Origin of the sequence: Colidextribacter sp. OB.20, from assembly GCF_009911595.1 — a bacterium.
Classification (GTDB): Bacteria; Bacillota; Clostridia; order Oscillospirales; family Oscillospiraceae; genus Lawsonibacter.
The window spans coordinates 1-41,543 of the sequence record NZ_QWKG01000036.1 but is presented as its reverse complement, the minus strand read 5'-3'; the positions used below and the strand labels follow the sequence as shown (position 1 = coordinate 41,543).

The window sequence follows — 41,543 nt, the reverse complement described above, 5'->3', positions numbered from 1 at the left end:
TGTAGGGCGCGACGACCTCGGCGCGCCGCTGGAAATATTTTTGAAATTTACGGCGCGCCAGGTCGTCGCGCCCTACAGAACAGATTTTACCGGACCAAAGTATTTTCTACCGGAATCTCCTCCCGGGTCTCCTTGGAGGAGAAGTAGTAGCTCAGCACGTCCGCCGCCATATAGGCCAGCTCGCCGCCGGAGCCGCCGTGCTCCACCGCCATGGCAACGGCGATCTCCGGGTCGTCGAAGGGGGCGAAGCATACAAAGACGGCGTGGGAGTCGGACTGGAGGCCCGTCTGGGCGGAGCCCGTCTTGGCCCCCACCTGGAAGGGCAGGCCCAGGAAGGCGTTTCGGACAGAGCCCTGGGTGGTCAGGGCCAGCATCCCGGCCTTTACCGCCTTCAGGTTCTGGTCGTGGATCTCAATGGTCTCCAGCACCTGGGGCTCATAGCTGTGGATCACCTGGGAGAAGTCGCTGGACTTGACCTCCTTCAGCATGTGAACGGCGCGGCGGGTGCCCCCGTTGACCAGGGTGGCGATATAGTTGGCCAGCTGGAGGGGGGTGAACTGGCTGCTCTCCTGGCCGATAGCCACCGAGAGGGTGTTGCCGTCGTACCAGGTCTGGCCGTGGGACTCGGTGTACTCCGGGCTGGCCATAACGCCGGTGCGCTCCTCCAGCTCAATGCCCGTCTTTTCCCCCAGTCCGAAGCGGGCGGCGTAGTCGTCCAGCCGGCTGATGCCCAGCTGACGGCCCACCTCAAAGAAAAAGTAGTTGCAGGACACCTCAATGGCCTTGGAGACATTGACCGACCCGTGGGTGCCGCTGCCCTGGCGGTAGATCCAACACTTGGGGCCGTTGGGCCCGTAGTAGTTGTACTGACCCAGGTCCCGGATGACGGTAGTGGGGGTGATGATCCCCTCCTCCTCCAGCCCGGCGATAGCGGTGAGGGGCTTGAAGGTGGATCCAGGGGGATAGGCCCCCTGAAAGGCCCGGTTCAGGAAGGGCTTCAAGGGGTCCTCCCCCTTGTCCTTCAGTTCCTGGGCATAGTTGGTCAGGTCGAAGGTGGGATAGGAGGCGGCGGCCAGCACCTCGGAGCTCTTCACGTCCAGCACCACGCAGGCGGCCCCCTCCTTCTTCTCGCTGGGCAGCTTGGGCACCGACTCGGCCAGCACGTTCTCCACATAGCCCTGCAGGCCGATGTCCAGGGTGAGGACCACGTTGCCCCCCGGCTCGGGCTCGGTCCGCCAGGTCTCTGAGACCACCTGACCCTTGGTGTTCCGCTCCACCGCCTTTGTCCCGGGGCGGCCCCGGAGGTAGGACTCGAAGGCCTGCTCTACCCCCTCCTTGCCCACCACGTTGTTCATCTGGTAGTCGGGGACGCCGTCGCCGTCCTCGTCCACCGTCTTGTAGTATGCCCATTCGTCCTTGTCCATCAGAGCCACCCGGCCCAGAAGGTGGGCGGCGTACTGGGTGTGGTACTGGCGGACGGTGGTGGCCTCGATGATCACCCCGGTCAGCCCCCGCTCCTTCACCCGGGAAATAAAGTCGATATCCACATCCTGGGCAAAGACGTACTCGTTGGCGATGTAGACCCCGGTGGACCGGAGATACAGCTCATAGAGCACCCCGGCCACCGCCCTGGCGTCCTCCTTGGACATGTCGCCGATATTCAGGACGGGGACGGTCTCCCCTGTCTTTTTGGCCTCCTTCTCGTCCACCGCGCCCTCGCCCTTTATCTCAAAGCTGGCGCACATCTTCCCCAGCAGCTCCTCCGCACCCAGCAGAGGCTTGGGCTCCTTGGTCTTTGCGGTGGCTTGCTGGCCTGAGCCCCCCTTGAGAAAGCTCTTCAGCTTGTCCAGAAATCCGGGCTCCGGGGCGGGGGCGGGAGACTCCTCCTCCGTCTCGGGGGCCGCAGTGGGGTCGTCCACCCACTTCTGCTTCACCGCCAGCTTGCCCAGACGGGTAAGGGACCGCGCCACATTTCCGTCCTCGCCGGTTCCGATGGTGTAGTAGGGCATGTCGGTGGTAAAGCGGAGGGGGGCGGTCTGGCTGATGGGCAGGCTGTCCGCCCACTCCACCTCCTCGGACCGGGCGATCCGGATCAGCTCCAGGATGGTCTGGCAGCGCTCGTCCCCCATCTGCTTGGTGTCCAGAGTGACCTGATAGACCACCTTGTTAGACACCAGCACCTGGCCGTTCCGGTCCAAAATCTGGCCCCGGGCGGCGGGGACGGACTGCTCCTCCGCAATTTTCTTTTGGGTCTGCCGGCGGAGCTCGTCGCCGTTGTTGATCTGCAAATCATACAGGGCGGCGCCCATAGTGGTGACCATCAGGGCCAGCAGCAGCACCATGGCCCACACCCGGCGGTGAAATTGCTTGGAATCCATAAAATCTCCTTTGCAGTAAAACAAATGCGCTGTGTAGGGGCGGACATTGTCCGCCCGTCCTTCCCAACTCGGCCGGCCAACGGCGGGCGCACAATGTGCGCCCCTACAGGGCCGTTACGCCAATTTTGTCCCGCCCACCCGGTTGTAGACAGCCCGGAAGAGCAGCCACACCAGGGGGGTCCAGGCCAGGGACCAGAGGAACTCGGGGACCGCCACCTGGAGCAGCTCAGACAGGCCGGCGGCGTTGATGAAGAGCATCCGGGCCATCCGCAGCAGCTCCAGCAGGCCCAGGGCCCCCCCTGCGCAGATCAGGCAGCCCAGGAAGGACTGGCTCAGGGCGTATTGAGACACCGCCCCCATGGCCATGCCGGCCAGGGCCATATAGAGCACCAGGCCGCCGAAGCCCCCGGGATAGGCCAGCTCCCAAAGCAGGCCCACCGCCAGCCCGAAGCCGGTGCCCGCGCTGGCCCCCTCCAGCACCGCCACCGCCGCCGCCGCCAGAGGCAGCAGCATGGGGACCACACCCCACAGCGGATACCGTGGCAGAATGCAGGCGTCCAGCAGCCAGATGGGCACCAGCCCCAGGCCGTAGACCGCCCATTTTTGGATCAGATCCCGTCGGGTCAAAGAAAACGCTCCTTTTCACTGTGTAGGGCGCGACGACCTCAGCGCGCCGCTCTGGATAAACATGTTTCGACGGCGCGCCGGGTCGTCGCGCCCTACAGATTTTCATACCCGGTTCCGCAATTATTCCACAATCTCAAAATCCTTGATGACAAACACCTCAATGAGGCTGTCCAGGGCCACGGAGGGCTCCACCACGGCGTAGCGGGTCTGGCCGGAGGGGTCGGTAAAGACCCCCTCCACCCGGCCCACCACCAGCCCGGAGGGGAATACCTCCCCCCGGCCGGAGGTGAGCACCTCGTCTCCGGAGACCAGCTGGGCCTCCTCGGGCAGGTAGTTCAGCTTCAGACGGCCCTGGTTCATCAGGGCAAAATCCCCCTCCAGCACGCCGGCGGAGTAGGTCCGCATGATGATGCCGCCCATCTCGGTGTCGGTGTTGATGACGGTGGAGACAGTGGACCAGTTCAGTCCCGTCTCAGACACCACCCCCACCAGCACCCCCATCTCGGTAATCACGCAGTCCCCCGCCTCAATGCCGGCGGAGGTCCCCTTGCTCAGGGTGAGGGTGGATTCCCAGTTGGAGGTGGACCGGCCTGTAACCTTGGCCGGCTCTGTGGTCAGCTCCCGCCGCCGGGCCTGGAACTTCAGCAGCTCCCTCAGCTGCTCGTTCTCCCGGATGGCCTCCTCCCCCTTGCGCACCTCCTCCTGGAGCTTTCCCACCTGGGCGCGGAGCTCGGCCAGCTCGTCCTCAATCTCCCCATAGTGAAAAACATAGCCATACACGCTCTCCAGCCAGTCGGCGGCGGCGGAGACCCCCCCCTTCACCGGGGCGGTCACCGTATTCACCAGGTCGGACAGGGGGTCGGCCCGGCCGCCCAGCGCCACCGAGACAATCCCGATGAGGATGGACAGCAGCAGGGCGATGACCAGCAGCAGTATTCCGTTTTGCCGGAGGAAATCCTTCACTTCTTTTGCTCCTTCTCCGCCGCCAGGGCCAGGGGGTCCACCCCGAACCGGGCCAGAATCTTAGCCAGCCGGCACACCGGCAGGCCCATCACATTGTAGTAATCCCCGGAAATGCCCTCCACCAGCACGCTGCCGTAGCCCTGGATGCCATAGGCCCCGGCCTTGTCCATAGGCTCGCCGGTGGTGATGTATCGCATGATGTCCGCGTCGGCGAGGGAGCGGAAACGGACGGAGGTGCTCTCGCTCTCGGTTACCGTTTTGCCCTGACAGCAAACCGTTACGCCGGTATATACCACGTGCAGCCGCCCGGACAGGGCGCGCAGCATCCTGCCCGCCTCCTCCTCGCTGTGGGGCTTGCCCAGCACTTGGCTGTCGATGGATACCACCGTGTCGGCGGCAATCACCAGGGCATCCGGGTGGGCGGCAGACACCTCGGCGCACTTGCGCCGGGACAGCTCCTCCACCAGGCGGTCGGGGCCCAGGGTGCGGGTGGCAATCTCCTCCCCTTGGGCTGGGATGACCTCAAATTCCGTTATTCCCATCCGCCCCAGCAGCTCCCGCCGCCGGGGAGATTGAGAGGCAAGTATGATCCTCATTCACAGCACCTCGTTAGAATACTCTCTCGTCCCCCCGCAGGGAAAGCCTCCTTTTGAAAGGAGGTGGCATCCGCGAAGCGGATGACGGAGGATTGTGTTTTGGCAAAGCCAAAACGTGCGGAGCAAATGAGATTTTGCAGGACTTGTTTACTTCGTATGTTCGGCTCCGCCGAACGCAATCCTCAGTCAGCCTTCGGCTGACAGCTCCTTTCCAAAGGAGCCTTTTTGCCCTGTTCCCTGCGCGCCGTATTTCGGCTCCGGGTCGTCGGTGAGTCCCAGCAGATAGTCGGCGGACACCTTGTAATGCTCGCAGATCAGGGCGATCCGCTCAGCGGAGGTAGTGCGGTTTCCCCGCTCAATTTCACTGATGTGGCCTTTTCCCACGTCAAGCAGTAATCCCAACGCCTTTTGCGTCTCATTATGCTTTGTACGCAATTCAAAGATGCGCTGGCCGAAAAGTTCTTTTGAAAACATAGGCTACACCTCTTGACAGTACCTTAAAAAGGGACTATAATCGGGATGCAGTACCTTTTAAGGGTACTTCGTTTGGAGGTATTGAAGTGGAAAGCATTATTGAGACATTATACATTAATCTCAGCAGACCGCAAGCCCCGGATGATCCGGAGCTGGAGAAAACGAAGGAGGAATACTCCAAGATGTGTGATATTCTTCAGGCGCAGTACGGACCGGATTTTCTGGACCGCTTTGCCGCCCTGCGCCAGCGGATTGACGGCGCAGGCAGGGAGGCCGAATTTTCCCTGGGCTTCCGCGCCTGCGCCCGCCTGATGCTGGAGGCGCTGGGGCCGGGTTTGTAGGGCGCGCCGAGGTCGTCGCGCCCTACATGCGTTTACCTCGCAAAACACGATCCTCGGTTTTGGGCCTGTGGGTCTTCTGAGGGCGGATGATATCCGCCCCTACAGGGTCCAATCAATCTTATCCTCGTTGGCGCACACCCGGCGCAGCTCGTCCCGGACCTCCATCAGCGCGAAGCCCAGCCGATTCTCGCCCCGCCAGGCGGCGGGATTTTGGGCGTTTTCGTTGGCCTTACCCATGCCGATGCCCCAGATTCTGTCCCGGGGGCTGGCCTCCACCAGAATTTTATCCCCGGTGCGGAGTAAAAAGTCCTTTAATTCGGGATTTTGCAGGAATTTTTGAAAATTCCCCGTCAAAACGATGGTGTGCTTACACTTATCCCACTCGGTCTGGTCGAAGTTTTTGACCTCACGGCCCAGGGCCTTGATCTTCCCCTGGACGGTGGCCTCCAGAATTTTCTCCAGCGTCTCCTCGTCCCCGAACAGCCGGGCCTTCTCCGCCATCATAAACTGCTCCATGCAGCAGTAGGGCTGGGCCTCTACCCGAAACTCCGCCATCCACCACTGGCTCAGGCATGTCTCGGTGATGTGGCCGTCCGGCTCGGGGGCGTGGCCCCAGAAGTGGACCCACTTCACCTGCTTTCCGTCGGCCAGCTCCGCAATCAGACCGGCCCGGTCGTAGGCGGGCTGGCCGTTGGGCCGCCAGTGGCGGAGAAAGCAGTCCTCCCTGTCGTACAGCAGGGAGGGGTCCGGGTCCTCGTCGTCCTCCATCACGGAGACGTCGTCCCAGAATACAGGCCGGGGAAACAGGCGGTCATACTCCTCCCGCTCCTTGTCAGACAGGGTTTGCAGCCAGTCCCACAGCTTACAGCCGTAGTCCTCGCCATAGCCCATCCGCCAGCCGATGGAGTACTGAGGAATCTCCGGACAGGCCAGCCACTCGGGGGCCTTCCACTTGTCCCGCATCGCTCAGCCCTCCATCTGAGCCCAGCTGGGGCCATCGGTCAGATTTCCCTGTACATGAATGGAGTGGCCGTAGAACAGCTCGCCGTCGCCGAACCAGAACTCAAAGGAGCCGTCCGCCCGGACCTCGATGGACTCGGGCTCCATCCGCTCCATAAACTGCTCCCTGGTGATCTCCTGAGGCTCCTCGTCCTCCATCTGCCCGGCCCAGTCGTTGGCGGTGGACAGCAGCTCGTCCGCGGCATACTCCCGCACACGCCTGTCCCAGCCGGCGGCGTCGGACAGCAGGGTCTTGGCGCTCCTCACGCAGTCCCCCCGGTCCTCCTCCCGGTCAAACACCAGGGAGATTTCTGTCCCCAGCCAGTCTGCGGCGGTCTCAAACCAGTTTACCCGCCGGTCCAGGGTAAAGGTGCCCAGCCCCTCCTCCCAGAAGGTGACGGGCTTTTTCTGCTCCTCCAGGATGGCCTTCAAATCGGGATCGAAGGCGGGCTCGGGCAGGTCCAGCAGCAGCAGGCGCGCCCCGTCCTCCGACACCCGTCCCCGGAACTTGATGATAAAGTCGGGCCGGGTCCGCTGGCGCAGAATCTCCAGCAGCTGGTCGTCCCCCACGGTGGACAGGACAAATTCCCCCCGGTGGATGTCGGGGCTGTCCTCCTCCATCCAGGCGGTCAGGCCGATGGAGGCCGTCCACAGCTCCTCCCCCCGGGACCTGCCCCCGCCAAAGCCGTTGGCCCCGGTGACGGCCAGGATGGTCCGCTCCTCGGGCGCAAACTGAGCGGCGAACTCCTTGAATTGACTGTTTTCCGCGCCCTCAGAGAGCGGCTTGCGCTTCTTCTCCTCGGGTTTTTCTCCCTTGCTCTTAAACAGACCGAACATGGCGGTTTCCTCCTCTGTCCCTGTGCAGGGGCGGATATCATCCGCCCGTAACGAAACAATGACTGGCTGTGCGCAGGGCGCGCCGCAAATACGCGGGAATCCCCAATACGGCGCGCCGGGTCGTCGCGCCCTACAGCACGCGGGCGCACAATATGCGCCCCTACATTCCTGTGGACCCGAAGCCCCCCGCCCCCCGGGCGGTGTCGTCCAGCTCGTCCACCATTTGGATGCTGGCCTGGATGACGGGGGTAATCATCAGCTGGGCGACGCGGTCGCCGGGCTGAACGGTGAAATCCGATTCCCCGGAGTTTTGAAGGCCCACCAATATTTCACCTCTGTAATCGCTGTCGATGACCCCCACACAGTTGGCAGGGGCCACGCCGTGCTTGATGCCCAGACCGCTCCGGGCGTAGACCAGGGCCACATAATCCGGCGAGGGCAGGGCGATGGCGATGCCGGTGGGGATGGTCCTCCGGCCTCCGGCGGGGATGGTAACCGCCTCGTCCACACAGGCGTGGAGGTCCATGGCCGCCGAGCCGGGGGTGGCGTAGAAGGGCAGGGGAATTTCCTTCCCGATTTTATTGGAAACTGCTTTAATTTTCAAGTCCATATTGTAAACTCCTAAAAATTTTTTCTCATACAGGGCCGGCCTTTGCCGCCCCTATGGGTCCTCTATATCCACCACCTGCACATACCGGCGCAGGGGGTACTCCCCGTCGTGGGCCTCCAGCGGAAGGGAGTCCGACATATGCCCCGGGACGGTAATCCGGTTCACCCCCGCCCGGGCCAGCAGGGCGGCGAGGGTTTCCCGCTCCGCCTCAGGGCAGATCAGCCCCGCCGTCTGGAGCCGCCCCCGCTGCCGGCGCAGAACGGGAATGATCTCCCCCCGGGGCAGGCGCTTTACCAGCACGTTGCCGTGGAGGTGAGACAGCTCCAGCTCCATATCCCGGCGCAGTGTGAGAGAGCAGCTTTGTCCGGGATAATTCAGGTCATCGAACCCAGCCCGATCCACCACCTGCTCCAGCGCCGTCTCCCGGGCGTAGAGGGCGGCCTGGGCCGCCTGTCCGGGGGCTTTATAGCGGGATGCGGCGGCCTTTTCCAATACCGGGAGGAATTTTTTGCAGAATCGCTCCGCAACGGAGAGGAGATCGGTATCCAAATAAATCACCTGACAGGAGGAGCACAGCAGTCCACCGGTGCGGACGATGTGGTCCGCCAGGGGAAACAGGTCCATCCCCTCCCAGCCCGACAGGTAGGCAAAGCTGAGCCGGTGGCCCCACTCGATGAGCTTACACCCCGGTGGGGCCAGCTTGCGCATAGCTGCGATGGCCCCGTCTCCGCCCCAGGTGACAATCCCGTCGGACAGGGCCGTCAGGCGGCGGAGGGATGCAGCGTCTTTGGACGGAATGTCGAAGGCGTACAGCCAGGGGGACAGCCGGGGCTCCAGCTCCGTCAGCTTCTGGAAAATTGCCAGGGTGAGCCCCCGGTCCCCGCGGGGCAGCTTCACCAGGTTGATATTGCCGGTGAGCAGGCCCTCCACGGCGGTGAAGGCGGGCAGGCCCGCCATATTCCCCGGCGCGACATGGAGCAGCACCCCCAGAGGCCGGACCTGAGAGCGCCCGAAGGGCCGGGGGCCGGCGAGGCCGCCCAGCTCCAGGGCCAGCCGCTGTTCCAGGGCGGCCCGGCTGATCTGGGGCCGGATCCGGGCCAGCTCCTCCCTGGCTCCCGGCGGGGCATACTGGGCGATGAGGGGGTCCAGCGCCCCGCTGTCCAGCTCCTCCCCCAGGCCCTCCAGGGCGTCCAGAACGATACAGACCTCCAGCGGCGGGCCGCCGAGGGTTTGGGCGATTTCCTCCCCCAGGCAGCCCAGGACGGGGTTCAGCTCCGAGTCGGGGAGAATGCTCCCGTTGGCAAAAATCAAAAAGCTTCCCCCTTTCCCTCGTCGGAGCAAAGTCCATTCCGCTTCCATGATTTTTTCAAAATCATGATTCGCTCCATTCCCTTGCTCCTCCTCTCCAAACCGGACCCGTTTCACTGGGCTCCGGTTTGGTTTAGTAACTCGGCCGCGCCGGCGGCGCAGGTGGTGATGTCGTTCAGCCCCGCCCGGCCCAGGATGGTGAGAACGGGGGAGCTGAGCCCGCAGCCGCAGTCCTCCCCCGGGGTGAGGGTCCCCAGGTCGTCGGTCATCACGCTGGTCACCGGGGTGGCGTTGATAAGAGGAGTGATGAGATTCACCAGCCCCACCTCCCCCATTGGTAGGGGTTTTAAGGTGCGCACATCCCGGATGATGACCCGGGCGTAGGCCGGGACGTGGAAGCGGTGGTTTTGGCAGGAGTTGAAGAAAACCGGGTGCTCCACCGCCCCGAAAAATTCGTGGATGTGCTCCTCTCCAATCCCCAGCACCCTCTCCGCCAGGGCATAGAGGGTGCCCTTGTCCACCTCCTGGGCGTAGTGCTGCTTCCAGCCCCCGGCCAGGAGGACCCGGGAGCCCCTGGGGAGCCTGACCGAAAGCCCCAGCTCCTCCAGCCGCCTCATCCCGAACCAGAGGTAGGAGGGGAAGGCCACAATCCGGGTGGGGAAGAGGGATTTCTCCAGCCCCCTCAGCCGCCTCACCGCCCCCTCCAGGTCGGGGACATAGCTTCCGTCCCTCCACTCCAGGGCGTAGCTCCGGGTCAGGGGCGGGGCAAAGTGGGTCAGGCCGAACATGGTCCGGGCCACCCCCATCTTGTCCTGCCTGCCCGGCTTATAGCCCAGGACAACATAATGGGCGGGCCTGGGGGAAACCAGCCTGTGATAAAAGCCCAGCCGCAGCACCATGGGGACCTCGGCGAAAATACAGCCCCAGTCAAAGCCCACCCGGCTGAAGCTGCCGCTGGTCCCCGAGGAGGTCACCTGGAACGCCTGCCGCCAGGCGGGCATGGAGGAGACGTGATGCCGCTTGAAAAACAGAGTGGGCAGGACGGGGATTTTCTCCAGGTCGTCTATCCTGTTCAGGCAGCCGGGGGAAAAGCCCTCCGCCTCACAAATGCGCCGGTATGCGGGGCAGTGTTTGATGTGGTAGGCGCAGCTGTCCCGCACCGCCCGGAGGAAGCGCCCATCCGAGCCAGGCAGGTCGTAGGGCCGGCTGAGCCAGAACAGTTTTTGACGGCTGAGCACAGACACACCTCCTTCCGGTCATGGAGCAAAGCCTCCCTTCGCAAAGAGAGGTGGCATTTGCGAAGCAAATGACGGAGGGTTCCCCATCGAAACACACATATCTTTTAGAAAATCCCCCGGTCAGCTTCGCTGACAGCCCCCTTCGTGAAGGGGGTCCTTTATCCCCTACTCCGCGCCCCGATAGTACAGCCCGCGGGTAAAGTCGTTGGGCTGGTATTTGCCCTGATTTAAGTACCGCTCCAGCACCTGGGCGCACTCAATGGCGTTCTCGGTGGTGAACATCAGCCGGGCGCCCCACAGGCCCAGCTCCTTCCAGTCCCTCTGCTTGTCCGCCAGAAAGACCTTCCGGCTGTTGAAGATCTCGTTCCGGCAGCCCCAGGCCTTCACCACCGGGAACCGCTCCCCCTTCCGGTCGGTGAGCAGGTTCACGTTGCCGCAGGTGTGCCGGCCGCAGTGATTATAGATGATGCAGTTCTCGGTAATCATCAGGGGCAGGCGGCCGTAAGCAATAAATTCAGTGGGAATGGCCTTGGAGATGTCCCGAATCTGGGGGAATTTCAGCTCAAAGGACACAGTGGCGGACAGCAGGCCCAGCCGCCGCAGCTCCTTCATGGTCTGGCTGTTATACACCCCCAGGCCGTAGTCCCCCCGGACCTGGAAGCCCAGCCGCATGGCCCGCTGGACGCCCCCCCAGGTCCCGGCCAGGGCCTCGGTCACCCCCAGCTCCTTCGCGGCCACCAGGTCCCGCTCCAGCTGGGGCAGCTCCCGGTCGGTGCAGATCCGGGGCAGAGAGACGGCCAGGGATACCCCCGCCTGCCGGCAGCGCTCCCCCGCGTCGGGGCGGGCGGCCAGCTCCCCGGCGGGGAGATAGAGCAGGGCGGGCTTCAGGCGCAGCAGCTCCGCGCTCAGCTGTCCCGCTGTCCGCAGGGAGACAGTAAATACAGGCGGCTCCGAGGGGTTTTCATAGCGCACCCCGGGCTGATAGGGGGTCTGCCGCCGCTGGGGGACCTCGTCCCGCTGCCTCATCAGCTCCTCCAGGCAGCGGCGGCGCATGTCGTTGAGGGCGGACAGGGGCAGGGACAGGCCCTCCGCTACCTTGGCGGTGGCCTTCTCGCAGCCGAAGGGGGTGCCCCCGGTGCGGGCGAGCTGGCTCTCCACCTTCTCCCTGGTGAGCGGGACGTTCCGGGCCTCCTCCGGCACGGGCCCCTCCACGCTGGCCACCCGGCCCTGCCGGTCCTGAACCGCCGCCCGGGCCGGCTCGCCGGGCTGGATCAGGGCAAAGATGCGCACCGGCTCCTTCCGGTTCTCCCCGCTCTCATAGCTGGCCCGGGCCTGGGCGTAGAGCTCCTTCGGCTCCTTCTCCTCCTGTCGGGTGCCGAACATATCTGGACCCTTCTGGTCCATGTAGTAGCCGTCGGTAAAGCCCTGGCGGGAGAAGGCCTGGCGCAGCATATCCAGCTCCCCGGGGTTGGGCTCCCGCCCCTCCCGGAGGGCCCGGGCGTAGACCCCGGTGACAATGGCCACATACTCGGGCCGCTTCATCCTGCCCTCCAGCTTGAGGCACGCCACCCCCATATCCTGGAGCTCCCTCAAATGTCCCGCCAGGGACAGGTCCCGCAAGGACAGGGGGTACTCGTCCGCCTTTCCGTTCCAGCCGTAGTTCAGCCGGCAGGGCTGGGCGCACAGTCCCCGGTTGCCGCTGCGCCCGCCAATGACGCTGGAGAAGAAACACTGCCCCGACCAGCACATGCACAGGGCCCCGTGTCCAAAGACCTCGATCTCAATGGGGCTGTGCTGGCAGATGTAGGCGATCTGGTCCCGGCTCAGCTCCCGGCTGAGAACTACCCGGGTCATCCCCAAGCCGGCGCACAGCTTCACCCCGTCCAGGGAGTGGACGGTCATCTGGGTGGAGCCGTGGATGGGCAGGTCGGGGAGGAACTGGCGGAGTATCCTCACCACCCCCAGGTCCTGGACAATCACCCCGTCGATGCCGATGCCGCTGGCGTGGGCGGCCAGCTCCGCCGCCCCGGGCAGCTCCCGGTCGGTGAGCAGGGTGTTCAGGGTGAGATAGACCTTGCATCCCCGGCGGTGGCAGTAAGAAACCGCCGCCGCGGCCTCCTCCCGGGTAAAGTTCCTGGCGTTGCGGCGGGCGTTGAAATCTCCATATCCAAAATAGACGGCGTCCGCCCCGCTCTGGACTGCGGCAGTCACCGCTTCCGCGGACCCGGCGGGGGCAAGTAATTCAAGCATTGGAGCGTGACCTCCCCTGAAAAATGGATGCAAGGTCGGATATCATCCGCCCGTGTCGGCCGGACGCGTCTAAGCGGGCGGATGATATCCGCCCCTGCAAACGCCCCGCGATGTATTGATAGAACTCCTATTTCTTCGTCCCCAGCTTAAAAATCTCCCGCTTGGCCTCAGACAGCTCCAGCTTCAGGCTGTTGGCCTCCTCCAGGTTTTCCTTCACCTGGCGGCGGAGATTTTCCGAGGCCTCCTGCTCCTTCAAAAGCATGTCGGCCACGTTCATGGCCGCCAGCACCGCCCCGTCCGCCTGGGACAGCCGGCCGTCCCGCAGGACCTCCTGGAGCTGCTGGTTCACCAGCTCGGCGCACCGGCGGACATAGTCCTCATTTTCCGCCGCCACCATGGTATAGTCCCTTCCGCCGATGGTCACCACGATTCTGTTTATCATCTGTGCTTCCTCCCCCGTGCGTTTTTGGGTATACTCCCCCAGTTTTTTATATAGATAGAGAAATTATATCACATTACGCCCCATTTGGAAAATAAATATTCCATGAATTTTTGAAGAACTTCCGTCTTGATAATTTCCCTGTTTACGCTGGGCCGATTTTGTTGTAGAATAGGGGAACAACGACTGTCGAAGGGGAGGGGCGCGGATGGCCCAGCCATTTTTACCCGGCCAGGTGCTGGCCATGACCGCCCAGGCGGCGGACCGGCTTCTCAGGCTGGACAGCGGCGACGCCGCTCTGCTCTATCTCCAGCTGCTGCGGCGGGGCTCTCTGGAGGGTCTGCGCTGGCCGGAGGGGCGGATTCAGGCCGCACTGGACCAGCTGCGGGCCCAGGGGCTGGCCCCCGACGCTCCCCTTCCCGCTCCTGAGCCCCCCGTCCAGGAGGCCCCCGCCCCCGAATACACCACCGAGGACATCACCCAGGCCCTGGCAGACAAGAGCTCCACCTTCCCCGCTCTGGTGGACGAGGTGGAGCGGCGGCTGGGCAAGCGGCTGTCCGCCGCCGACCTGCGGCGGCTGTATACCCTCTATGACCACCGGGCCCTCCCCGCCGAGGTCATCCTTATGCTGGTGGGCTGGTGCACCGAGGAGGTCACCCGGAAATACGGCCCCGGCCGGAGGCCCTTTCTGTCCCAGATTGAGAAGCAGGGGGCGGCCTGGGCCCGCATAGGCATCGACACCATAGAGCGGGCGGAGGAGCACATCGCCCGCCTCACCCGCCTGCGCTCCCGGGAGGGGACGGTGCTCCGCCTGCTGGACATTCCCCCCCGCCCCCTGGTTCAGCGGGAGAAGGACTACATCGCCGCCTGGGATGACCTGGGCTTTGACGATGAGGCCATCCGCCTGGCCTATGAGCGCACCGTTTTGAAGAAGCAGTCTATGGACTGGGGCTATATGAACGGCATTCTCCGCCGCTGGCACGAAAAGGGGCTGCACACCGCCGCCGCCGTCCGGGCGGGGGACCGGGACCCCCGGCCCATCCGGGCGGGACAGAAGCCCTCCGCGCCCCCCTCCGCCGACCAGGAGCGGCGGGCCCGGGAGAACGTGGAGCGCACCCGCCGCCTGATGGAACAGATGAAACAGGAGGGGAATTGACATGCCCTATGACGCCAATGTGCTGCGCCGGGCCTCCCAGCGGCTGGAGGACCAGTCCCGCCAACGCCGGGAACGGACCGACCGCCTGCGCCTGGAGGCCTATGAAAGGGAGCCCCGGCTGGAGCAGCTGGACCGCCGGCTTCGGGGCACCATGGCCGGACTGGTGGCCGCCGCCCTCCGCCAGGGCGGGGACCCGGTGGCCGCCGTTCAGTCGGTGCGGAGGGAAAATCAGGAGCTCCAACAGGAGCGGGCCGTCCTGCTGGGAGGGCTGGGCCTGCCCGAGGACGCGCTGGATGACAGGCCCGCCTGTCCCCTGTGCCGGGACACAGGCTGGCAGGGGGCCAAAATGTGCCGCTGCCTGAAGCAGCTGTGCGCTCAGGAGCAGATCAGGGAGCTCTCCAAGCTGCTGAACCTGGGAGAGCAGTCCTTCGACACATTCCGCATTGATTACTACAGTCAGGCCATCTATCCGGGCCAGGGAATCTCCCCCCGGGAGAATATGGAGCAGAACTTTAATATCTGCTGGAATTACGCCACCAAATTTGGCCGCGTCGCCATCAAAAACCTGCTTCTCTCCGGCGCGCCGGGGCTGGGCAAGACCTTCCTGTCCGCCTGCATCGCCCGGGCCGTATCGGAAAGCGGCTTTTCAGTGGTCTATGATACGGCTGTGAATATTTTCAGTCAGTTCGAGGCCCGAAAATTCCTCCGGGACAGCCGGGACGGCCTGGATGCCCGGGACGAGACCCGGCGCTATCTCAACTGCGACCTGCTGATCCTGGATGACCTGGGCAGCGAGCTGACCACCCAGTTTACCCAGTCCGCCCTCTATGAGGTCATCAACACCCGGCTGGTGGGGGAGAGGCACACCGTGATCTCCTCCAACCTGTCCATCGGGGAGGCGGCCCAGCGCTACGCCCCTCAGATCGCCTCCCGCCTGGACGGGGAGTACCACACGCTGGAGTTCTTTGGCGACGATATCCGCCTGCTGAAAAAGAACCGGCTGTGAAAAGGAGAATGCATCCATGATCTATGCAGCTATTGCCGCGGCCCTGGTTGTCGCGGACCAAATCGTGAAATATCTGGTGATGACCAACATCCCCCTGGGGGGACACGTCCCCTTTATCCCCTGCATTCTGGAGCTGACCTATGTGACCAACACCGGGGCGGCCTTCTCCATCTTCTCGGAGCACACCTGGATCCTGGCTCTGGTGTCCCTGGTCATGTCGGCGCTGCTGGCCCTGGCCCTGTGGAAGAGCTTCTTCCACCACCCCTTCGGCAAGCTGGCCCTCACCCTGCTGCTGGCGGGGGCGGTGGGCAACCTTATCGACCGGGCCCTCCGGGGGTTTGTGGTGGACATGTTCAACGTGCTGTTCATGCACTTCGCCGTGTTCAACGTGGCGGACATCTGCGTGGTGACCGGGGGCATCGCCGCGGGAATTTACTATCTGTTCCTGTGGGACAAGTATGAGAGGAAGCCCGATGACAACACTGACCCTGACCACTGACCGCCCTGGCGAGCGGCTGGACGCCTTCCTGGCCCGGTCTGTCCCCGGCCTGACCCGCTCCGGGGCCCAGAAGCTGCTGGAGCGGGGGGCGGTCCTTCTGAACGGCAGGACGGCGCGGAAGAACGACAGGCCCAGCCTCGGCCAGGCGCTGACGGTCTCCCTCCCAGACCCGGAGCCCATTGATGTGCTTCCCCAGCCCATCCCCCTGGACGTGGTCTATGAGGATGGAGACGTGATCGTGGTGAACAAGCCGGCGGGGCTGGTGGTCCACCCCGCGCCGGGCCACCCGGACGGCACTCTGGTCAACGCCCTGTTATATCACTGCGGAGCTTCACTGTCCGGAATCAATGGCCAGCTGCGGCCGGGCATCGTCCACCGCATCGACCGGGACACCTCCGGCCTTATCATCGCCGCCAAGAATGACCAGGCCCACCTGGCCCTGGCCGCCCAGCTCCAGGATCACAGCCTGGCCCGGACCTATGAGGCGGTGGCGGTGGGAAATTTCCGGGAGGACAGGGGCACGGTGGACGCCCCCATCGGCCGTCACCCGGTGGACCGGAAGAGAATGTCTATCGACCGCCGGAACGGCCGGGAGGCCGTTACCCACTGGTCCGTCCTGGCCCGGTATCCGGGGCACACCCATGTGGAGTGCCGGCTGGAGACAGGCCGCACCCACCAGATCCGGGTCCATCTGGCCTCCACCGGCCACCCGCTCCTGGGGGACACGGTGTACGGGGCCAAAAAGCCCGTCCCCGGCCTGGCAGGCCAGTGCCTCCACGCCCGGCGGCTGCGGTTTGTCCACCCCTCCACCGGCCAGCCTGTGGAGCTGGAGTGTCCCCTGCCCGGCTGGTTCCAGGCCGTTTTGGACCGGCTGGGAGGGTGAGACTCCGCATTTTCCCGGGAAAATTGGAGAAAAGCCCTTGCATTCCCGGACAAACTGTGGTATGCTTTTGGGTACTTCCGGAATTTCACCGGCTGAAAACGTAAATCTGCGGCCCCCGAGGCCTTGAAAGGAACGAATCACATGAATGCACTAAATTTAGTCCTCACCATCATCCAGGTCCTGTGCGGTCTGGCCGTCATCGCCGTGGTTATGCTCCAGTCCGGCAAGAGCGCCGGCCTGTCCGGGGCCATCGCCGGCGGCGCCGACACCTTCCTGTCCAAGAACAAGGCCAAAAGCCTGGACGCCAAACTGGCTAAGATGACCAAGTGGGTGGCCATCCTCTGGATTGTCATCACCCTGGTTCTCAGCATGATCTGATTATACCGAAAAGCTGAACTCCTCACCTTTCTTGGTGAGGAGTTTTCTTTCTGCTTGCGAAATCTGTCGATCCTTGATACAATGAAAACGCCGTCCAACTCCGCCCTGTTAAAGGGGAAGGAGGTGAATCCCTATGGGCTGCGTGCAAGAACTCTTGTTGGCCATCGCCGCAAATGTAATCGCATATTACATCTGCAAATGGTTTGATGCCCACACAAAAGGACGGTAACCACAGCGAAACCCCGGAGAGTCGCACCTCTCCGGGGTTCTTTTTTGTGAAACCCATGTGCTGCGTGCAATCTTACCTGGGTCTGACTTGATTATACCACAGTCATACAGAGATATGCAAGAGAAAAATATCATTTCATCTCGTGGCTGTTGAGCAGGGCGTGCTTGATGTCCCACAGCTTCTGGGACAGGTCCACATAGTAGTTGTGGGGGTTCTCAAACCGCTTCACCTCGTCCCACAGGGCGTCCACCTGCCGCTGGCAGTAGGCCCGGCTCACTTGGAGGTCGGGCACCTGATACACCAGCTCGCCCCTCTGGAAGATGGGCACCATCAGCTCCTTTGCCTCGATGCCGGTGTATACCTTCCGCTTCCAGGTGGCGTCCGGGTCGAAGAGCTCCAGGGGCTGGGAGAAGTCGAACTGCTCGTCGTGGAGGCAGATCAGGTCGGCCTCCGCCTTGCCGGTGTCCTGGGAGAAGATGCGGTAAATCTTCTTGAAGTGGGGGGTGGTGATCTTGGCGGCGTTCTCGCTGATCTTGATCTTTGGGATAATGGCGCCGTCGTCGTCCTCGATGGCGGCCAGCTTATACACCCCGCCGAACACCGGCTCGGACCGGGAGGTAATGAGCCGCTCGCCCACCCCGAAGGAGTCGATCCTCGCCCCCTGGCGGACCAGATCCCGGATGATGTACTCGTCCAAGGCGTTGGAGGCCACAATCTTGCACTCGGCAAAGCCCTCTGCGTCCAGCATCTCCCGGGCCTTCTGGGACAGGTAGGTCAGGTCGCCGGAGTCCAGCCGGATGCCGCACTTGGTGATGCCCCGGGGGAGAAGCACCTCTTTAAAAGCCCTGATGGCGTTGGGCACGCCGGATTTGAGCACATTGTAGGTGTCCACCAGCAGGGTGGCGTTGTTGGGGTAGAGCTCACAGTAGGTCTTGAAGGCGGTGAGCTCGTCGGGGAACATCTGCACCCAGGAGTGGGCCATGGTCCCGGTGGCGGGGGAGCCGTACCGCTGGTCGGCCATGGTACAGGCGGTGGCGGCACAGCCGGCGATGTAGCTGGCCCGGGCCCCCAGCAGAGCGCCGTCCGCCCCCTGGGCCCGGCGGGAGCCAAACTCCGCCACAGGCCGGCCCTCGGCGGCCCGGACAATGCGGTTGGACTTGGTGGCGATGAGGCTCTGGTGGTTCAGGGTGAGAAGGATGAAGGTCTCCACAAACTGGGCCTGGATTGCCGGGGCCCGGACGGTGAGAATGGGCTCGTTGGGGAACACAGGGGTGCCCTCAGGGACGGCCCAGATGTCGCCGGTGAACTTAAATTCCCTCAAAAAAGCCAGAAATTCCTCGCTGAAGCAGCCCTTGGTCCGGAGATAGGCCACGTCCTCCTCGTCGAAGCACAGCTCCTGGATATACTCCACCACCTGGGCCAGCCCGGCCGCGATGGCGAACCCCCCCTTATCCGGGACGGAGCGGTAGAACACGTCGAAGTAACACACCCGGTCCTGCAGGCCGGTCTGGAAATAGCCGTTTGCCATGGTCAGCTCGTAGAAGTCGCACAGCATAGTCAGGTTTGTCTTTGCTTTCATAGGGAAAGCCTCCTTTGTCGGGAGTGACAAGACACCCCCTCGTTTGAACTCATTATACACGCTGCGGAAAAAAATGCAAGGGTTTGGTGAAACCAAAAAGCGCCCGGCTGTGATATGATAAGTGAAAGCGGCTTTCAAAACAGTTCGGGAGTTTTTCTTATGCGGGAAGAGATCATCTTGCAAAAAATATACGCCGGCGATCCCGCCGGCCTGGAGGCGCTGATGGAGCGCTACATCCCCTATGTTTCCGCGGTGGTGTGGAACATTCTGCGAAATTCCATGCCTCTGGAGGACGGGGAGGAGGTAGTGTCCGACGTATTTCTGGCCGCATGGCGGCAGCCGTCGGCCCTGCGTCCGGGCTCGGTGAAGAGCTGGCTGGGGGCGGTAGCCCGGAATAAGGCCAAGAACAGGCTCAGGCGGATGGATCGGACCCTGCCTCTGGAGGAGGACGCCCTGGACATCCCCGGCCCCGACGACCCGCCCGGCGACCTGGAGCGGGCGGAGGAGCGGCGGCTGGTCCGCCAGGCGGTGGATTCCCTGCCCGGTCAGGACCGGGAGATTTTTCTCCGCCATTACTACTACACCCAGACCGTACAGGAGATATCGCTCTGTATGCGCCTCAATGAATCCACAGTGAAAACCAAGCTCCGGCGGGGCCGGATGAAGCTGAAAGAAATTTTGACGAGGGAGGGGTTTCTCCGTGAAGCGTAACATTTCTGACCTGCTGGACTGCTATCCGGCGGAGAACATGGAATTGGGCGGAACTACCCCCTATTCCTCCGCAAGAATTAAGGAGATTACTATGAATAAAATCAATCGTGCAGATATGCCCAGCGCCAAAGCCAAGACCCGCGTCAGACCCGTCCGGCTGCTCATCGCCGCAGCCATCGCCGCCGCCCTGTCCGTCTCCGCCCTGGCGGCCACCCGCCTGCTGGGCGGGGAGCTGTTCGGCGACGTATTCTCCCAGGGCAGCTCCCTCTCCCAGGGACAGATCGACGCCATCGACCGGCTGGTCCAGACCTTCGAGGGGCAGGACGGCTCTATCCCCGCCGCCGTCACCGACAACGGGGCCACCATCACCCCCATCGCCGCCCTGGCGGACGAGAATGTCTACTACCTGCGCCTGCGGGTGGAGGCCCCGGAGGGGACTGCCCTGCCCGACCTGGATATGGACCGGGACGAGGCCGTCTATCAGCTCTTCGGCCCGGAGGGAGAGGACAGACTCGAACTGACCCCCACCCAGGGGGCCTATCCGAAGGATGCCTTCGGATATCAGCTGGATTTCCACACCCTGCCTGACAGCGAGCCCAACGACAACATCAAGGAGTTTGTGGTGCAGTTCACCAACATCAGCGACAACGGAATCACCCTCAACGACGGGGTTTCCAAGCTGCTCACCATCCGCGGCCTGTGGATTCAGGACGCCAATAAGGGCTACACCCCTGTCTTTACCGGGGAGTTCGTCTTTGACATCGGCCTGAACTTCCAGTCTCAGAAAATCGACCTGCCTGCCCAGGGCCTCACCTGGCGCCACGAAATGCTGGACTACACCAACACCCTCCAGGCCATAACCCTGTCCCCCCTGAGCCTGTCCTATCAGGTGGACTGCTCCATGCCCAAGAATGACCACATCGGCGCCCAGCTGGGCGACCTGGAGATCGTGCTGAAGGACGGCACCGTGTTCTTCTCTGAGGTGGAGGACGAGCGGGACCGCGAAGTACTGGCCAACTACATCCGGGAGATGGACATCACCCTGCCCCTCACCGGCGAGCCCACCGGCGTGTTCGAGAACTATATCATCTTCGATCAGCCCCTGGACCTGAGCCAGGTGGACTACATCCGCTACGGCGAGACCAAAATCCCCGTCAGCGCGGAATAATTTCCAGCTTTTGAGACATACTGAACCCACAGCGATTCTCACAATTCCCGCCCCTCTCTGGGGCGGGAATCAAAAATATCGCAGGGAGGGTTTACTATGTCCGACAAAACCGAGGCCTTTCTCCACAGCCAGACCCGTGAAAACCTGATGCGGGCCTTCGCCGGGGAGAGTCAGGCCCGAAACCGCTACACCATCGCCGCCGGGGTGGCCAACAAGGCGGGGCTGGCCGTAATTCAGGGGGTGTTCCTCTTCACCGCCGAGCAGGAGCGGGTCCACGCCAAGCAGTTCTACTCCTGTTTGGAGGACTGCGCCGGCCAGACCGTCAAGGTGGACGGCACCTACCCGGTGGACATCTACTCCGGGGTGCTGGACTACCTGCGCGCCGCCCAGCACAACGAGTATCAGGAGTGGGAGCACGACTACGACCACTTCGCCAAAACCGCCATGAGCGAGGGCTTCCCCCTGGTGGGCAAGCTCTTTGAGAACATCGCCCGGGTGGAGAAAACCCACGGGGACCGCTTCGGAAAATTCGCCGACCTGATGGAAAAGGACCAGCTGTTCTTCTCCGAGGCGGAGGTAACGTGGATGTGCCTCCACTGCGGCTGGACGGTGAAGGCCACCGCCGCCCCCGCTCACTGCCCCGTCTGCCGCCACCCCCAGGGGTATTTCGTGCGGTTCGAGCTGGCGCCCTGGAGCTGAATCAAGGCTTGTTTAAAAATGTCCCGTATTTTACAAGCTGTAAAATACGGGGCGTTTTATTTACTCAAAGGCCCCGGAGATACTTCCCCTCTGGAGAATATGTCCCTCCGCCGCCCGCAAGAAGGTCTTTTTCCGTGACGCGGGGGAGAGGTCCAGGGCACAGTTCAGAGCATAGACGGTGAAGCGGTAGGTGTGGGTCCTCCCTTTGGGCGGCTTGGGGCCGGCGTAGCGGTGGAGGCCGTAGGCCACCCCCTGGGCTGCGCCGCCCGGAGCGGACTTCCCCGCCGGGATTGCCCCGGGGACCCGGTCCGCCGCCGGGAGGTTCCAGATTACCCAGTGGGTGAAGCCCTTGATGGGGTGGCTCATGTCCTCCAGCACCACGGCCAGCGTGACCGCCTCCGGGGACAGATTTTCCAGAATCAGCTCCGGGGAGAGGTCCCGCCCCCGGCCGGTGTGGTCCGGGAGAAATTTGCCGTTTTCAATGCCGGAGCAGTGTATTTTCAGCATTTTTTCTTCCATATGTATCCCTTCTCAGATTGGTCTTGCCAAAAGCCTCTTCGTCAAACCGCGCGTCAAAATATCCAAAAGGAGCAATCCCTTGTTGATGGATGGCTGACCGATCATCCGGGATTTATTGAATTATAATTCTCAAAAGGCAAAAATCAAATCCTTGCCGTATGCTTTGCACAATTTCGACATAGACAGGTTTTTCAAAAACGATTTCAAATAATTTTTTGTTATATCCAGCAGTGCAGTGACACCATGTTAATGAATTTGAATTTTTTGCTTTTTCTAACATGGGACATTCACAAGAAAACATTTTTGTATATAATTGATTATCTTTAATAAACCAACCGGCACCATTTTCATTCAAAGCATTGACAAATCTATGCAAATCCTGATTCAAAGAGAGATAGAGTTGTTTCAAGTTATTTGCTGTATCTTCTAATCTGCCATTTTCATTACAATAGCACGCTTGGCGAATGTTTTGTACTGTTTTTTTATCAAATCTATTTTCAAGAATAGCAGATAGCTTTTCTACCCACTCGGCTCGAATGTCTGGTGTTGAATTTATTGATAATGGAATTTCCTTTATGATGCTTTCCGCAGCTTCCCTTGATACATTCTTTTCCAAACTATGTTTCAACCTCATTAATTCATCTATTTCTAATGTCGGAGAAACTTGCTCTGGCATAGAAAAATTTTTCATATTCTTTCTCCTTAAATGTCGATTTGTCGATTCGATTATAGCACATAGTTTCTGCTATATCAATGTGCCTTTGCAGAGGCTGGCGAAGTGATATCCCAACAATACTTTTCTTAGAAAGAACCCATATGCCCTCCTAATAGACACAGCCCTCCGAAAAATCGGAGGGCCGTAAAATCAACCTTTTTTCTTGGAGGCCTCCCGCATCCGGTCGCCGTGGTCCAGCAGGCGCTTGCGCAGGCGCAGGTTTTTGGGAGTGCACTCCAGCAGCTCGTCATCGGCCAAAAACTCCAGGCACTGCTCCAGGGAGAGGGTGCGGGGGGTGACCAGGCGCAGCGCCTCGTCAGAGCCGGAGGCCCGCATATTGGTCAGCTGCTTCTTCTTGCACACGTTGACAGAGATATCCTCCGCCTTAGGGCACTCGCCCACGATCATGCCGCCGTACACCGGAGTACCCGCCCCGATGAACAGGGCACCCCGCTCCTGGGCGTTGAACAGGCCGTAGGTGACCGCCTCGCCTGTCTCGAAGGCCACCAGGGAGCCGGTGGACCGGCGGCTGATCTCCCCCTTGACGGGGGCATAGCTGTCAAAGACGGAGGCCATGATGCCCTCGCCCTTGGTATCGGTGAGGAACTCGCTGCGGTAGCCGAACAGGCCCCGGGCGGGGACCAGGAACTCCAGCTTGGTGCGGCTGCCCACCGGGTTCATGGTGACAAATTCCCCCTTGCGGGAGCCCAGCTTCTCCATAACGGCCCCCACATAGTCGGTGGGCACGTCCACAACCAGCCGCTCAATGGGCTCGCATTTCACGCCGTCCACCTCCTGGTAGAGGACGCGGGGGGGCGACACCTGGAGCTCGTAACCCTCCCGGCGCATGGTCTCGATGAGGATGGACAGGGACATCTCCCCCCGGCCGGCCACGTTGAAGGAGTCGGTGGAGTTCTCCACCTCGGATACCTTCAGGGACACGTCCTTCAGGGTCTCCCGGAACAGCCGGTCCCGGAGCTGGCGGCTGGTGACAAACTTGCCCTCCCGGCCGGCGAAGGGGGAGTCGTTCACCGAGAAGGTCATCTCGATGGTGGGGGCGGAAATCTGGACAAACTCGATGGGCTCCACCTGCTCTGTGGAGCAGATGGTGTCGCCGATGGTCACATCGCCGATGCCGCTCATGGCGATAATGCTGCCCGCCTCCGCCTCCTGGACGGGGACCTTGCCCAGGCCGTCAAACTCGTACAGGGAGGTTGCCTTGGCCTTCTTGGCGGGGACGTCGGAGTCGTGGTAGTTGCACACCGCAATCTCCTGGTTCTGCCTCACCACGCCCCGCTCAATGCGGCCGATGGCGATGCGGCCCACAAACTCGTTGTAGTCGATGGAGCTGACCAGCATCTGGAAGGGGGCGTCCACCTCCACGTCGGGGGCGGGGATATACTCGAGGATAGCGTCGAACAGGGGCTTTAAATCGCTGCCCGCCACGTCGGGCTGGACAGAGGCGATGCCCTGCCGGCCGGAGCAGAAGAGCATGGGGGACTCCAGCTGCTCGTCAGTGGCGTCCAGATCCAGCAGCAGCTCCAGGCACTCGTCCACCACCTCATAGACCCGTTGGTCGGGGCGGTCGATCTTGTTCACCACCACGATCACCCGGTGGCCCAGCTCCAGGGCCTTGGACAGCACAAACCGGGTCTGGGGCATGGGGCCCTCAGCGGCGTCAACCAGAAGGATAACGCCGTTGACCATCTTCAGGATGCGCTCCACCTCGCCGCCGAAGTCGGCGTGGCCCGGGGTGTCCACAATGTTGATCTTCACGTCGCCGTACTGCACGGCGGTGTTCTTGGCGGTGATGGTAATGCCCCGCTCCCGCTCCAGGTCGCCCGAGTCCATCACCCGGTCGGTGACTGCCTGGTTCTCCCGGTAGACGCCCGACTGCTTGAGCATCTCGTCCACCAGGGTGGTCTTGCCGTGGTCTACGTGGGCGATGATGGCGATATTCCTTAATTTCTCATTTTTCATGGGAATTGCACCTCAAATCTGTGGATTTCTCAATAAGCCAAAGCATTATACCCCCATTTTCAGGAAAAAGCAACACAGATAGGAAAAAAACACATACAAAGGGAACCTTTATTCCTTTTCTCCGTCTGTATAATATATAAGAAGTATGACCGCCCGGGCCCTCTCTGACGGGCCGCGCACCGGCAGGGGAGCCATGCTTATACAATGACGATGCCAAAAGGATGCTGTACCAATGGGCGAATGATACCGATCAATTCTATACTGCAAAGGAACTCATACAATGAAGCAAGCAGCCCTGCGCCCGGGAGTGGTCCCGAAAAAATCAAACAAATTTTCGATTTCCCCTTGACTTTCTCGAACGTCTGTTGTATAGTTGTGACTGGAACAAGCGTTTCTTTTCGGCAGGGCTTATAATAGTCCGTTTTTTTGGACATCCTGTATTTTATCCTACCCTTACATCAAATACGTGGAGGGGACCTGTATGCAGACTATGTACTACAAAACGTCCAATTTCATCCGGCACAGCGGCAATGTCATCGACCTGACCGAGCTGCGCCGCCAGCAGGCGCTGGCTCAGCACGACAGCCTGGCCCGCCAGCCCGAGGACGTTGATCTGTCCCCGGAGCCAGAAATCCGGGAGGAGGAGCCCGCCTTCCGCCCGGTGGTGCTTACGCTGTCCAGAGACCAGCGCCGCCGCGCCCGGTGGACCCGCCGGGCCTGGATGCTGGACGCCTGCGCCAGCCTGGCCGTGGTCCTGATGACCCTGGTATTTGTCCTGCGGGTCATGCTCTGAGGAGAAAAGGTTACAAACACAACATCTTGTTTTTTCTTCCGAAATAGACACAATTTAGTCGAAAAACGCCCTGCCTCCCCGGCGCGGCGTTCTTTTTTGTGCATTTTTCCTTGTGGATTTTTAATTTTCTGGAAAAAAGAGGCTTGACGGAACAGGGAAAAACGTGTATATTGTTGTTACCGTTTTGTAACTCTTATTTCATGATTGTCATTTTTCCAAAGCGAGGTGATCTCTCAGTGGATCTATCACAAAATCAAAGCTGGACAGCCCGGCTCCCCGTTGTGGGGGAGGATGACACCGAGCGGCTTCCTATCATAAAACGCAAGGCAGACCGGCGGCCTCCCAAAGCAGACTCGGTCAAAGCCGCCCAGCAGCCCCCCAGAACCAAGGAGGTCAAGGCGGTGGAGCGGCCCTCCGAAGCCAAGAAAGCCGAGACAGTGGAAAAGCCCGCTCGGGACCTCGGCCAGGAGCTGCTGCTCTATCTTCAGGGCTTCCGGGAGTGGAGCCGTATCCATATCCGCCGCTGGACCCACCTGTTCCACGGCGCCGCCGCCGGCACGCTGGCGGTGGGACCCATCTCCTTCCTGATCATGGCCGGCGCATTGGGCGCCGCCCTCACCCTGACCACCCTCTATTCCACCAGCTACGCCGTCATTGTGGACGGCCAGGAGGTGGGAGTGGTGGCCGACCAGAGCGTGGTGGATCAGGCCATTCACACGGTGGAGACCCGGGGTAGCCAGCTGCTGGGCTACGACTATCAGGTGAACGGAGACATCGACTACAGCTTTACCCTATCCCTGAAAAGCGACCTGAGCCAACCCCAGGACATCAGCAACTACTTCTACAGCCAGCTCAACGAGCTCAGCGACCAGCTGCGGGCCTATGAGGTGGTGGTGGACGGCCGGAGCATCGGCACTGTGAAGGACGAGGCCGCCCTGAACGGAATGCTGGACTCCATCAAGGCCCAGTTCGTCAACGAAAACACCACCTCCGCCGACTTTGTGGAGGACCTGTCCGTCCATACGGTATACGCCGTGGACAACCTGATGACCATTGACCAGGTGGAGCAGGCCCTGAAGGCCAACACCACCGGCGCGACCACCTATACCGTGGTCAAGGGCGACACCTACAACGGCATCGCCTACGCCAACGACATGTCCCTCAGCGACCTGATGGCTCTCAACCCTGATGCCAGCCTGAACCGGCTGATGGTGGGAGACGTGCTCAATGTGAAGGAGATTATCCCCGCCCTGTCCGTCCGGACCACCGAGCAGGTGACCTATACCCAGCCTATCCCCTGCCCTGTGGAGGAGCAGGAGGACAGCTCCATGTATAAGGGCGACTCCAAGATCATCACCCAGGGTGAGGAGGGGGAGTCCCTGGTCTCCGCCGACGTGGTCTATGTCAACGGCTACGAGCGGGAACGCACCGTGACCGACACCCAGACTCTGCGGGAACCCACCGTAACCGTCAAGGCCGTGGGCACCAAGGAGCGGCCCAAGACCGCCTCCAAGGGCACCTACATCTGGCCCGTCCGCAGCCACCGCATCAACTCCTACTTTGGCGGCCGGAACATCTTCGGCAGCTACAGCTTCCACTCCGGCATCGACCTCCACGCCGCGTATGGCGAGACCGTCATGGCCGCCGACGGCGGCACCGTCACCAAGGCGGGCAGGAGCAGCGGCTACGGCAACCTGGTGGTCATCCGCCACGACAACGGCACCGAGACCTACTACGCCCACAACTCCAGCCTTCTGGTCTCTGTAGGCCAAAAGGTCTATCAGGGCCAGGCGGTGGCCAAGGCGGGCAGCACCGGCCGCTCCACCGGCGTCCACTGCCACTTTGAGGTCCGGGTCCGCGGCACTGCCGTCAACCCCCTGAACTACCTGAGATAATTGCAAAGCGCCTCCCCGTCCATGTGAGACGGGGAGGCGCTTTCCGCTGCTTCTGAGAATACTCCCTGCGGCTTATTTGGGCGACGCCACGATGATGCGGACGCGGCCGCCGGCGGAAAAGCCCAGGCTGTCATACCAGCCGGTAAGCTTAAAGTCCTCGCCGTTCACCTGGGACAGCTCGGTCAGGTAATAGCCCTGGCCGCCGGTGCTGTCCCGGAGCAGGACCTGAATATCCTCGGCCAGCTTATACTCCCTGCCGCCTCCCATGGCGCTGAGGGAGGACAGGCTGTCCAGACTCACCGAGGTCAGCTGCCGGATGCTCTTCAGGCTTCCCTTCTCATACACCAGCGCGGCCCCGCCGGTGCTGACCGGATACTTTGCGCTGCTGTGCAGGCTCTGGGCCTGGCCGTCCAGGATGTAGGTGTAGTCGACAGAAACATTCATCTCCATGGAGTTGTCCTCCACCCTGCTGATGTAGACATAGCTCTGGATATCGCCGGTGACATTCCGGAGCAGCATGCGGTCAATCTCCCCGTCGGCGTTCAGGGTGTAGCAGCGCACGTCCTCGCCGGACAGCCTGACCCCCGCCAGGCGGGAGGGGTAAATGCGGACATAGCCGCCGTTTTCGTCGGTGTCCAAAATCTGAACCCCGTCAGCAAATCTGTAATTTCCCAGGCCCGTTCCGTCCTTGCTCACCGCTCCCTCCAGCTTTTTGGCGGACAGGCTCCTTACTGTAGTCCCCGACTGGGTGGCGGAGACAGTGACCAGCTTTCCGGCGGACAGGGCGCTGCCGCTGTGGTAGAAGGTATGCACCACCCCGTCGGTGCAGGCCACCTGGGTGGTCACCTGGGCGGAGGCTGTGGACGAGCTGGTGGTGGAGGAGGTGGAGGCCCCCTTGGCGCTGGACACCACCGTGCCGTAGTAGACGGCCTCGTTCTCCAGTGCGTCGATGACCCGGACCACCTCGCCGTTCATCCCAAGCAGGAGGGTGACCAGGTCCCCCTCCCGGAAGCTGCCCTGGCTGGAGAGCTGGTAGGCGGCCTCAGAGGTCCCAAGCTGATAGCTCACCCCGGCCACAGTGACGGCGGTGGGGGCGGCGGCGCTGGGGGACAGGCCGGTCAGGGTGCCCGTCACCCGGCTACGATAGACCCAGACTGTGCCCATATTGGCGCTGTAGTAGTACACGTCATACTGCTGCACCGACGCCAGGGAGGAGAGCGCCCCGTTGCAGTACACCGCGGTAGGGGTGAGGGGCAGTGACAGGGCGGCGCTGTCCGCCACATAGGGCCCCTTGGTCCCGGCAGACACCAGGGCGGAGTAGTCCACCTGGCCGTTGGTGACGGTGCAGCCCAGGGCGGTCCCGTACACCGTCCCGGCACTGGTTTTGGCGGTGAGCAGGTTGTAAAACAGGTTCACGCAGTCCTGCCGGGTCAGCTTTGCCCCCTGCTCTGCGGATACGCCGTCCAACAGGCCGACGGAGCTGGCCTTGGACAGCTGGGCGGCGGGGTAGGCCCCCTTCAGGTCGCTGGGGTCGTAGCCCAGCGCCTTCAGCAGGGCGGCGCAGCCCTCCTCCAGGGTGATAGCCTGGTCGGGGCGGAAGGTGCCGTCCACATAGCCGGTCATCCAGCCCTGCTCAATGGCGACGCGGACGCTGCCGCTGGCCCAGTGGTCCCCCTTCAGGTCCTTGAACAGAGAGACGCCGTAGCCCTCCGCCGCGTCCTTATAGGGGGAGGCGGCGGTAAGCATCTGGGCAAACTGGGCCCGGGTGACCGTACTGCTGAGGCTGTCGTCCCCGGAGAGGATACCCAGGGCCTGAAGGGCCTCCTGCCTGGAGCCGGCGGCCTGTGCCCCGACGCACAGGGAGAGGGCGAGGCAGAGGGCAAGGGCGGCGGAGGTAATGCGTTTTGTTTTCATAATGATACTCCTTTTTGGCGTGATGGTATGTAGGGCGCGACGACCCGGCGCGCCGTCATGGAGGTCCCAAACGGGCCGACATCCACAGATCAATCATAGTGCAGCGCGTCGATAGGGTTAAGCCGTGCCGCTTTTTTGGCGGGGAGGTAACCGAAGAGCACGCCGATCCCCGCGGAGATACCGAAGGCCATGAGGACGGCGAAGGGGGTAGGGGCCACGGTGAGGGCCTCCTCCATCAGCCGTGCCACCACTACGGTGGCGGCGGCGGACAGGAGGTAACCCAGTCCGATGCCGATGAGCCCGCCCAGGGCGCTGGTGACCGCCGCCTCGATGACGAACTGCTCCATAATGGTCCGCTCCTTGGCCCCCAACGACTTGCGCACGCCGATCTCCCGGGTGCGCTCGGTGACGGACACCAGCATGATGTTCATAATCCCGATACCCCCCACCACCAGGGAGATGGCGGCGATCCCCGCCAGCACGCCCACCAGAATGTTAATCATCCCGGTCATGGTGTCCACCAGCTCGGACATGGTGATAATGGAGAAATAGTCGTCGCTGCCAAAGAAATCGGTGAGGGCCCCCTCCAGGGCGGCCTTGCTCTCATCCATGCGGTCCTCGTCCGCCATGGTGACCACATAGCTGGACACCCGGCTGCCCCCCAGCCGGGCGGCGGTGGAGTAGGGCAGGTAGAGGCAGTCGTCGCCGCCCCCCTCGCTCATGGAGTCCTCCCGCTGGTCCAGCACCCCCACGACGGTCAGGGCCTGGCCTCCCACCCGGAGGGTCTGGCCCAGGGCGTTTCCGCCGAACCGGGCCTGATTCACATAGGCCCCCACCACACACACCCTGGCCCGGGTGGCGATGTCGCTGTATTGCAGCCCCCGGCCCTGAGAAATGGTGTAGCCATAGATGCTGTTGTAGTCCTCGCTCACCCCGGAGACCGAGATGGAGGTGGTCTCGCTGCCGATCTTCACCCCGCCCATCATGGACACGGTGGGGGAGCACAGCTCCAGCTGGCTGGGGTGATCGGCCACGATCTCATACATATCCTCCACCTCCATGGTCCGAGTGGCCCCCCGGGCCTGGACGGTGACGGTGAGGGTGTTGGTCCCCATGCTGGAGAAGCTGTCGGCGATGTAGTGCTCCAGACCGCTGCCCAGACCCACAATCACAATAACCGCCGCCACGCCGATGATAATACCCAGCATGGTGAGCAGGGTGCGGACCTTGCTGGAGGCGATGTTTTTCAGGGCCAGGGAGAAGGATTCGCTAATTCTCATGCCCCCGCACCCCCTCTCATGCCGGCGGCTCTGGGGGTGACCACCGCCTCCGGAGCGCTGGCGGGGCCGTCATACACCACCCGGCCGTCCTCCAGGCGGATAATCCGCTGGGCCTGGACGGCGATGGAGTTGTCGTGGGTGATGAGGACCACGGTATGCCCCTGGCCGTGGAGGTCCTGGAGCATGGAGAGCACCTCCCGGCCGGTGCGGGAGTCCAGGGCGCCGGTGGGCTCGTCGGCCAGAATCACCGAGGGCCGTCCCACCAGGGCCCGGGCGATGGACACTCGCTGCTGCTGGCCCCCAGACAGCTCCATAGGCCGGTGCCGCCACTTGTCCCCCAGGCCCACCTGCTCCAGGGCGGCCCGGGCCCGGTCCCGCCGCTCCCCCCGGGACACGCCGGCGTACATCAGCGGGACCTCCACATTTTCCAATAGATTCAGCTTGGGCAGCAGGTTGTATTGCTGAAAGATGAAGCCCAGCAGCTCGTTGCGGATCTCGGCCAGCCGGTTTTTGTTCATCCGCCCCACATCCTGGCCGTCCAGGAGGTAGGTTCCCTCCGAGGGCACGTCCAGGCAGCCGATGATGTTCATGCAGGTGGACTTCCCCGACCCGGAGGAGCCCACAATGGCGGTGAACTCCCCGGCCCCGATCTCGAAGGAGATGTGGTCTGCGGCGGTGACGGTACTGTCCCCCATGTGGTAGTACTTGCACACCTCCTGAAAGGTAATCAGCGCCGCCATATCAGAAGCCTCCCCGTCCGCCGCCGGGGCCTCCGCCGGCGGACACTGTGATGTTTGGCGTCCCGCCGCCGGGCATAGCCCCATCACTGAAGGTCGCCACGCCCATGCCGCCGGGGATCATCATCTCAAATCTGCCCGAGCCGGTGGTGGGGATGTAGGCCACCGTGTCCCCCTCCTGGAGGCCGGAGACGATCTCAATGTAGCTGCTGTCGCTGGCCCCGATCTCCACGGGGACGGAATAGTACTCCCCGCCCTCCATGGCGGTACCGTTGGCGGCGCTGGGGGAATCGGCGGTAACCAGCACGGTGTTCCCCCGGTTCAGCGCCCCGGCGGGGATGGCCAGCACATCGCTGGCGCTCTCCAGGGTGATGGCGGCGTCCACGTTCATACCGGGGAGCAGGCCCTCCGTCTCGTCGATGCGCACGGTGACCGGGTAGGTGGTGGTCCCCCCGGAGGAGGTCCCGGCCACGCTCACCTTGGTGACCACGCCGGTGTAGGTCTTCCCCTCCACCGCGTCGGCGGTGATGCTCACCTTCTGACCCACCTCAATGTCAGAGATATCCAGTTCGTCCACACTGAGGGTCATGGTCAGGTAGCTCAGGTCATAGATGGAGCACAGCACCTTCCCCGCCTCGCTGGTCTCCCCGGCCTTGTAGTTCTTGTCGATGACCGTCCCCCGGATGGGAGAGGTGATGGTGTAGTTGTCCAGCTGGTCCTGCCGGCTCTCCAGAGACAGCTGGGCGTTGCGCAGGGAGTCGGCGGCGCTCTGGAGGCTGTCCTCCACACTGTCGCTGGTCAGGGTGAGGATGACGCCCCCCTGATTGACCCAGCTCCCCTCCTGGGCCTGAATGGAGGCCACTTGGCCGGAGACCTCCGCCGTGATATTCTCCTCCGCCGCGTATTCAAAGGGGGCGCTCCCGGCGCTGGCACAGCCGTCAACTGTGACGGAGCCGGTCTGGCCGGGGGTGAGGGCCCCGGGGTTGGAGACCTCCACCGTCACATAGCGGACCATCATGCCGCCCTCCAGCACGGTATCCATCCGGTCGACTTTGGAGACGGTCCCCTCCAGGGTCTCAAAGGTGCTCTCCAGGGTGACCGAGGCGCTCTGGCCCACCCGGAAGCCTGCCGCCTCGTCGGAGAGGAAGGGGACCTTCAGCGTCATCACGTCGGAGTTGCGCAGGGTTGCCACGGTCTGTCCGGCGGACACGTCGTCCCCCGCCTCCACCTCCAGGGAGAGGACCCGCCCCGCCTTGGGGGCGGTGACCGACAGCTTCTCCAGGTCCTTGGCCCGGCTGTCATAGCTGCGCTGGGCCTGATCCAGGGAGAGCTGGGCCTGCTCCAGAGAGCTTGACAGGTCAGAGGCGTCGATGGTATACAGCACCGTCCCCTCCTCCACCTGGTCCCCCTCCTCAAAATCGGCGGTGAGGATGTTCCCCTCCGCCAGGGAGGTGACCGAGTAGGAGTTGGCCGCCTCCAGAGCGCCGCTGCCGGTGATCTGGGCGGTGATGTCCCGCCGCTCCACGGGGGCGGTGGTGTAGGTCAGACCGGCGGCGGAGACGGGCTGACCGCCCCCGGCCAGCCGCAGGGCGAAGGCCCCCGCCAGCGCACAGGCCGCCACCGGGATAACGACCCGTTTGCGCAGCAGCTTCCTGGCCAGAGTCCCCAGCTGCCGGCCGGGCTTCTCCCTCTCTGGGGCGTCACGTTTTAATACAGGAAGTTTCATATCCGAAATCGTCCTTTCTGTTTTAGGCTGGCCCCATCCTAACAGGAAAATTTGAACAGCCGGAGGAGGAAATCGAAACAAAAGCTAAACAACCTGCAAACAAAAAGAAACGCCGCCCCGCCCCCAATGGGCGGAGCGGCGGATGTTATTGAGGGTGTAGGGCGCGACGACTCGGCGCGACGCCGGAGCGGTTTGCATCGCCGGCCAGGCGGGCCGCCGGGTCGGCGGCCCTGCACACGCCCCAGGGGAAGGAATGTAGGGGGCGGGCTCTGTCCCGCCCCGCCGTTTTGCCGGACATTTTAAGGGGACGGGGCGGCGCGGAGGCCGCCCCCTACACAATTCAAATTCTGTTCAGCCGGTAACCGGCCCCCCAGACGGTCTCGATCAGCCTGGGGCGGGCGGGGTCGTCCTCCACCTTGTCCCGGATACGGCCGATATGGACGGTGACGGTAGCGCTGTCCCCCATGTACTCGCAGCCCCAGATGGTCTCGAACAGCTTCTCCTTGGAGAATACGGTGTTGGGGTGCTCCGCCAGGTATTTCAGCAGGGCAAATTCCCGGTTAGGCATTTTAATCTCCCGGCCGTCCTTCACCACCTTCCAGCTCTGGGGCAGAATCTGCACGTTGCCCAGGCTGATGACCTCCGGCTCCCCCTGTCCGCCCCCGGTGAGGCGGGCGTATCGGCTGAGGTGGGCCTTCACCCGGGCCACCAGCTCCGCCGGGTCGAAGGGCTTGGGGATGTAGTCGTCCGCGCCCAGGCCCAGCCCCCGAATCTTGTCCACCGACTCGGTGCGGGCGGTGACCATGAGGATGGGCACGTCGATCCGGTCCCGAATCAGGCGGCATACGTCGTAGCCATTGCACCCCGGGAGCATCAGGTCCAGCAAAATCAGGCCGAAATTCCCGTTCAGCGCCTGGGTCACCGCCTGCTGGCCGTTGTCCACAATAGAGACCTGAAAGCCCTCCATCTCCAGATAGTCCCGCTCCAGCATGGCAATCTCCGGGTCGTCCTCCGCGATCAGGATTTTGGTCATATCTGTACCTCCCTGGAAAAATTGGAGTCTGCAGTCATGCAGGGGCCGACGACTCAGCAGCCTTAGAGACGGCGTGCCGAGCCGTCACGCCCTGCCGTCCTCTAGAAGGCAGGGATATCTCAAAGACAAGCCCGTTCTCGTTTCTGGCCGTGATGGTCCCGCCGTGGGCCTCCACGATGTATTTGGCGATGTAGAGTCCCAGCCCGGCACCCTCGCCGTTCTTGGCGCTCCGGGCCTGGTCGGCCCGCCAGAACTGCTCAAAGAGATGGGGCAGGGCCTCCTCGGCCGCCCCCTGGCCGTTGTCGGCAAAGCGGAGCCGCTCCCACTCCCCCCGCCGCTCCACCGTCAGGGAGATAGCCGGCCTGTCCGCCCCGGCGTAGCGCAGGGCGTTGTCCTTCAGGTTGCTCAGCACCCGGTAGAGCTGCTCCGGGTCGATGGACACGGGGTGGGAGCCGGGGGAGACGGACAGCTTGACGGTTCCCCCCGCCTGCTCCAGCTCCGGCCCCGCCTCCGCAGCGAACCGGCTGACAAACTCCCCCAAATCAGCCTCCTCCCGGAACAGGGGGAGGTTTCCTGTCTCCAGCCGGGAGAAGTAGAACAGCCGCTGGAGCAGGACGTCCATGTCGCAGGCCTTGCGGTAGGCCACCTCCAGATACTGCCGCTGCCGCTCCGGGGTCTGGGCCACCCCGTCCCGCAGGCCCTTGATGTACCCCTTCACGCTGGTGAGGGGGGTGCGCAGGTCGTGGGAGATACCCGCCACCAGGTCGGTGCGGGCCCGCTCATAGGCGGCGTTTTTCTCCTGCTCGGCCAGCAGGTGCTCCTGCATCCGGTTGAAGGCTGCGCATACCGGGGAAAACTCGTCCCGGCCCCGGTAGTCGATGGCCTGGGTAAAGTCGCCGGTCTCAATGCGTCCTGCGGCTCGGGTCAGGGCATCCACCGGCTGGAGCAGCTTTTTCAGCTGATACCGGGTGAACAGCGTGTTCGTCAGGAGGATCACCACGATTGCAGCCCCGCCGCTGAGAAACAGCGAGAGGGTCATAGTCTCCATCCAGGGCCGGGGTTGGCCCGGGCCGGCGGGTCGTGCCAGAACGGTGACGGCCACCAGTTCAATCATGTCCTCGTCCAGCTGAATTCTGATGGTGCCCTCCTCGGGCCGGCGGTCGGGGGGCAGGGCCCGAAGCATCTCCTCCGCCTGCCGCTGGTAGTGACGACCGATGGCGTGGGTTGCGGCGCTGTTCACCGCCAGCATCACCACCAGGGCCACCAGCACCGATATGGTGTTGTAAAAAAAGAGGTGCCGTCTGATCCTCATAAGGTTCCCCCCTGACGATTCAAAATGCACCTCTATTGTAGTATATAATTGTAAAGAAATCAGCGTCGGATTCTAAACTTTTCAGAAATTTTAAAATTCGGCCGGCCGCTCCGTCCGGAAGCTGGCTCCCAGTCCGCTGTCAGTGCAATGGGCTCCGCCCGGCTCAAGAAATGCGGAAGCGGCTGATCAGTCCGTTCAGGGTCTGGGCCTGCTGGGACAGCTCCTTGGAGACCGCCGCGCTCTTTTCAGCGGCAGTGGAATTGTCCTGGACCACCGCCGAGATTTCCTTGATTCCCGCCTCCACCAGAGCGATCATCTCCGACTGCTGGACGCTGGCGGCGGCAATCTCGTCCATCAGCGTTTTGATGGACTGGATACAGCTGTTGATGTCCTGCATGGCGGAGACGGCCATGTCGGTAGACTCCGTCCCGGACTTGGCGCTCTGGATGGAGCGGCTGATCAGGTCGTTGGTATTCTGGGCGGCCTCGGCGGATTTGGCCGCCAGATTGCGGACCTCGTCCGCCACCACGGAGAATCCCTTTCCGGCATTCCCGGCCCGGGCGGCCTCCACGGCGGCGTTCAGGGCCAGAATGTTGGTCTGGAAGGCGATATCCTCGATGGTCTTGATAATCGTGCCGATTTGGGCGGAGGACTGGTCGATGTTCCGGGTGGCGGCAGTCAGCTGCTCCATTTTTGTGTCGGCCTTGGCTGCGTAGCCGGTGGCCTGACCCACCAGCTCGCTGGCGCTGCCGCAGCGCACGGTGCTGGTCTGAATTTGAGTGGTAATCGATGTCACGTTGGTCACCAGTCCATCCACCGAGGCGGCCTGCTCCGCTGTGCCCTGGGCCAGCGCCTGAGCGTCGGCAGACACCTGGACCGCGCTGGCGCCCACCTCGCCGGCCACCTGAGAGATATCCCGGATCACGCTCACCAGGTTGGCATGGATGGACCGCAGGCTGTCAGACAGGACCCTGAAGTCTCCGATGTAATAGGACTCGTTCCGGGTGACGTCCACGGCCAGGTTGCCGCCGGCAATCTCTCCCAGAATGCGGCCCACGTCGTCGATGGTCTTTCGCAGACAGCCGCAGACCCGGTGGGTGGTCTGGGCAATCATCCCAATCTCATCTGACCGGCCATAGAACGGCTCCAGCTCTTGATCCGCGGAGAGGTTCAGGTCCCCCAGACGGCTGATGGACCGCTCCACCACCATAAGCTCCCGGCCCTCCCGCCGCAGAAGCATCAGGGTGAGCAGGATCACAGCGGCAGCCGTGATAGCGCACAGCACACCTACCAGAATACGCACATTGGTCACCGTGCCGTAGACCTCGGTGGCGCTGTCCCGGACCATAAAGACCCAGCCCCGGTCCTTCAGGTACTTGTACACCACCAGCTGCCTGCTCCCGTCCTCGTTCCGGTAGGAATATGTATTGGCCTGTGTACTGCCGTCCTCCCGAATGCGCCGGATAATCTCCTGGTATCCGATATCCGTGGTCTCGGTATTCAGAAGCGCGTCGTCCTCATGGTAGAGGTAGACTCCCGTATCCACATTCAAAAACACATACTCGCTGTTGGGCAGGCCCTTCATGTCCAGATCCAGCAGCGAGTCCATCAGGCGGCTGGCGTAGACCCCTGCTCCCACATAGCCGATACACCGCTGCCCCTCGAAGATAGGGTAGTACATGGACAGAATCATGCCGCCCGTGCCGGGGGACTTCATGATGCCCAGATTGGTCAGCTGCCGCTGGGCCAAAATCGTGTCCTGGAAGGTTTTCAGGGAGTCTCCCGACCGGGTGGTTATGCCGATGGCGCCCTGAGAGGTGTGGGTCAGTACATGGGTGTTGGGAGTGGCGATGTACAGCCCCTCAAACACGCCCTTCACTGCGGCGAAATCTTCGGTATATTTCTGCGCCTGGGCCACCAGCACCGGATCGTCCGGGTCCAGAAGCAGATCGCGGACCTCACTGCCCAGGGCAAAGGCAGTCATGTATTCCTCTGCGGAGAGAACATACTCATTGATAATAGCGGCCCTGGACTCCACGGCGTCGGTCATCTGATTCGTAATGTCGTTTTTTACTACAGAGGCTGCGTTGGTGGATACGACCAGCCAGAGCAGCAACATCCCTATCAGGGTGATAACGGTTGTAAGTATTCCAATTCGTGCGGCAAGTTTTTTGTTCTGCATAAATCCCATAAAAACTCTCCTCCACAGGAAAAGATTTACAGGCAGCTCCGCCTCAGCTGCCATGCTTTGGGCCAAATCCGCGCGGCAGATCCGGTCCCTCTCTCCAGGGCTAGTATAATCCCTTTTTTCCATATTTCAAGAGCTTTTTTCTCCTCATTTTCAGGTCATAATCCGCCCTTGCCCTCTCCCTCCCGCAGCGCTGTCACAAGGGCGTATTACCTTCTGACTGCCCCACATGAAGAAACAGCGCCGTCTTGGAAAACAAGACGGCGCTGTTTGTATTGGTTCTGTTCCGATTATCAGGCTGCCTTAGCCTTGGTGCTGCGGAACCGCTGAATCAGGTAGACGCCCAGGAACAATCCGATTCCCAAGATATCGGTTACTCCGCCGGCATCCACCAGCAGCAGGCCGCTGATCATGAGTACAATTCGCTCCGGCCAGGTGCAGTTGGTGCGGAAATAGCCGGTAAAGCCGGTGGCGATACCCATCATGCCGATAATGGCGGTGACAATCGCCTTCAACACCAGCAGAACAAACAGCCAGGTAGGGTCGTTGTTGACATTTACCAGCACCAGGACCGGGTTGAACACAAGCATATAGGGCACCAGATAGGCCGCGATGCCCAGACGCGTGGCGTTGAAGCCGGTCTTCATGGGGTTGGCGCCGGCGATGCCGGAGCCGGCGAAGGCTGCCAGGGCCACAGGAGGCGTGATGTCAGCCACGATGCCGAAGTAGAACACGAACAGGTGAGCCGCCAGCGCGGGCACATTCAGGGCGATCAGCGCGGGGGCGGAAATGGTGGCCTGAATGATATAGTTGGCGGTGGTGGGCACGCCCATGCCCAGAACGATGGAGCACAGCATGGTGAAGACCATTGTGAGCAGCAGGCTGCCGCCGGCCAGGGCTACGATGCCGCCGGCCATCTTCAGGCCCAGACTGGTCATGGTGACCACGCCCACGATGATGCCGGCGCAGCCGCAGGCAACGGCCACGGAGATGGCACTGCGGGCGCTGTCCTCCAGACACTTCAGGAACATCTTCAAAAAGCGCACCGCGTCGAACTTGCGCTCTTCCCGAATGATCTCAACGATCCAGACGATGATGCAGGCGCCGATGCCCCAAGTGGCGGCCAGCGTGGGGGAGCGGCCCTGTACCAGCAGGGCGATGATGACCACGATGGGCAGCACCATGTACCAGCCCCGTTTCAGCAGCTCCTTCACCACAGGTCGCTGGTCCTTGGGAATGCCGGTCAGGCCGTGCTTCAACGCCTCGAAGTGGACGTTGGTAAAGATACCCGTGAAGTACAGCAGCGCCGGGACACAGGCCGCCAGGGCGATGGTGCCGTAGGAGCAGCCGATGAACTCGGTCATAATAAAGGCCGCGGCGCCCATGATGGGGGGCATGATCTGCCCGCCGGTGGAGGCTGCCGCCTCTACCGCCCCGGCAAACTCGGGCCGGTAGCCTGTCTTTTTCATCAGCGGAATGGTGATGGAGCCGGTAGAGACCGTGTTAGCCACCGAGCTGCCGCTCACCGTGCCCTGGAGGGCGCTGGCCACCACAGCGGCCTTGGCGGGGCCGCCCACTGAGCCGCCGCAGGCGCCCAGGGCAAGCCCGGTCATCCAGTCGCCCACGCCGCTGGCCTTCAGGAAGGTGGCAAACACCAGGAACAGGAAAATAAAGGTGGAGGATACATAGATGGGGGAGCCCAGGATGCCCTCGGTCCCCAGCCACTCGGTGCATACCACCCGCTTAAAGGTAAATTTAGCGTGGAACAGGAAGACGGCGCGGGGGATGTAGTGTCCAAAGATGGCGTAAAGCAGGAAGATGGTGCTCAGGCCGGCCACAATGGGACCCACTACCCGGCGGGCCGCCTCCAGCAGCAGAACAATGGCGATGCAGCTGACAACCACGTCCGTCTGGGTAAAGGCCCCGGCGCGAAGCAACAGCTCCTTGTAAAAAATAACATGATAGGCGCCGCAGCCTACGCAGGCCAGCGCCAGCAGGTAGTCATACCAGGGGATGGTCTTTCCCGCCTTGCCAAAGGCCGGATAGAGCAGATAGACCAGCGTCATGCCGGCGGCCAGGTGAGGAGCGCGCTGCAGGGTGGATGGGAAAGCTCCAAAGATGCCGGTATACAGCTGGAAGCAGGACCAAACAATGCACAGGACAACCACCAGTTTGCCGTGGAAGCCCTCCAGACGGCGGAAGGCGGACTCCTTGTCATATTTGGCCATTAAGTCGTCGGTATTGATTTGCGCAGATTCAATGTGGGGGAGATTTTTTTGCTCGCTCATATATTTAGATACCTCCCGGAACAGAATTTGAGTCAAACAACGGTTTGATTATACAGAGGGGGCCCGCCGTTTATCAGGAAGGCCCCCTCAGTCAGGTGAATGTCAGTCTTTTCACAATGGATTCCCGGTTTCGCTCCAGCCAGCTGGGCGGAACGTGGGGATTCCCACGCTGATGCTTTCAGGCGGCTCAGCCGTTGTCGGGAACGGTGATGCCCTGCTCAGTGAAATACTTGGCAGCGCCTGGGTGGATGGGAGTGGTAACGCCGTCCAGGCAGCCCTCCAGCTGGATCTCCTTGCCGGTGGCGTGAGCAGCCGCGACCTCGTCGCCCGTCTCATAGAAGGCCTTGGTGATCTGATAGACGGTCTCGTCGTCCAGAGCGGCGGAGCAGTACAGGACGGCCTTGCAGGTGATGGTGTTGCAGTCCTCGGCCTGGCCGTTATAGGTGCCGGCGGGAATCACCTTGCGGGTAAAGTAAGGGGCGTCAGCCTGGATGGTGGCCAGGATGTCGTCGCTGATGTTGATATAGGCCAGATCCATGGAGGTGGTCATCTCCTGGATGGAGGAGGCGGGAACAGCCAGCACGTTGCAGGCCGCATCGATGTGGCCGTCCTGCATCTTGGCAGCGGCGTCGCCGAAGCCGTCGCTCTGGGGCTGGATGTCCTTGTCGGGGTCGATGCCGGCGGCGGCAAAGATCTTCTGGCTCAGGCCCAGGGTGCCGGAGCCGGCGGGGCCGATGGCGATTTTCAGACCCTTCAGGTCCTCCACGTTCTTGGCGCCCGTCTTGGCGTTGGCAACGATCTGATAGACCTCGTTGTACACCACACCGATGGCCTTGACGTTGGTGACCGGGGCGGTGAAGGCGCCGGTGCCGGCGTGGGCGTCGGCGGCCACGTTGTTCATGGCGATGCCCAGGTCCATCTCGCCGATGTTAATCAGGTTGATGTTCTCCACAGAGGCGCCGCTGACCTGGGCGCTGATGTTAATCTGCGCGTCAGCCAGCCTGTTGTTCATGGCGTTGGCCATGGCCGCGCCCAGGGCGTAGTAGGTGCCGCCGCTGGAGCCGGTGCCCATTACCAGGTCCTGAGGGCCGGCCGGGGGAGTTGCGGGCGGAGTAGTGGTGCCAGGCTGGCTCCCAGAGGTGCCGGGCTGAGACGTGTTGCTGTTAGCGGGCTCCTTGGGGCCGCAGCCGGCCAGCAGGCCGAGGGACATGACGCAGGCAAGAGCCAGAGCCAAAAGCCGATTCCTTTTCTTCATAGCGTTTCCTCCTTAAATATTCTGTTCATCCTATCTTCCATATCCGGTGGTATAGCACGCGCCGGCTCCGGCGCGAAATACCCGATTCAGACCGAGCGCTTATGCGTCGCCCAGGCAGACCATCTTGCCGTCCTTGACAATGACGACCTCTTCCGCGGTGCCCTCGTCGAAGATGACAGTGGGATTGTACTGCACCATGTCGATGTGGACGGTGGAGCGGGCAGGCTGGCCATAGTAGAAGCCGTTGCCCATGGCGATGTGGCAGGTGCCCCGGGCCTTCTTCTCCTCCTCAAAGTCGCCGTTGAACATGCAGGCGGGGTTCAGGCCGATGCCGATCTCGGCGATGTTGTCCGAATCCTTGACCTCGGCGATCTGCCGGCGGATCTCCTTGCAGATCTTGGCGTCGCCGCCCAGAACCTCTACAATCCGTCCGCCCTCGATCTTCAGCTCCACGGGGATGGTGGGGCAGCCGTAGTAGCAGATGGGGCCGTCGATGACCAGCTTGCCGTGGGTGGTGTCCACCACGGGACCCAGGGAGAC

36 protein-coding genes and 1 pseudogene are annotated in these 41,543 nt (G+C 62.4%); 11 read left to right on the top strand and 26 right to left on the bottom strand.

Features of this window, described 5'->3' with window-relative positions; translation table 11 throughout:
* Positions 1-86: 86 nt before the first annotated feature.
* The 5 genes from D1641_RS10135 to D1641_RS10115 form a co-directional block, all read right to left on the bottom strand.
* Positions 87-2,378, bottom strand: coding sequence for a penicillin-binding transpeptidase domain-containing protein (locus D1641_RS10135; protein WP_160665298.1), 2,292 nt, complete (start codon positions 2,376-2,378; stop codon positions 87-89).
* Positions 2,379-2,492: 114 nt separating this feature from the next.
* A complete protein-coding gene (locus D1641_RS10130) occupies positions 2,493-3,005 on the bottom strand; it encodes a rod shape-determining protein MreD (protein ID WP_160665296.1) in 513 nt (170 codons plus the stop codon).
* A 120-nt stretch (positions 3,006-3,125) separates the two neighbouring features.
* On the bottom strand, positions 3,126-3,968 hold the full coding sequence (gene mreC / locus D1641_RS10125; RefSeq protein ID WP_160665294.1) for a rod shape-determining protein MreC: 843 nt from the start codon (positions 3,966-3,968) through the stop codon (positions 3,126-3,128).
* The gene (locus D1641_RS10120; RefSeq protein ID WP_160665292.1) at positions 3,965-4,564 is read right to left on the bottom strand and encodes a Maf family protein; all 600 of its coding nucleotides are present in this window, start codon (positions 4,562-4,564) and stop codon (positions 3,965-3,967) included. Before D1641_RS10120 ends, mreC begins: the two co-directional genes overlap by 4 nt.
* 186 nt (positions 4,565-4,750) lie before the next feature.
* A complete protein-coding gene (locus D1641_RS10115; RefSeq protein ID WP_160665290.1) occupies positions 4,751-5,038 on the bottom strand; it encodes a helix-turn-helix transcriptional regulator in 288 nt (95 codons plus the stop codon).
* 86 nt (positions 5,039-5,124) lie between these two features.
* Between D1641_RS10115 and D1641_RS10110 the strand changes: the two genes are divergently transcribed.
* A complete protein-coding gene (locus D1641_RS10110; protein ID WP_160665288.1) occupies positions 5,125-5,379 on the top strand; it encodes a DUF6809 family protein in 255 nt (84 codons plus the stop codon).
* 99 nt (positions 5,380-5,478) lie between these two features.
* Here D1641_RS10110 and D1641_RS10105 read toward each other — a convergent pair whose 3' ends face one another.
* From D1641_RS10105 to D1641_RS10075, 7 genes are all read right to left on the bottom strand, one after another.
* Entirely contained in the window at positions 5,479-6,342 is an 864-nt protein-coding gene (locus tag D1641_RS10105; protein WP_160665286.1) for an NADAR family protein, read from the bottom strand.
* 3 nt (positions 6,343-6,345) lie between these two features.
* Positions 6,346-7,215: a DUF2262 domain-containing protein gene (locus tag D1641_RS10100; RefSeq protein ID WP_160665284.1), complete on the bottom strand. Its 870-nt coding sequence runs from the start codon at positions 7,213-7,215 to the stop codon at positions 6,346-6,348.
* Between the two features lie 160 nt (positions 7,216-7,375).
* Complete coding sequence (dut, locus tag D1641_RS10095) at positions 7,376-7,825, bottom strand: dUTP diphosphatase (protein ID WP_160665282.1); 450 nt, start codon at positions 7,823-7,825, stop codon at positions 7,376-7,378.
* Positions 7,826-7,876: 51 nt separating this feature from the next.
* Complete coding sequence (locus D1641_RS10090) at positions 7,877-9,136, bottom strand: acyl-CoA reductase (RefSeq protein ID WP_160665280.1); 1,260 nt, start codon at positions 9,134-9,136, stop codon at positions 7,877-7,879.
* 110 nt (positions 9,137-9,246) lie between these two features.
* Positions 9,247-10,371, bottom strand: coding sequence for an acyl-protein synthetase (locus D1641_RS10085; protein WP_160665278.1), 1,125 nt, complete (start codon positions 10,369-10,371; stop codon positions 9,247-9,249).
* A 165-nt stretch (positions 10,372-10,536) separates the two neighbouring features.
* A complete protein-coding gene (locus D1641_RS19695) occupies positions 10,537-12,621 on the bottom strand; it encodes a U32 family peptidase (RefSeq protein WP_160665276.1) in 2,085 nt (694 codons plus the stop codon).
* Between the two features lie 127 nt (positions 12,622-12,748).
* Positions 12,749-13,063, bottom strand: a complete 315-nt coding sequence (locus tag D1641_RS10075; RefSeq protein WP_160665274.1) for a cell division protein ZapA — start codon at positions 13,061-13,063, stop codon at positions 12,749-12,751.
* A gap of 205 nt (positions 13,064-13,268) precedes the next feature.
* Here D1641_RS10075 and D1641_RS10070 point away from each other — a divergent pair, with 205 nt between their 5' ends.
* The 5 genes from D1641_RS10070 (at position 13,269) to secG (ending at position 16,982) form a co-directional block, all read left to right on the top strand.
* Complete coding sequence (locus tag D1641_RS10070; protein WP_160665272.1) at positions 13,269-14,216, top strand: DnaD domain protein; 948 nt, start codon at positions 13,269-13,271, stop codon at positions 14,214-14,216.
* Between the two features lies 1 nt (position 14,217).
* Entirely contained in the window at positions 14,218-15,222 is a 1,005-nt protein-coding gene (locus D1641_RS10065; protein WP_160665270.1) for an ATP-binding protein, read from the top strand.
* Between the two features lie 16 nt (positions 15,223-15,238).
* Positions 15,239-15,721 (top strand): signal peptidase II, encoded by a 483-nt coding sequence (gene lspA / locus D1641_RS10060; RefSeq protein WP_160665268.1) that lies wholly within the window; start codon positions 15,239-15,241, stop codon positions 15,719-15,721.
* Complete coding sequence (locus D1641_RS10055) at positions 15,696-16,604, top strand: RluA family pseudouridine synthase (RefSeq protein WP_160665266.1); 909 nt, start codon at positions 15,696-15,698, stop codon at positions 16,602-16,604. The genes lspA and D1641_RS10055 overlap by 26 nt, the downstream gene beginning before the upstream one ends.
* A 141-nt stretch (positions 16,605-16,745) precedes the next feature.
* Positions 16,746-16,982, top strand: coding sequence for a preprotein translocase subunit SecG (gene secG / locus D1641_RS10050; RefSeq protein ID WP_160665264.1), 237 nt, complete (start codon positions 16,746-16,748; stop codon positions 16,980-16,982).
* A gap of 359 nt (positions 16,983-17,341) precedes the next feature.
* On the opposite strand, the gene D1641_RS10045 is transcribed toward secG, so the two are convergent.
* Positions 17,342-18,790 (bottom strand): nicotinate phosphoribosyltransferase, encoded by a 1,449-nt coding sequence (locus D1641_RS10045; protein WP_160665262.1) that lies wholly within the window; start codon positions 18,788-18,790, stop codon positions 17,342-17,344.
* A 159-nt stretch (positions 18,791-18,949) separates the two neighbouring features.
* Here D1641_RS10045 and D1641_RS10040 point away from each other — a divergent pair, with 159 nt between their 5' ends.
* The 3 genes from D1641_RS10040 (at position 18,950) to rbr (ending at position 21,368) form a co-directional block, all read left to right on the top strand.
* A complete protein-coding gene (locus tag D1641_RS10040) occupies positions 18,950-19,501 on the top strand; it encodes an RNA polymerase sigma factor (RefSeq protein WP_160665260.1) in 552 nt (183 codons plus the stop codon).
* Positions 19,491-20,669, top strand: coding sequence for a hypothetical protein (locus tag D1641_RS10035; protein WP_160665258.1), 1,179 nt, complete (start codon positions 19,491-19,493; stop codon positions 20,667-20,669). The genes D1641_RS10040 and D1641_RS10035 overlap by 11 nt, the downstream gene beginning before the upstream one ends.
* A 96-nt stretch (positions 20,670-20,765) precedes the next feature.
* Positions 20,766-21,368 carry a rubrerythrin gene (gene rbr, locus D1641_RS10030; protein ID WP_160665256.1) on the top strand — a complete coding sequence of 201 codons (603 nt, stop codon included), beginning with the start codon at positions 20,766-20,768 and terminating at the stop codon, positions 21,366-21,368.
* Positions 21,369-21,428: 60 nt separating this feature from the next.
* Here the strand turns inward: rbr and D1641_RS10025 are convergent, their stop codons facing one another.
* From D1641_RS10025 to typA, 3 genes are all read right to left on the bottom strand, one after another.
* Positions 21,429-21,887, bottom strand: coding sequence for a YbhB/YbcL family Raf kinase inhibitor-like protein (locus D1641_RS10025; RefSeq protein WP_160665254.1), 459 nt, complete (start codon positions 21,885-21,887; stop codon positions 21,429-21,431).
* A gap of 112 nt (positions 21,888-21,999) precedes the next feature.
* The gene (locus tag D1641_RS10020) at positions 22,000-22,578 is read right to left on the bottom strand and encodes a DUF6144 family protein (RefSeq protein ID WP_160665252.1); all 579 of its coding nucleotides are present in this window, start codon (positions 22,576-22,578) and stop codon (positions 22,000-22,002) included.
* A 174-nt stretch (positions 22,579-22,752) separates the two neighbouring features.
* Positions 22,753-24,582 carry a translational GTPase TypA gene (typA, locus tag D1641_RS10015; protein ID WP_160665250.1) on the bottom strand — a complete coding sequence of 610 codons (1,830 nt, stop codon included), beginning with the start codon at positions 24,580-24,582 and terminating at the stop codon, positions 22,753-22,755.
* A 481-nt stretch (positions 24,583-25,063) separates the two neighbouring features.
* On the opposite strand from typA, the gene D1641_RS10010 reads away from it, so the two are divergent.
* Both D1641_RS10010 and D1641_RS19860 read left to right on the top strand, forming a co-directional pair.
* Positions 25,064-25,375 carry a hypothetical protein gene (locus tag D1641_RS10010; protein ID WP_160665248.1) on the top strand — a complete coding sequence of 104 codons (312 nt, stop codon included), beginning with the start codon at positions 25,064-25,066 and terminating at the stop codon, positions 25,373-25,375.
* Positions 25,376-25,611: 236 nt separating this feature from the next.
* A complete protein-coding gene (locus D1641_RS19860; protein WP_160665246.1) occupies positions 25,612-27,270 on the top strand; it encodes a M23 family metallopeptidase in 1,659 nt (552 codons plus the stop codon).
* A gap of 72 nt (positions 27,271-27,342) precedes the next feature.
* Here the strand turns inward: D1641_RS19860 and D1641_RS19690 are convergent, their stop codons facing one another.
* From D1641_RS19690 to D1641_RS09955, 10 genes and pseudogenes are all read right to left on the bottom strand, one after another.
* Positions 27,343-29,184: an S-layer homology domain-containing protein gene (locus tag D1641_RS19690; RefSeq protein ID WP_160665244.1), complete on the bottom strand. Its 1,842-nt coding sequence runs from the start codon at positions 29,182-29,184 to the stop codon at positions 27,343-27,345.
* Positions 29,185-29,273: 89 nt separating this feature from the next.
* Positions 29,274-30,464: an ABC transporter permease gene (locus D1641_RS09995; RefSeq protein WP_160665242.1), complete on the bottom strand. Its 1,191-nt coding sequence runs from the start codon at positions 30,462-30,464 to the stop codon at positions 29,274-29,276.
* On the bottom strand, positions 30,461-31,204 hold the full coding sequence (locus D1641_RS09990; protein ID WP_160665240.1) for an ABC transporter ATP-binding protein: 744 nt from the start codon (positions 31,202-31,204) through the stop codon (positions 30,461-30,463). The genes D1641_RS09995 and D1641_RS09990 overlap by 4 nt, the downstream gene beginning before the upstream one ends.
* A 1-nt stretch (position 31,205) precedes the next feature.
* Positions 31,206-32,927 (bottom strand): HlyD family efflux transporter periplasmic adaptor subunit, encoded by a 1,722-nt coding sequence (locus D1641_RS09985; RefSeq protein ID WP_160665238.1) that lies wholly within the window; start codon positions 32,925-32,927, stop codon positions 31,206-31,208.
* Between the two features lie 340 nt (positions 32,928-33,267).
* Positions 33,268-33,960 carry a response regulator transcription factor gene (locus tag D1641_RS09980; RefSeq protein WP_160665236.1) on the bottom strand — a complete coding sequence of 231 codons (693 nt, stop codon included), beginning with the start codon at positions 33,958-33,960 and terminating at the stop codon, positions 33,268-33,270.
* A 34-nt stretch (positions 33,961-33,994) separates the two neighbouring features.
* Positions 33,995-35,272: a HAMP domain-containing sensor histidine kinase gene (locus tag D1641_RS09975; protein WP_160665234.1), complete on the bottom strand. Its 1,278-nt coding sequence runs from the start codon at positions 35,270-35,272 to the stop codon at positions 33,995-33,997.
* 163 nt (positions 35,273-35,435) lie between these two features.
* The gene (locus D1641_RS09970) at positions 35,436-37,463 is read right to left on the bottom strand and encodes a methyl-accepting chemotaxis protein (protein WP_160665232.1); all 2,028 of its coding nucleotides are present in this window, start codon (positions 37,461-37,463) and stop codon (positions 35,436-35,438) included.
* A gap of 290 nt (positions 37,464-37,753) precedes the next feature.
* A complete protein-coding gene (locus tag D1641_RS09965; RefSeq protein WP_160665230.1) occupies positions 37,754-39,748 on the bottom strand; it encodes a TRAP transporter permease in 1,995 nt (664 codons plus the stop codon).
* Positions 39,749-39,935: 187 nt separating this feature from the next.
* Positions 39,936-41,003: a TAXI family TRAP transporter solute-binding subunit gene (locus tag D1641_RS09960; protein WP_160665228.1), complete on the bottom strand. Its 1,068-nt coding sequence runs from the start codon at positions 41,001-41,003 to the stop codon at positions 39,936-39,938.
* A gap of 99 nt (positions 41,004-41,102) precedes the next feature.
* Positions 41,103-41,543: pseudogene (locus tag D1641_RS09955) on the bottom strand (aminopeptidase); the annotation flags it as partial.

Coding starts and splice junctions, on each gene's coding strand:
- D1641_RS10065 (WP_160665270.1), top strand. CDS start 14,218: ATGCCCTATGACGCCAATGTGCTGCGCCGGGCCTCCCAGCGGCTGGAG.
- D1641_RS09985 (WP_160665238.1), bottom strand. CDS start 32,927: ATGAAACTTCCTGTATTAAAACGTGACGCCCCAGAGAGGGAGAAGCCC.
- D1641_RS19690 (WP_160665244.1), bottom strand. CDS start 29,184: ATGAAAACAAAACGCATTACCTCCGCCGCCCTTGCCCTCTGCCTCGCC.
- dut (WP_160665282.1), bottom strand. CDS start 7,825: ATGGACTTGAAAATTAAAGCAGTTTCCAATAAAATCGGGAAGGAAATT.
- D1641_RS10115 (WP_160665290.1), bottom strand. CDS start 5,038: ATGTTTTCAAAAGAACTTTTCGGCCAGCGCATCTTTGAATTGCGTACA.
- D1641_RS10045 (WP_160665262.1), bottom strand. CDS start 18,790: ATGAAAGCAAAGACAAACCTGACTATGCTGTGCGACTTCTACGAGCTG.
- D1641_RS10075 (WP_160665274.1), bottom strand. CDS start 13,063: ATGATAAACAGAATCGTGGTGACCATCGGCGGAAGGGACTATACCATG.
- D1641_RS10135 (WP_160665298.1), bottom strand. CDS start 2,378: ATGGATTCCAAGCAATTTCACCGCCGGGTGTGGGCCATGGTGCTGCTG.
- D1641_RS10100 (WP_160665284.1), bottom strand. CDS start 7,215: ATGTTCGGTCTGTTTAAGAGCAAGGGAGAAAAACCCGAGGAGAAGAAG.
- D1641_RS09990 (WP_160665240.1), bottom strand. CDS start 31,204: ATGGCGGCGCTGATTACCTTTCAGGAGGTGTGCAAGTACTACCACATG.
- D1641_RS09965 (WP_160665230.1), bottom strand. CDS start 39,748: ATGAGCGAGCAAAAAAATCTCCCCCACATTGAATCTGCGCAAATCAAT.
- typA (WP_160665250.1), bottom strand. CDS start 24,582: ATGAAAAATGAGAAATTAAGGAATATCGCCATCATCGCCCACGTAGAC.
- D1641_RS10120 (WP_160665292.1), bottom strand. CDS start 4,564: ATGAGGATCATACTTGCCTCTCAATCTCCCCGGCGGCGGGAGCTGCTG.
- D1641_RS09980 (WP_160665236.1), bottom strand. CDS start 33,960: ATGACCAAAATCCTGATCGCGGAGGACGACCCGGAGATTGCCATGCTG.
- D1641_RS09975 (WP_160665234.1), bottom strand. CDS start 35,272: ATGAGGATCAGACGGCACCTCTTTTTTTACAACACCATATCGGTGCTG.
- D1641_RS10010 (WP_160665248.1), top strand. CDS start 25,064: ATGCAGACTATGTACTACAAAACGTCCAATTTCATCCGGCACAGCGGC.
- D1641_RS09960 (WP_160665228.1), bottom strand. CDS start 41,003: ATGAAGAAAAGGAATCGGCTTTTGGCTCTGGCTCTTGCCTGCGTCATG.
- D1641_RS09970 (WP_160665232.1), bottom strand. CDS start 37,463: ATGGGATTTATGCAGAACAAAAAACTTGCCGCACGAATTGGAATACTT.
- secG (WP_160665264.1), top strand. CDS start 16,746: ATGAATGCACTAAATTTAGTCCTCACCATCATCCAGGTCCTGTGCGGT.
- D1641_RS10025 (WP_160665254.1), bottom strand. CDS start 21,887: ATGGAAGAAAAAATGCTGAAAATACACTGCTCCGGCATTGAAAACGGC.
- lspA (WP_160665268.1), top strand. CDS start 15,239: ATGATCTATGCAGCTATTGCCGCGGCCCTGGTTGTCGCGGACCAAATC.
- D1641_RS10070 (WP_160665272.1), top strand. CDS start 13,269: ATGGCCCAGCCATTTTTACCCGGCCAGGTGCTGGCCATGACCGCCCAG.
- rbr (WP_160665256.1), top strand. CDS start 20,766: ATGTCCGACAAAACCGAGGCCTTTCTCCACAGCCAGACCCGTGAAAAC.
- D1641_RS09995 (WP_160665242.1), bottom strand. CDS start 30,464: ATGAGAATTAGCGAATCCTTCTCCCTGGCCCTGAAAAACATCGCCTCC.
- D1641_RS10020 (WP_160665252.1), bottom strand. CDS start 22,578: ATGAAAAATTTTTCTATGCCAGAGCAAGTTTCTCCGACATTAGAAATA.
- D1641_RS10055 (WP_160665266.1), top strand. CDS start 15,696: ATGACAACACTGACCCTGACCACTGACCGCCCTGGCGAGCGGCTGGAC.
- D1641_RS19695 (WP_160665276.1), bottom strand. CDS start 12,621: ATGCTTGAATTACTTGCCCCCGCCGGGTCCGCGGAAGCGGTGACTGCC.
- D1641_RS10040 (WP_160665260.1), top strand. CDS start 18,950: ATGCGGGAAGAGATCATCTTGCAAAAAATATACGCCGGCGATCCCGCC.
- D1641_RS10105 (WP_160665286.1), bottom strand. CDS start 6,342: ATGCGGGACAAGTGGAAGGCCCCCGAGTGGCTGGCCTGTCCGGAGATT.